Genomic DNA, 55,346 nt, shown 5'->3' on the forward strand with positions numbered 1-55,346 from the left:
TTGCTCGGCCACCAGCGGCAGGCGGCACTGCTGGGTCGGCAGCAGGCGCAGCACCAGGCGCCGCACCTGCTCCACCACGTCCGAGGATGCGTCCTGGGTGAACTGGCTCAGGTACTGCACCAGCATGCGGTGGAGTCCGGGGTCCTGCTGCTCGATGCGTTGGTTCAGTTGGGCGTTTGTCAGGACCAGTGCGTTGCAGGCCTGCCCGGTGTACACCTCGGCCTGGAAGAAACGGCGGTAGCGGGCCAGAGGCAGAGGGCCCTGGCCGGACAGCAGGACGGCCTGGGCCTTGAAGCTGCTGCCGTAAAGCATCTTCATCGTGTTGTGCGAAACGCCCAGGGCCAATTCCACCAACTGCCGTTGCGGCTGCGGGGTGGGCAGGCGCAGGCCGAACACCAGCCGTGGCGCCTTCGGCTCGCTGCGGTCCAGGTCGAGCTGGATGCCAGCGCTGTGGTAGCCGATGAAACGGACGATCTCCGCCAGCGCGTGTCCGGCGGTGGCCGAGTTGCGCGCGATGATTGCGATCGGCCCGAGCACATGCAGATTCTGGTACTCGGCCATGCGTAGTCCGAGGTCCGGGCAGTCCAGTTCCTGCGCCGCGTATTCGAGCAACGCCACCAGGGAACTCAATGGCACCCGGGCGTCTTCGTCATCGAGCAGTTCCGCCTTGATGCGAAAGCGTTCCAGGAATGGCGCGGGGTCCTTGCCGAGCTTGGCCAGCAGTTCACGGAAGCCGCCGAAGGAGGTGGTTCTGATCAGGGGGGGCATGTCGTCAAAGATCAAATATAAGTCATGAAAGATCAATTATTCCCTCGCGTCTCCGAGAAGAATTCCAGCACGGGCGCCCCCTACGCCCGGCCCCTTGGCAACTCGGAGCAATACGATGGAATTCGACTACATCATTATCGGCGCAGGCTCGGCCGGTTGCGTCCTGGCCAACCGCTTGAGCGCCAACCCGGCGCTGTCGGTATGCCTGCTCGAAGCCGGGCCCGAGGACCGGTCCCCCCTGGTCCATGCGCCGGCCGGTGTGGCTGCCATCCTGCCCAGCCGGCATGCCAACTGGGCCTTCCAGACGGTGCCGCAGCCGGGGCTCGGCGGGCGTATCGGCTACCAGCCGCGGGGCAAGGTGCTGGGCGGCAGCAGCTCGATCAACGGCATGATCTACATCCGTGGCCACCACAGCGACTTCGACGAGTGGGCGGCGCTGGGCAACCCCGGCTGGTCATTCGCCGATGTGCTGCCGTACTTCCGCAAGAGCGAGCTGAACCATCGCGGCGCCTGCGACTTCCACGGCGCCGAGGGCGAGCTGTACGTGGGGCAGATCGAGGCCCATGCGGCCACCCACGCCTTCATCGAAGCGGGCAGGAAGGCCGGACATCGCTACAACGACGACTTCAACGGCGCCGAGCAGGAGGGTGTGGGCCAGTACGACGTCACTATCCGCGATGGCCGCCGCTGGAGCACCGCAACGGCCTTCCTCAAGCCGGTGCGCCAGGCGCGCAGGAACCTGACGGTGCTGACCGGGGCACATGCCGAGCGCATCCTGCTGGAAGGCAAGCAGGCGGTCGGCGTTTCGGCGATGATTCGCGGCCAGCGCACCAGGCTCAAGGCGCGCAAGGAAGTCCTGCTCAGCGCCGGCGCCTTCGGCAGCCCGCACCTGCTGCTGCTCTCGGGTATCGGCGCGGAAGCCGAACTCAAGCCCCACGGGATTGGCGTGCAGCATGAGCTGCCCGGCGTCGGGAAGAACCTGCAGGACCATCCCGACGTGGTGCAGTGCTACAAGAGCAGCGACACCTCCCTGTTGGGTTATTCCCTTGGCGGCAGCCTGAAGATGGGGGCGGCGCTGGTCGAATACCTGGCGCGCAGGCGCGGTCCCCTGGCGAGCAACTTCGCCGAGGGCGGCGGTTTCCTGAAGACCCGCGCGGACCTCATCCGGCCCGACATCCAGCTGCACTCGGTGGTCAGCATCATCGATGACCACAACCGCACCCTGCACTGGGGCCATGGCTTCAGTTGCCACGTCTGCGTGCTGCGCCCGAAGAGCCTGGGCAGCGTCGGCCTGCAGTCGGCCGACCCCTCCACGCCGCCGCGTATCGATCCCAACTTCCTCGGCCACGACGATGATGTGCAGACCTTGCTCAAGGGCTACCGCATGGCCCGGGAAATCGTAGAACAGGCACCCATGGCCCGCTTCGGCCTGAAGGACATGTTCAGCGAGGGGCTGTATCGCGACGAGGAGCTGATCGACCTGCTGCGCCAGCGTACCGACTCGATCTACCACCCGGTGGGTACCTGCCGCATGGGCAACGACGAAGACGCCGTGGTGGACAGCCAGTTGCGCGTGCACGGCCTCCAGGGCCTGCGGGTGATCGACGCCTCGATCATGCCGACGTTGGTCGGCGGCAACACCAATGCGGCGTCGATCATGATCGCCGAGCGCGCCGCGGAGTGGGTTGCCCAGGCCTGATGCCCGGGGGCTCCGCAAATTCCGATAACAATCGAGGATGCACTGCATGCACCATTCCCTGAAACGGCTCTGCTCCGCAGCACTCGCCGTTGCCCTGTTGCCAACGGCTGCTGCCCATGCCGTTCCCGTTTCCTCCAAGCCGGCGTCCGAGGTGACCCGGGCAGCCAACCAGGCGGTCCTGCAGGCCTTGCCGTTCAGCGACAAGCGGGATTTCGAGAATGCCCAGCGCGGCTTCATCGCCAGGCCGGACACCCTGACCATCAAGGACGCCAGCGGCAAGGTGGTCTGGGACATGGAGTCGTACAAGCGCTATATCGGCCTGGACATGCCCGCGCCGGACTCGGTCAACCCAAGCCTGTGGCGCAATTCGCAGCTGAACATGCTCTATGGCCTGTTCAAGGTCACCGACGGCATCTACCAGGTGCGTGGCTATGACGTTTCGAACATCACCTTCATCGAGGGCAAGACCGGCTGGATCGTCTTCGATCCCCTGATCAGTGTCGAAGTCGCGAAGGCCGCCCTGGATCTGGTCACGGAGCAACTGGGCAAGAAGCCGATCGTCGGCGTGGTCTACAGCCATTCGCACATCGACCACTTTGGCGGGGTGCGCGGCATTGTCGACGAGCGCGACGTGAAGGCGGGCAACGTGCGCATCGTCGCGCCCCTGGGCTTCACCGAAGAGGCGGTCAGCGAGAACGTCCTGGCCGGCAACGCCATGGCGCGCCGTGCCGTGTACCAGTTCGGTACGCTGCTGCCGCGCAACGATCTGGGGAGCGTCGGCGCGGGGATCGGGCAGAATGTTTCCACCGGCGCCGCAACGCTGATCGAACCCACCGAATTCGTCCGCGCCACCGGCGACACCCTGACCCTCGACGGCGTGAAGATGGTGTTCCAGATGACCGAGGGCACCGAGGCGCCCACCGAGATGAATACCTGGCTCCCGGACTTCAAGGCCATGTGGATGGCCGAGAACACCACCAACGTCATGCACAACCTCTATACCCTGCGCGGCGCCCAGGTGCGGGATGGGCTGAAGTGGGGGAAATCCATCGGTGAGACCCTCGCCCTGTTCGGCGACCAGGCCGAGGTCAAGTTCCAGAGCCACCACTGGCCGCTCTGGGGGCAGGCTGAGATCGCCGACTACCTGAAGAAGCAGCGTGCCCTGTACAAGTACATTCACGACCAGACGGTGCGCATGCTCAACCTGGGCATGAACAGCGAGGAGATCGCCGAGGCCATCAAGCTGCCGCCGGAACTGGAAAAATTCTGGCCGGGACGCGGTCACTACGGCACCCTCAAGCACAATGCCAAGGCGGTCTATCAGCGCTACATGGGCTGGTACGACGCCAACCCCGCCAACCTCGACAAGCTGCCGCCGCAGGCCGCGGCGAAGAAGTATGTCGAGTACATGGGCGGGGCGGCCGCCGTGCTCGCCAAGGCCCGGGCCGACTTCGACAAGGGGGAGTACCGTTGGGTCGCCGAAGCGCTGAAGCAGGTGGTGTTCGCCGAGCCGGACAACGCCGAGGCGAAGGGCCTGCTGGCCGACAGCTTCGAGCAGATGGGCTACCAGGCAGAGTCCGGCCCCTGGCGCTCGGCCTACCTGCAGGGCGCCTATGAACTGCGCAATGGCGTGCCTGCCGGCGGCGGCACGGTGACCGCCAGCCCCGACGTGATCCGCGCGATGACCCCGGAGATGCTCTTCGACTATCTGGCGGTCAGGCTGAACGGCGAGCGTGCCGCGGGGAAGAAGCTCGTGCTCAATTTCAACTTCCCCGATCTGCAGCGCAGTTATGCCTTGACAGTCGAAGACGCGGTCCTGACCTACGCCGACAAGGCGGATGACAAGGCCGATGTCGGCCTGACCATGAGCAAGGCCACGCTGGAAGACATCCAGCTGGGCAAGGCGACCCTGGAGCAGAAGGTGGCTTCCGGCGAGCTGAAATTCGACGGCCGCCAGGAAGCCTTTGCCGAGTTCATGGGCCTGCTCGACAAGTTCGACTTCTGGTTCAGCATCGTGACCCCCTGACATCGTCGAAGCGCGAAGACCTGCCGATGACCGCCGGCCCCTCTCCCGGAATGAGAGAGGGGCCGGTGTGTTCGGAGTCGGCTCCCCGAAGGCTATGGCCGATCAGTCTTGGTGGGGGAGGTCGCGGGTCCGCAGCCGTTCCGGCAGGCCCCAGAGCAGCAGGGCGGCGGTGATCAGGCCGGTCGCCGCGATCAGGTACAGCGCCGGGGTGGTGCTGCCGGTGAGGTCGCGAATGCGGCCGACCATGATCGGGCTGACGATGCCGCCGAGCTGGCCCAGAGTATTGATCAGGGCGATGCCACCGGCCGCACCCGCTCCGGCACCGGCCAGCAGCTTGGGCGGCAGGGTCCAGAACGAAGGGATGGAGGCCACTACGCCGGCGCCGAGCAGGCCGAGGGAAATGATCAGGAAGGTGGTGTGGCTGGCGAACAGCCCGGCACTGAAGAAGCCCACCGCGCCCAGCAACACCAGGCCCGCGGCGAACTTGCGGCGTTCGCCGCTGGCGTCGGACAGGCGGCCGACCACCACCATGCTGATGGCGCCGCAGACGTAGGGGATGGCGGTGAGCAGGCCGATCAGGGTCGGGCTGTCGGTGCCGGCGCTGCGAATCAGTTGCGGCGCCCAGAAGTTCAGGCCGTAGGAGGCCACCTGGATCAGGAAGTAGATCAGGCCGAGCATCAGGAAGCCGGGGATGCGGATGGCGGCCAGCAGCGAGCTGCCGTGCTGGTGCGCCTGCTGATGGCTGATGCGGCTGCTGAGGTAGCTCTTCTCGGCGTCGGTGAGCCAGTGGGCGTCCTCCACCCGGTCCTTGAGCAGGGTCAGCACCATCAGGCCCAGGGCCACGCAGGGCAGGCCGCCGAGCAGGAACAGCCAGTGCCAGCCGCGCATGTCCATGACGCCGTCCATATGGCCCAGCACCAGGCCCGAGAAGGGCGCGCCTACCAGGCCGGAGAAGGCCGAGGCGAGGAACAGCATGGAAGTGATGCGGCCACGGTGGTTCTGCGGGAACCAGAGGGTCAGGTAGTAGAGCACCCCGGGGGCGAAGCCCGCTTCCATGGCGCCGATGATGAAACGCAGGGCATAGAACTGCCATTCGTTGCTGACGAAGACCATGGCCGCCGTGGCCAGGCCCCAGGAAATCATGATGCGGGCGATCCAGCGGCGCGCGCCGACCTTGTAGAGCATCAGGTTGCTCGGCACTTCGAAGAGCACGTAACCCACCACGAACAGGCTGGCGCCCAGGCCATAGGCGGTGTCGCTGAAGCCGAGGTCGGTCTGCAGCTGGAACTTGGCGAAGCTGATGTTGATGCGGTCGAAGAAGGCGAACAGGTAGCAGATCATGATCAGCGGCATCAGCCGCCAGGCGACCTTGCGGACCAGGGCCTTCTCGGTGTCGGAACCGGCCTGGCCGGCAGAGGCGTGCAGTACGTTGGTATTCATCTTGTCTCCAGGCGGACGCTCCCATCGGGCGTCCGATTGTTCTTGTAATCTGGTGGAGCGATTTCGCCCCGTGATCGGTACGGCGCGGCGGCGTCAGCCCGGCAGGTCCGCCGGTGGCGGATGCAGGTCGCAATTGCGGCCGGCCTTGGCCAGCTGGCCGGGCAGTTCATGGCCGAGCAGGGCGGGCAGGCGGCGCGAGATCGCCAGCAGGCGCTGCAGGTCGATACCCGTGGGTATCCCGGTTTCGTCACACAGGTTGACCAGATCCTCGGTGCAGATGTTGCCCGACGCGCCGGGGGCGAAGGGGCAGCCGCCCAGACCGCCGAGGGCGGCGTCGAAGCGCCTGGCGCCAGCCTCATAGGCCGCCAGTACGTTGCACAGGCCCAGGCCGCGGGTGTTGTGGAAGTGCAGGGTGAGCGCCTTGGCCGGCAGCCGCTCCAGCACACGCCCAACCAGCCGCGACACCTGCCGTGGGTTGGCCATGCCGGTGGTGTCGGCCAGGGTGATGCCCTGCATGCCCAGCTCCAGGTAGGCGTCGACGATGCGCAGCACCTCGTCTTCGTCGATGCGCCCTTCGAAGGGACAGCCGAAGGCGGTGGCCACCGTGGCGTTCAGCGCCACCCCTTGCCCATGCACCGCCTCGACTATGGCGCCGAAGCCGGCCAGGGACTGCGCGCGACCCATGCGCATGTTGGCCAGATTGTGCGTCTGGCTGGCCGACATCACCAGATTCAGTTCGTCGGCTCGGCAGGCCAGGGCGCGTTGGGCACCCTTGAGGTTGGGCACCAGGGCGACATAGATCACCCCCGGCTGGCGCTTGATGCCGCGAAACACCTCTTCGCCGTCGCGCAGGGCGGGAATGGCCCTTGGCGAGACGAAGGAACCAGCCTCGATACGGCTGAAACCGGCCAGGGAGAGTTCGTCGACCAGGGCGATCTTGTCCTCGGTGGGCACCCAGGTCGGCTCGATCTGCAGGCCGTCGCGGGGCGCCACTTCCTGGACGATGAGGCGCTGGCTGTAGTCGCTGATCATCGCACCACCCCCTCGTCGCGCAGACGCTGGATATCGCCTTCGGTCATGCCCAGGCCGGCGAGCACCGTGTCGGTGTGTTCGCCCAGGGCCGGGCCCTGCCAGTTCACCGCGCCGGGGGTGGCGGACAGCTTGGGCACTATGCCGGGCATCTTCACCCGCGTGCCATCCGGCAGCTCGCTGTCCAGCAGCATGCCGCGCGCCTGGTAGTGCGGGTCGGCGACTATGTCGGCCACCGAGTAGATGCGCCCGGCGGGCACTTCGGCGGCTTCCAGGGCGGCCAGCACCCGGTCGATCGGCTGGCGGCGGGTCCAGGCCTCGATGGCGGCGTCGAGCATCTCGCTCTGGGCGGCGCGGCCGTCGTTGTGGGCGAGGTCCGGGCGTTCGCCCAGGTCCGGCCGTTCCACCACCCGCATCAGGCGCTTGTAGATGGGGTCGCTGTTGCCGGCGATCACCACGAAGGCGCCGTCGGCGGTGCGGTAGGTGTTGGACGGCGCGATGCCGGGCAGGGCGCCGCCGCTGCGTTCGCGCACATGGCCCTGCAGGTCGTACTCGGGTATCAGGCTTTCCATCAGGTTGAACACGCTTTCCACCAGGGACACGTCCACCACCTGGCCCTCGCCGCCGTCCTTGACCCGCAGCAGCGACAGCAGCGCGCCGATCACCGCATGCAGGGAGGCCAGCGAATCGCCCAGGCTGATGCCGGCGCGGGCCGGCACCGATTCCGGCGCGCCGGTGGTGTAGCGGATGCCGCCCATGGCCTCGCCAATGGCGCCGAAGCCCGGCCGGTCGCGGTAAGGGCCGCTCTGGCCGTAGCCGGAAATGCGCACCAGGGTCAGCTTCGGGTTGAGGGCGTGGAGCACGTCCCAGCCGAGGCCGAGCTTTTCCAGGGCGCCGGGGCGCAGGTTCTCGATCAGCACATCGGTGTCTTCCACCAGGCGCTTGATGATGGCGATGCCTTCGGCGGACTTCAGGTTCAGCGCAAGGGACTTCTTGTTGCGCGATTGCAGGTACCACCAGAGGGACGTGCCCTGGTGGAGCTTTCGCCACTTGCGAAGGGGGTCACCCTGGTCGATGGCCTCGACCTTGATCACCTCGGCGCCGAATTCGGCCATCAGGCGTGCGGCGAAGGGGGCGGCGATCAGCGTTCCTATCTCAAGGACCCTGATGCCATTGAGCGGGGCGGTCATGCGCGGTACCTCTTGTTCTTGGAGTGCAGGGCCAAGACTAAGAAGCAGCTGAAAAACGATCCAACCCTCAGTTGGCAACGACCTTTCGCGAAACGCGAAGGGTGCCGGCGAAAGGCTCTAGCACGCCGCCTGCCGAAGCTGGTCGAACAACAGGCGGCTGACCGGCGACAGCGATGCCTCGTCCCGCGCCACCAGGCGCAGTTCGCGTTCGGCCCAGTCATCGCTGAGTGCCACCGCCTTCAACCCCAGGGCGCCGCCGAACAGTTCGAAGGCCTGGCGCGGCAGGATGCCGATGCCCATGTTGGCCTGCACCATGCGGCATACCGCGTCGAAGCTCGGCACATGGATGCGCAGGCGCAGCACACGCCCGGCACGACGCGCGGCTTCATGGGTGCGCATGTTGATCGAACTGGCCGAATGCAGGCCGACGAAATCGTTGTCCAGCACATCGGCGAAGGCCACCTGGCCCGCAGTCGCCATGGGGTGGTCGGCGCGCATCACCACCACCAGCTGGTCGCGCCGGTAGAGCACGCTGAGCAGCTCACGGGTATCGCTGTCGCCCGAGCAGATGCCGAAGTCCGCCGCGCCATCCAGCACGCCCCGGATCACACCGTCGCTGGGGCGTTCCTCCAGGTCGATCTTCACCAGCTCGTGGTGGGCGGTGAAGGTGCTGAGGTCTTCCGGCAGGAACTGGATGATCGCCGACAGGTTGGCCAGCATGCGCACATAGCCACGCATGCCCTGCAGGTGTTCGCCCAGTTCCAGGCCGATCTTCTCCACGTTGCCGAGCATGCGCCGGGCATGGTGCAGCAGGGTCTCGCCGGCCGGGGTCAGGCTCATGCCACGTGCCTGGCGGGAAAACAGGGCGATGCCAAGGGCACCTTCCAGCTCCATCAGGCGCTTGCTCGCCGCCGACATGGCGATGGCCTCCCGCGCAGCCGCGCGGGTCAGCGTGCCTTCCTCGTGCACCGCCACGAAGAGCTGCAGGGTGACCAGGTCCAGGCGGCGGATGAGGTTGCTGATGTGCATGAAAGGCCTCGGCGGGGAAGGGCGGGCGTGGCCGATGGTGCCACGCCCGCAGTGGCGCCGTGAATGGCCGCGTGCGCCTTGTCGCTTGCGGAAAACTCAATCCATGGCGGTCTTTATATCGTTTGTCGGACCTCCTGCCGTTGTCGACCATGGCTCCAGTCCAGAGCCGTTCGCGCGGCTGAAAACAACAGGAGGTCGACATGAACCCGCTGCCATCCCTCTGGGGGGCCGATAGCCCCTCGCGCCTGCTTGGCTCCCGCCATATCGCCAGCGGCGAACTGGTATTCCCGCCGCTGCCCGGTCACTCGCCACTGGCCGACCAGTACCAGGTCGAAGCGCTGGCCGGCGAAGGCGAGCTGTACAGCTTCAGCATCATCCAGCCGAGCCCGAAGAGCGGCCTAGCGCCCTTCGCCCTGGGCTACCTGGACCTGGAAGGCCCGCTGCGTCTGTTCGGCCGCATCGCCAGCGGCGAGCGCCCGGCGATCGGCGGCCGCTATCGCATCCTGCCCGACGACACCTATGGCTATCTGTTCGAATCCCTGGAGGCCCACCAATGAGCCGGATGCATGTAATGGGCGGCGCCATGACCCGCTTCGGCCGTCATCAGGGGGTGATGGCGCCGGAACTGGCGCAGCAGGCGATCCTCGACGCCGTGGCAGACGCAGGCGTCGAGCTGAAGGACATCCAGGCCATCTACTGCGCCAACGTGCTGGGCGGGATGATCCTCGGCCAGGTGATCCTGCGTGACCTCGGCCTTGCCGGCATCCCCGTCTACAACGTCGAGAACGCCTGCGCCAGCGGTGCCACCGCCGTGCACCTGGCGCGCCACGCCTTGCTGGCCGGGCAGTACGAGCGGGTGCTGGTGTTCGGCATCGAGCAACTGACCCAGCTCGGCGGCGGCACCATTCCCATGCAGCGCAACGACGAGAAGACCGACCTCTTCGCCAGGGCCGGCATGGTCCTGCCTGCGGTCTACGCCATGCGCGCCACGCGCTTCATCCACGAGCGCGGCGCCAGCCCGGCCGACCTGGCCGGCATCGCGGTGAAGAACCGCTACCACGGTTCCCTCAACGAGTACGCCCAGCAGCGCAGCGAAGTGACCCTCGAAGAAGTGCTGGGCTCGCGGATGATCGCCGACCCGCTGACCCTGCTGCAGTGCTGCCCGTCCCAGGTGGATGGCGCCGCCGCCCTGGTACTGGGCAACAAGCCCGGCCCCCATGGCAGGGACGTGCGTGTGCTCGGCTCCATCGTCGTTTCCGGCCTGCGCGAAGGTGCTCGCGACGACATCCTCGACGCCGAGATCACCGCCCGCGCGGCGCGCCTGGCCTATGAGCAGGCCGGGGTGGACCCGCGCGATGTGGGCGTGGTGGAGCTGCACGACGCCTTCACCATCGCCGAACTCCTTTACTACGAGGCCCTGGGCCTCGCGCCCCACGGCGAAGCCGTGTCGCTGCTGCATTCTGGCGCCACCCGCCTGGGCGGCCGGGTGCCGGTGAACCCCAGCGGCGGCCTGCTCGCCAAGGGCCACCCGCTGGGTGCCACCGGTGTGGCGCAGATGGTCGAGCTGATGTGGCAGCTGCAGGGCCGCGCCGGCGACCGCCAGGCCGACAACCAGCCGCACATCGGCGTCGCCCAGTGCACCGGCGGCGGCATCGCCGGCGTCGACCATGCCGCATCTTCCGTTCATGTGCTGGGGGTGTGAGATGAGCGCGATTCGATTCAAGCAAGGCCAGGTCGCAGCCGTCACCGGCGCCGCCCGTGGCATTGGCCTCGGCATCGCCACCCGACTGGCGCGCCAGGGTGTCACCGTCTATCTGCTGGACCGCGATGCGCCGGCGCTGCTGGACGCGGTGAAGCTGCTGCAGGACGAGGGCCTCGAGGCCCATGGCATCGCCCTGGACCTGACCCTGGGCGCTGAAGTCGAGCGGGCTTTCGACCAGGTCCGCGAGATGTCCGGGCGCCTGGACTTCCTGGTGAACAACGCCGGCGTGGTGCGCGACAAGCGCTTCCTGAAGATGACCGAGGACGACTGGGACCTGGTGGTGGATACCAACCTGCGGGCGCAGTTCCTCTGCTGCAAGGCGGCCCTGCCGCTGATGCTGGAGGCCGGTTTCGGGCGCATCGTCAACCTGTCGTCCCGTGCCTGGCTCGGCGGTTTCGGCCAGGCCAACTATTCCGCCGCCAAGGGCGGGGTGGTGAGCCTGACCCGCAGCCTGGCCATCGAGTTCGCCGCCAAGGGCATCACAGTCAACGCCGTCGCCCCGGGCATAGTCGATACGCCGCTGTTCCAGGCCTTCGAACCGGAGGTGCAGACGCGCCTGAAGGACACCGTGCCGGTCAAGCGCATCGGCGTGCCGGACGATATCGCCAATGCGGTGGAGTTCTTCCTCGACCCGGCCAGTTCCTACGTCACCGGGCAGACGCTGTATGTCTGTGGCGGGCGCAGCCTGTCCTCGGCCAGCGTGTGAGGAGGCCGCCATGTCCGTGACCCTGCAGATCCGTGGCGCCGTAGCCCTGATCACCCTTGACCGTGCCGAGGCCCTCAACGCCCTGGACCTGGACTCGCTGCGTGCCCTGCGTGGGCACCTGGAGCAGGTCCGCGATCGCCGTGATATCCGCGTAGCGATCATCACCGGCGGCGGCGAGCGGGCCTTCTGCGTCGGCGCCGACCTGAAGAGCACACGGGCCTCGTCCGCTTCCTACGCCGAGGCGCTGTTCCTCGACAAGGAGCCGGCCGCCGAGGCCGGTCTCTACATCCGCCTGATGGACCTTGCCGACCTCGACCTGCGCAAGCCGCTGATCGCCGCGGTCAATGGCCACTGCCTGGGCGGTGGCCTGGAACTGGCGCTGCAGTGCGACCTGCGCATCGCCGCCGGCAATGCCAGCTTCGGCTTGCCGGAAGCGGTGGTCGGTTCGATCCCGGCGGTGTCCGGCCTGCATCGCCTGCTGAAGGCGGTGCCGCCGGCCCACGCCATGCAGATGGCCCTGACCGGCGAGCGCATCGACGCAGCCCGGGCCCGGGCCATCGGGCTGGTCTCGGAAGTGGCGCAAAGCCCGGCGGCGCTGCTCGACCGGGCCCTGGCCCTGGCCGAACGCATCGCCGCCCAGGCGCCCCTGGCGATCCAGGCGCTGCAGTCCCTGGCGCGGCAGACGGCGCATCTGTCGGATGCCGACGCCCAGCGTCTCACCGAGCTCTATTGGGGCGTGCTGCGGGATACCGAAGACCGCCTGGAAGGCCGCGCCGCCTTCGCCGAGAAGCGCCCGCCGCACTACAAGGGCCGCTAGGCCGGGGAGAAGGTCATGCAATTGAGCAATCCCTTTCTGCAGAACCTCGGCGTCGGGCTGGAGACGGAGGGCGGCGAGTTGCTGGCCACCGCCCAGGGCACCTTCAAGCAGGGAGGTGCCCGCCATGCTGCGTAATGCCCTGCAAGGCCTGACGGTGCTGGACTTCACCCAGATCGCCGCCGGCCCCACCTGCACCATGCTGCTGGCCGACATGGGCGCGCGGGTGATCAAGGTCGAAGCGCCGGAAGGCGACCTCGGGCGCAGCCTGGGGCCGGCCTGGGTCGGCGAGGACAGCGCCCTCTACCACGGCTTCAATCGTGGCAAGCAGGGCCTCTGCCTGGACCTGAAGAACCCCCGCGCCCTGGAAGTGGCACGGCGCCTGGTGGTGGGGGCCGACGTGCTGATCGAAAGCATGCGCCCCGGCGTGATGGCGCGCCTGGGGCTGGGCTACGAGGACATGGCGGCGTTGAATCCGGCGCTGGTCTACTGCTCCATTTCCGCCTATGGCCAGCACGGACCCTATGCGGACCGCGCCGGGGTGGACGGCATCCTCCAGGCGGATTCCGGCCTGATGAGCCTGATCGGCACCCCCGGCGCGCCACCCTGCAAGGTGCAGGCGCCGGTGGTGGACGTGGTGACTGGCTACATGGCCTGCATGGCCATCCTCGCCAAGCTGCAGGCACGCCACCGGGACGGGCAGGGCGGCCACCTGGACGTGAGCCTGATGAACTCGGCCCTGGCCCTGCAGCAGTCGTCCATCGCCAGCTACCTGCGCGACGGCGAACTGCCCACGCCCATCGGCAGCGCGGCGCCTTACTCGGCACCGAACGAAGCCTTCCAGACCGCGGATGGCTGGCTGATGGTGGCGGCCTACAACGGCAATCGCTGGGAACGCCTGTGCCGGGTGCTCGGCCACCCCGAATGGGCGGACGATCCGCGTTTCATCAGCTCAGCTCAACGCGTGGCGCACCGTAGCGAGATGCAGGAGGCGCTCACCGCCGTGTTCCGTACCCAATCCACCGCGCACTGGCTGGAATGGTTGCGCGCGGCGGACATCCTCTGCGCCAGGGTGGCCGACTATGACGACCTGCTGAACCATCCGCAGCTCGCCGAGAACGGCATGCTCGCCACCATCGAGCACCCTCGTCACGGGGCATTGCGCGTCCCCGGCTTCCCGGTGAACAGCGCCGAGGCGGCGCGCCAGCCCTACAAACCCGCGCCGGACAAGGGCGAGCACTCCCGCGAGCTTTTGGCGGAAATGGGCTTCAGCGAGCTGGAAGTGACGGACATGCTGCAGAGCGGCGCGGTGATCGCCGCGTAGGACGCATGCTTGTCGTAGGGTGGACAGCGCTCTTCTGTCCACCAGGCGGAGTCGCCGGTGAACGCGATGGTGGATCGGTGAAGCGTGATCCACCCTACGAAATTACGAATGGCGTGTCTGCCGTGCCTGCTCCAGCAGCCACTGGCGGAAGGTGGCCATGTCTTCGCTTTCCACCCGGTGCTTCGGGGTCAGCAGGTAATAGGTGTAGGCGCCCATGTCCACGGTCTGCGGGAAGGGCCGCACCAGGGTGCCTTCGCGCAATTCCTTCTCCACCAGGAACAGCTGGGCGATGGCGATGCCCTGGCCGCCGGTGGCCGCCGCATAGGCCATGGAGGAACTCTGGTAGGTCATGCCGGCGCGGGCGTCCACCGAGCTGCCCACGCCGGCGGCCTGCAGCCAGTGGCCCCAGTCGTCCGGCCGGGCGATGGAATGCAGCATGGTGTACTCGGCCACGTCCGCGGGCTCGTGCAGGCCGGGGCCGAGATCGAGCAGGGCGGGGCTGCACACCGGGGCCAGCACGTTGTCGCTCAGTACGTAGCAGTTGCAATTGGGCCAGTCGCCCGAGCCCAGGCGGATGGCGGCGTCCAGGTCCTCCTTGTGGAAATCCACCGGGTCGAGGGAGGCGGTGAGCAGCACCTCGATCTTCGGGTTCTCCTGGTGGAAGCTGGCCAGGCGCGGAATCAGCCACTGCATGGCGAAGGTGGTGTAGGCGCGCACCTTGATCTGCCGGCGCTTGGCCGGGCGCTTGAGCTTGCGGGTGGCGCCGCGCAGTTCCTCGATGATGCGCGCCACCGCCTTGAAATACTGCTCGCCGGCTGGGGTCAGGGTGATCTGCCGGTGCCCGCGGACGAACAGCGGCTGCTCCATGTACTCCTCCAGGGCGCGGATCTGCCGCGATACGGCCCCGGGGGTGACGTTCAGTTCGTCGGCGGCAAGGGTGATGCTGAGGTGCCGGGCTACGGCCTCGAAGGCGCGCACGGCATTGAGCGGCGGCAGTCTGTCCATCTGCGGGTTTTCTTCTTGGAATCGTGGAGGGCGGCGGAATCTTACTCTAGTTCTGATTGAGTAAAACTCAAGCGAAAGCCCTGGTTTTCTCGGTTGTCGCGGCCTCCGGCGGCTTCCTGCATTGGCCTTCGCGAATGCACGACCCATCCAAGGTGCACGGACAGCTCCCTCTCCCTCTGGGAGAGGGCTGGGGTGAGGGCAGCATCCGCCGCTCGGTGCCAACCCGTTTCGCGAATGAATTCGCTCCTGCAAGAGCGGAGGGAGTGGGGCGGTGTATCCGTCTGTATCCTCCCCGGCCGCGGACAAGGCGCCATGCAAAAGGCCCGCGTTCCGACACATCGCGCACACCGCCGCCACCTAGGCTGGAACCTCCAAAGCAATCCAGCCGAAGGGGCAAGACCATGCGCTACATCCAACTTTTCGCAACCGCCGCGGCAATCGCCGCACTCTCGGGCCTGGTCCAGGCCGGCGAAGCCGGACAGGCGAACGCCAGCTGGAAGAACGGCATCCACCGCACTGATCTGGTCAAGCAGGAAATCCATGCCCACGGGCATGAAGTGATCCAGGCCCGCGTCGATATCGATCCGGGCGTGGCATCGCCCCGGCACTCCCATCCGGGGGAAGAAGTGGCCTATGTGATCAGCGGGACCTTCGAGTACCAGCTGGAGGATCGCGAACCTGTGATCCTCAAGGCCGGCGACTCGCTGTTCATTCCCGACGGAGTTCCCCATGTGGCGAAGAACGTCGGCGAGGAAAAAGCCTCCGAGCTGGCGACCTACACCGTGCGCAAGGGCGAGCCGCTGCTGAAGCTGGAGCAGTGATGTGGTGCCATGGCAGCCTGGGTAGGTTGCGGTAGAGCGAGGCGAAACCCAACGATCGGGGCTGCCGAGTCGGGTCTCGTTCCTCGAACCTGCGCGGCCCGCACCAGCCGACGGCAGGACTGCGTCCTGCTTGGCGAATGAATTCGCCCCCACAGCGACCGAGCCTGGGGTCAGAGCCGGATGATCACCGACTTCAGCTGGGTGTAGTGGGAGAGGGCGTCGATACCCTGCTCGCGGCCGTAGCCGCTCTGCTTGAAGCCGCCGCACGGCGTCTGGACGAAGCCGCCGCTGTACTCGTTGACCACGATGCGGCCGGCTTCCAGGCCGGCGGCCATGCGGTGCACGCGGCCGATATCGCGGCTCCAGATGCCGGCTCCCAGGCCGAACTGGCTGTCGTTGGCGATGCGCAGGGCGTCGGCTTCGTCCTTGAAGGGGATGACGCAGAGGATCGGGCCGAAGATCTCTTCCTTGGCCAGGGTCATGTCGTTGTTCACGCCGGTGTAGACCGTAGGCTCGATGTACCAGCCATTGCCCAGCTGTTCGCCACTGGCCACCTTGCCGCCGATGGCGGGCTCGAGGCCTTCGCGTGCGGCTATCTCGAAATAGCTCTGGATCTTCTCGAACTGGGCGCGGGTGGTGATGGGGCCGGAGGTGGCGTCGAAGTCCGGGCCGACGCGCAGGGCGGCGACCTCGGCCAGCAGCTTCTCGACGAAGCGGTCGTGGATGTTTTCCTGCACCAGCAGGCGGGTGCCGGCGCAGCACCATTGGCCGCTGTTCCAGGTGAAGGCGCGGGTGGCGCCCTTGGCCGCGGCGTCCAGGTCGGCATCGTCGAAGACGATATTGGCGGACTTGCCGCCCAGCTCCAGGGTCAGCGGCAGGATGCGTTCGGCGGCGATGCGCCCCAGTTCCTGGCCGGCGGTGAGGCCGCCGGTGAAGGAGATCTTGCGCATCAGCGGATGGCGCGCCATCACCGGGCCGATGACGCTGCCCTTGCCGACGATCACGTTGAACACGCCGGCAGGCAGGCCGGCTTCCTCCACCGCGATGCGCGCCAGTTCCACCAGGGAGGCGGAGGTGTGCTCGGACGGCTTGGCCACTACAGTGTTGCCGGTAGCCAGGGCCGGGGCGATGGCGCGGGCGGCCTGATGCAGCGGGGCGTTCCAGGGCAGGATGGCGCCGATCACGCCGAAGGGATCGCGGCGGGTGTAGACGTGGTACTCGGGGCCCTGGTTGATCACTTCGCCGTCCATGACGTTGACCAGGCCGGCGTAGAACTCGAAGTACTGGGCGGTGAGGTCCATCAGCGCGGCCATCTCGCGGCCGGGCTTGCCGGTTTCGGCGCTCTCCAGCCTGCCCAGGCGGTCTTTGCTCAAGCGCACGATGCGCGCCAGCTCCAGGAGGATGCGGCCGCGCTCGGAGGGGCGCATGTCGCGCCAGGCGGGCAGGGCGTCCTGGGCGGACTGGATAGCCAGCTCCACTTCGGCGGGGCCGCTGCTGGCGACCTCGCCGAGCTTTTCGCCAGTGCGCGGGTCGAGCTTGTCGACGTAGCGGCCCTCGGCCGGCGGCAGGATGCGTCCACCGATGTAACTCTCAACTTTCAGGAACATCTTCGCGTCTCCTCGGTTCATGGCCCGGGTCCTGCGTGGGTGCGCTGGTTGTTCGTCGACCCGGGCATCGGGGGGCAGGTTCGGTCTTCGGCGGGGCGCCTTCAAAGGATATTTGGGCCGTCCAGGCTTGAGTAAATCTCAACTCGCCGATTGCCTGGATCACGCGCCGCGCCGGCCTCGACGCTTGAGTCGAAGTCAATCGAACAGGGCGGAAATCTCGCTTCACCGCGCCCCGCACCACACTGCATCTTGCTCGCCAGCCAGAAGCGAAAGCCTACGGGCGATCAACAACAAGAAGTGTGCTCACGGGAGCGAAGCAATGACTAACGACAATAGTGCGATCGATGGACTCATGCCTGGAAGCATCCCCGCCACCCCTGCGGCCAGTGCTGGCCGCAGGCTGAAGCCTACGGAGAAGAAGGCCATTGTGGCCGCCACCCTGGGCACCATAGTCGAGTACACCGACTGGGTGATCTACGCCACCTTCTCCTCGATCCTCGCCAAGCAGTTCTTCCCGGCCGGCAACAGCCTCACCGCGCTGCTCTCGGTGCTGGCGGTGTTCGCCGTGGGCTTCCTGATGCGCCCCATCGGCGGCGCGGTGCTCGGCGTGTTCGCCGACCGCTATGGCCGCAAGAAGGGCCTGGCCCTGTCGATCCTGCTGATGTCCCTGGCCTCGCTGGTCATCGGCATCTGCCCCAACTACGAAAGCATCGGCATCGCCGCGCCGGTCATCCTGGTGCTGGCGCGCCTGACCCAGGGCTTCTCCGCCGGCGGAGAGTTCGGCTCGGCCTCGGCCTTCCTGATCGAGTCGGCGCCGTCCGACCGCCGTGCGTTCGCCGGCTCCTGGCAGTGGTTCGCGATCAACGCCGGCACCCTGGTGTCCTTTCTGCTGGGCTTCGTGCTGGCCTCGGTGGGCAGCGACACCGCCCTGGAGGAGTGGGGCTGGCGCGTGGCCTTCGTCATCGCCGCGGCGATGGGCGTGCTCACCCTGTGGATCCGCCTGTCGGTGCGCGAGACCGAAGTATTCAAGTCGCGGGTGGCGAAGAAGGCCATCGAGAAACGTCCGATCCGCGACATCTTCACCACGCACCGCAAGGACGTATTGCGGGTCATCGGCGTCGCCATGGCGGGGAACCTGCTCAACTACGTGTGGATGGTGAGCTACCCGTCCCAGGTGCACCTGGTCACCGGGATGCCGATCCGCGAGACGCTGCTGGCCGGGGTGGTGGCGGTCGGCGTGTCGCTGCTGCTGATGCCGCTGGTGGGCGTGCTGGCCGACCGCATCGGCCGCCGCCCGGTGCTGATCGCTTTCGCCGCCGCTTCGATCCTCTGGGCCTGGCCGAGCTTCGGCCTGCTCTACCAGGGCATCAGCCTGGGCGAGGTGATCCTGCTGCAAACCGTCTCCATGGTGATCCTCACCGGCTTCGGCGCCGCCTCGGCGGTGACCATGGCCGAGCAGTTCCCGGCGGAAGTGCGGGTCACCGGCATCGCCTTGCCTTACGCGCTGTCGGTCACCCTGTTCGGCGGCACCTCGCCCTACATCATGACCGCCGTGTCGGGCGCCGGTTACGGCCACCTGTTCTGGATCTACGTCGCCGCCGTGTGCCTGGTGAGCCTGGTGGTGTACATCCGCATGCCGGAGATGAAGGGGCAGCCGCTGCGCTGAGCGATGTAGGGTGGACCACGCTGCACCGGTCCATCAGCGGTGCCTGGCCGGGACCCGGATGGTGGAAATGAAAAGCGATTTCCACCCTACGGTAGGCGCGATTTCATTCGCGAAAGGACCGCGACGCGGTCCCACCGCATCACTGTTCCTGACGTGCGCTCCTGGCGAATTCGATGAAGGCCTTGAGCGCCGCCGGCACCTGGCGGCGGCTGGGGTAGTAGAGGTGCAGGCCCGGATAATAGGGGCACCAGTCTTCCAGCACCTGCAGCAGCCGGCCCTCGGCGATGTGCCGGGCCACCATCTCCTCGAACACGTAGGCCAGGCCCGTGCCCTGCAGCGCCGGGCCGACCATCATGCCCACGTCGCCCAGGGTCAGCGGGCCATCCACTTCGATCTCCAGTTGCATGCCGCCGCGCTCGAACTCCCAGCGGTACAGGCTGCCGCCGGGAAATCGATGGCGGATGCAAGGCAGGCCGTGGAGGTCCTGGGGCTTGTGCGGCAGGGGATGGCGTTCGAAGAAGGCCGGCGAACCCACCACCACCGAACGCAGGTAGGGGCCGATCGGCAGGGACACCATATCCGCCTCCAGACGCTCGCCGAAACGCACACCGGCGTCGAAGCCGGCGGACACCACGTCCACCAGGGCGTCGTCGGCGGAGATTTCCAGGCTCACGTCCGGATAGGCCTCGAGAAAGCGGCTGGCCAGGGGCAGCAGCACCAGTTCCGCGGCGGCGCGGCCGGCACTGATGCGCAGGGTGCCGGAGGGCGTGTCACGGAACTGGTTGAGGTCTTCCAGGGCGTCGTCGATATCGCGGAAAGCCGGCTTGATGCGCCCGTAGAGACGTTCGCCCGCTTCGGTCAGGGCCACGCTGCGGGTGGTGCGGTTGAACAGCCGCACCCCGAGGCGTTCTTCCAGGGCCCGCAGGGCATGGCTCAGGGCGGAAGGGGAAAGGCCCAGTTCCACGGCGGCACGGCTGAAACTGAGGTGGGCGGCGATGCTGAGGAAGACGCTGAGGTCGGCGGCGGAGACGGGTTTCATTGATGAATCCTGTTCAAAAGCCCATGCCATTTTCCTGGGATTATCACAGGAGTAATTGAACTCTAGAGTGGCGTCAACTCACCAGATAACCCGCGCGGTGCGGGTTCCCACACAGGAGGAGTTGCTATGCGTACCTGGTTCATTACTGGAGCTTCCCGTGGTTTCGGCGCGCTGGTCGCAGCGAAGGCCCTGGAGGCCGGGGATGCGGTGATCGCCACCGCCCGCAAGCCGGAAGATGTCATCGCCCGCCTGGGCGAGCATCCCAACCTGCTGGCCGCACGCCTGGACGTGACCCGCGAAGGCGAGGCCCATGAGGCGGTCGCCGAGGGCATCAAGCGCTTCGGTCGCATCGACGTGCTGCTGAACAACGCCGGCTACGGCATCCTCGGCGCGGTGGAGGAAACCAGCGCGCAGGAAGTGGAGCGCATCTATGCCACCAATGTCTTCGGCCTGCTCAACGTCACCCGTGCCGTGCTGCCGCATATGCGCCGCCAGCGCTCCGGCCGCGTGATCAACATCTCCTCCCTGGGCGGCTACCAGTCCTACTACGGCTGGGGCGTATACGGCTCCACCAAGTTCGCCGTGGAAGGTATCAGCGAAGCGCTGCACCAGGAACTGGCGCCGCTGGGCATCCAGGTCACCGTGGTCGAGCCGGGCTTCTTCCGCACCGACTTCCTCGATGACCAGTCGCTGGTGAAAACCGCCCTGGAACTGCCGGACTACGACGAAACCGTGGGTGCCATGCGCCGCTTCGCGGAAGGCGCCAACCATGCCCAGCCGGGCGACCCGAGCAAGTTCGCCGGCGCCATCCTGGCCCTGGTTGACGCGCCCAACCCGCCGCAGCGCCTGCCGCTGGGCAGCGATGCAGTGCAGCGCATCGCCGACAAGCACCGCCAGGTGGAGGGCGAGGTAGCGCAGTGGAAGGCCTTGGCGATGTCCACCGACTTCGACGCCTGAGCCAGGCCGATGACCGGTCGCCGGGAGATGCTCCGGCGGCCGGTTGACGGGCTACGCTGTAGGACGCCTGGACATGATCCAGAGTGTGATCCCATCCCAACCGGCAAGGAGGCCAGCATGCCCAGTCTTCCCATGTATTTCCCCACGGGTTTCTCCCTGTCCCAGGCGCTGCAATGCGCCAACCTGGTGGAAGCCGCCTACGACCAGTACGACCAGTGGCTGCAGCAGGACAAGCCGCGCAAACCCCAGGACTTCAACTGGCAGCAGCCGAGCATGACCGGCTGGACCTTCTCGGCGCCGGTCTGGAGCATCCTCAGCGAGCTGCATTACATCAACGAATCCGAGCCCTTCGGTTTCGCCGCCAGCGATCCGAACGGCGAGGTCTACCTGGTGTTCCGCGGCACCGAGTCGGCCCAGGACTGGGTCGACGACCTGCAGGTCAAGCAGACCACCTACCCCTGGAAGACCGACGTCGGGCTGGTCCACGACGGCTTCCTCAAGCTCTACACCTCGCTGCGCGACCTGGCCCTGCAGGCGGTCGACGGCCTGCAACCCACCGGTAATCTCTGGGTCTGCGGCCACAGCCTGGGCTGCGCGCTGTCCAGCCTGGCGGTGCTCGACCTGCAGGCGGCGTATCCCGACCAGGCACTGCAACACTACAACTTCGCCAGCCCGCGGGTGGTCGCGCCGGATTTCGCCAACTACTACAACAGCCTGGGTGTGGCCACCTACCGGGTGGTCAACGACAGCGACCTGGTGCCGGAGGTGCCGCCGGGAGTCACCGACCAGTGGATCTACCAGCACCTGGGGTTGGCCATCACCTTCACCGCCAGCTACACCAGCGTCGAAGCCGACCACAGCCTGGCGGACTGCTATCTCTACGCGCTGAATAACCCGGACGCGCCGATGAACGGGTAGTTTGCGCACTTCCTCGGTAACCGACCCTGCCTATTACGACTCAGGCTGTCTGGGGCGAGTGATAGGCAGGGGGCGCCGTGCGCACCAGCGGTCGAAGGTCGCGCGATCGCCGATCCCGCAATCGGTGCGCACAGCGCACCCTACGAGAAGCCCAGTGCCGCCCCTACAGGCTCTTAGCCGCCTCCTCGATCAACGCGAAGATCTCCCTCGGGCGCGAGGCCAGCGAAGCATGGCTGGCATCCAGGGTGATGGTCTTTCGCGCGCCGATGCGCTCGGCCATCCAGGCTTGGGTTGCGGGCGGAATCATGTGATCGCCCGACGACACCTGGTACCAGCTGGGCTTGTCGCGCCAGGCGGGAGCGCCGGCCTTGTCCTCGAAGCAGCGGGCAGCGATGGGCTTCTGGGTGACGGCCATGACCCGGACTTCCTGCTCGGGCAGGTCGGCGCCGAAGTCGGCGTGGAAACTGTCGCGCGCCAGCCAGAGGAAGCCCTGTGCGTCCGGACGGATGCCCGCCGCGCCCCGCGGTGGTTCGGTGCGGGCGAAGATGCCGCCCAGGCTGTCGCCTTCATCGGGCGCGAAGGCGGCGACGAACACCAGGCCCACTACATTGGCCGCGTGGCCGGCGGCGGAAATCACCGCGCCGCCGTAGGAGTGGCCCACCAGCAAGGTGGGTCCTTCGAGGGACTCGGCCAGGGTGCGGGTGCGCTGCACATCGTCCGCCAGGGCGGTGAGCGGATTCTGCACCGCGCTGACCGGGTAGCCGGCATCCAGCAGCAAAGGGATCAGGTGGCGCCAGTGCGAAGCGTCACCCCAGGCACCATGGACCAGCAGGATATTGGGTTGGATGGACATGGCCGGTTTCCTCGATGGATTGGACGAAGCATCAGCCAATCCTAGCCAGTCTTGGGAGCGCTGCCGGCGCATTCGCCACCGGCCGTCGGACGCGAACACTGCTCCGTTTTTTGTGCCGGCTTCTGCCGCTGTTTCCGCATCTGGGCTGCTTCTAGAGTGGAGGCTCCGCCGCCCCCAGGATGGAGTCCCATGTACAGCACGCTCGACACGCCTTTCGACCCTAGAGGGTTCCAGTCGCGGATCTATGCCGGCTATATCCTGCGGTTCGGCCAGTCGCCTGCCATGGCCGCGCTGGTGACCGTCACCCGCGAGTTGCTGGAAGCGCGACTGCACCCCTTCAAGCCGGAAGAGATTCACCTGCACCTATCCCACATCGAGCAGACCCGCTGCTTCGCCCAGTGCCAGCGGGAATTCGCCGCCGCGCCCGAGGTCCGCCTGCTCTGGCGTGAACTGCTCGAAGGCCTGGGCTTCGACGCCGAGCGTGTCGCCTGCGACCGGCTGCACCTGCGCTTCCAGCCCCATCAGGAACCCCGGCGATCGGCGCCCCGCGCGCGGACCACCGCCACCATTGCCTTCCACCGCGATACCTGGGGCTCGAACCTCTATGGCCAGACCAACTGGTGGGCCCCCGTCTACCCGATCACCGAGGAACGCACCTTCGCGATCTACCCGAGCCTGTGGCGCAGGGCGTTGCCGAACACCAGCGCGGGTTTCGACATGCAGGCGATCCTGCAGCGCTCCCACCGCGACGGGCGCAACTCGGTGGATGCCGACGAGGCCATTCCCCATCTGCTCGGCGAGCCGGCGGCGGAGGGTGTGCCGGTGCTGCTCGAGCCGGGCGAGCTGATCGCCTTTTCCGGTGCCCATGCCCACGCCGGCGTGGGCAACTCAAGTGGCCTCACGCGCATCTCCTTCGAGACCCGCACCCTGCTGATCCAGGACCTGAAGGACGGCCGCGGCGCCCCCAATGTCGATGGCTACGCACCCTGGATGACGCCAGGGCTGTTCCGCCGCCTGAGCGACGGCAGGCGCCTGGACGAACTGCTGGGCTGCTGGTTCATCGAACCCTACGTGGCGCCCTGAGCGGCAGGGCGGTACGGCCATTCCAACCTCCGGTCACCGGCGGGAAGAAGGTGGCTGTCCCGGTGGGGGAGGGTGTGGCAACTGTCTTCCGGAAGCTCCGCCGCGCCGGCCGGAGACGTTTCAGGAAGTTCGATCGAAGGCGTCATCAGAAGTTGCCGGTAAGTTGTTGATGCAACTCAAGGCTACGGATCGCCGGATATCCCGTCCAATCGCTGGTTTCGACTTGCCGATCGGGTTCGCCTATCACTTCGGGCAACCTGGAAGTCCGGCTTTGAACTTGACTCGATAAAGCCGGAAAGAGCGGTTTGGAAGTTCAGGAGCCGGGATTTTCCGCGGAACCGCCGAATATCGACCTGGCCTCGGCAAAGCATTTCTCGGCCAGCGCCGAGCGGGGTTCGGTACGGCGCAGTGCCAGGCCGAGCGGCGCGTGGACGGCAGCCTCGGCGATGGGCACCACCCGCAGGTGTTCGCTCAGGTCTTCCAGGCCGTTGGCCAGGGGCATGATGGCGCAGCAGATTCCCGCGCTCACCACCTGCACCAGCTGGAAGGTCGATTCGCTTTCCAGCAGGGGGTGCGGGTCCAGGCCCCGGCTGCGGAAGCTCAGGTCGATGGACTGGCGGAAGTGCATGCCCGTGGTCAGCAGCCCGAGTGGCAAGCGGCCGAGGGTCTCCCAGTCCAGCTCCTGCTCCTGGAAGCTGAAGAAGCGTGTGTCATGCAGCAGGCCCATGCGCGTCGAGGCCAGTTCGATCACCTCGAAGTAGCTGGTATTGACCTGGTCCAGGTAGCACAGCCCGAGGTCCAGTTGATTGCGGCTGAGCCCATCGATGATCTGCTCCGAACTCAGCGACGACAGCTGGAAGCGCAGCTCGGGGTAGCGCTGGGTGAGGGGCTTGATCAGGTGGGTGGGGTTGAAACTGGCCAGCGGCACCATGCCCAGGCGCAGGCAGCCCACCAGTTGGCCACGGCAGCTGGCGGCTTCGGCCTGCAGGCCGTCGTGGGCCGCCAGCAGTGTGCGGGCCCAGGCGAGGATGCGCTCGCCCGCCTCGGTGAAGCCTTCGAAGCGCTGGCCCCGGCTCACCAGCACCAGGTTCAGTTCGTCCTCCAGGTTGCGCAGCCGCATCGACAACGTCGGCTGGGTGATGTGGCAGAGCGCGGCGGCCTGGCCGAAGTGGCGCGTCTGCTCGAGGGCGATGAGGAACTTGAGCTGTTTGATGTCCATGGCGCCACGGGCGAGCGAAAGGTTCAGGAAACCGCAGCCGGCAGCTGCACGTCGAGGTGTTGCGGCGTGTTGAAGTTGGCCAGGCGCGGGTCGTCGGCGGCGCAGTCCAGCGCCTGCGCATCGGCGGCCAGCAGGGCGCGCAGCAAGCTTCGTTCGCCGCGCTTCCAGGCACTATCCAGCGCCGGCAGCAGTGTTCGCGGCAGCAGCCCTTTGTCCCGGCCGCCCATGCGCGCCCCCCGGCCACCGGCGAGCAGCAATACCGAGCAGTTGTATTCGATCCGGCCCATCCGATCTCCAGGTGCCTTGGCGGGCATGCCCGATAGTGACGAAGTACTGGTGGGACAAGGCTATTGCTCAGGCGCGGCGGCGTCCAATCGCCTGATCTGAATAGCTGATAAGTGCGCTCTATTGCGCTGTTCCATAAGTTGGTTCACCTGAAGACGGACCAGGTGTGCGGGCCGAGGGGTGGCGCCGGGGCAACCAGTTCGTAGGGTGGACGGCGCTTTTCTGTCCACCATCGGCGTGCGGGTCAGGCACGAAATGGTGGATCGATGAAGCGTGATCACCCTACGGGGGCCAAGGAGTTTCGTAGCCTTGTAGGGTGGATAGCGCTCTTCTATCCACCAGCGGAGTCCGGTATTGCGTCGATGGTGGATCGATGAGGCGTGATCCACCGGGGAGCAGGTCGAGCTGAGCGAAGCCGATCAGCACACCCATGAGCACGAATCAGCTCAGCACGTAGTCCACCGGCTCCAGCACCGGCGGCAGTTCCCCATGGCCGAGCGCGCCAAGGATTTCCCGCTCGATGTTGCGCACCAGGGCGTCGGTGGGCAGGTCGTTCTCGTCGCGGCCGAAGGGGTTCTCCAGCTCGTCGCCGATGGCGTCCAGGCCGAAGAAGGTGTAGCTGACGATGGTAGTGAAGATCGGCGTGACCCAGCCCAGGGGGATGGCCATGGCGAAGGGCAGCAGGATGCAGAAGATGTAGATGGTGCGGTGCAGCAGCAGGGTGTAGGGAAAGGGCAGCGGCGTGGACCTGATCCGCTCGCAGGTGGCCTGGGCCTCGGTGAGGCCGTTGAGGTGTGCTTCCAGGGCGATGGCGCGCCATTCGCTGATCTCGCCGCGTCCGGACAGCTGCACGCACTGCCGGCCGATGCGTCGCAGGATGGCGTCGCTGATGTTGTGCTCGCCCGCCAGGCCGCTGACCCAGCGGTGCGCGGCGGCGAACTCGTCCTCGCCGCGCAGCCGCGCATTGAGGGCATGGGCAAAGCCGCATAGCTCGCGGAGCAGGGCTTCGCGCACGGCGTCGTTGCCGATGGCCACGCTCTGGCGGGTGAAGGCGCGGATCTCCAGGATCACCCGGCCCCAGGCCTTGCGGCCCTCCCACCAGCGGTCGTAGCAGGCGTTGTTGCGAAAGCTCATGAAGATCGACAGCGACAGGCCGAGCAGGGTGAAGGGGGTGGCCTCGACCCGCACGAACCAGTCCGGATGCAGGGTGCCCACCAGCACGATGAGCGATGCCAGCAGGGTGATCAGCAGGCTGCGCACGGCGATGCGCCGGGCGATCGAGCCCTTGAGGGAGATCAGCACGTTGAGCAGGTTGGGTTTGGGACGAACGATCATGGGTTGTCGCGCCAGTCTGGTGGTGGAAGCGGGTTCAGCCGCCGGTCATGTTCATGAAACGCAGCACCTGGACCTCGTCGTTGACCTGGAAGTCGTGGCTCCAGGGCTTGATCTTCAGGGCTTCGGTGATGGCGTTTTCCAGCCGCGCCGCGTCGCCGGGGTGGGCGCGCAGCACGGACTTGAGGTCGGCCGAATGCTCGTTGCCCAGGCACAGCAGCAGGCGCCCTTCGACGGTCAGGCGCACACGGTTGCAGCTGCCGCAGAAGTTGTGGCTATGGGGCGAGATGAAGCCCAGGCGGATCTCCGGAGCTTCCGCCAGGCGCCAGTAGCGCGAGGGCCCCTGAGTGGATTCGGCGGACTCCATCAGGGTGAAGCGCTCGGCGATGCGGGCGCGGACCTCGTCGCTGGAGCAGAAGGATTCGCCCCGGCTGTGTTCGCTGATCACGCCCAGGGGCATTTCCTCGATGAAGGAGATGTCCAGCTGGCGGTCGATGGCGAAGCGCACCAGGTCGTTGACCTCGCCGTCGTTGCGCCCCTTGAGCACCACGCAGTTGAGCTTGATATGGCGAAACCCCGCCGCGCGGGCGGCGTCGATCCCGGCGATGACCTGCGCCAGGTCGCCCGTGCGGGTCAACTGGCGGAAGCGTTGCGGGTCCAGGCTGTCGAGGCTGATGTTGAGCCGCGACAGGCCGGCGTCGAACAGCGGGCCGGCCAGGCGGCCGAGCTGCGAGCCGTTGCTGGTCATGCAGAGTTCACGCAAGCCGGGGAGGGCGGCGATGCGCCGGCACAGCTCGACGATGCCGCTGCGCACCAGGGGTTCGCCGCCGGTGAGGCGGATCTTGCGGGTGCCGAGGGCGACGAAGCGTTCGGCCAGCAGGAAGAGTTCGTCCAGGCTGAGGATGCGCTGGCGGGGCAGGAACTGCATGTCCTCGGCCATGCAGTAGACGCAGCGGAAGTCGCAGCGGTCGGTCACCGACATGCGCAGGTAGTCGACCTTGCGGCCGAAGCCGTCCACCAGGTGCTTGCTCGTCATGCTTGCCTCGTCAATGTGCTCTGGAGCGGACGCGCCGCCTCGGTTTGCGAGGCTGGAAGCTTGCGTCATCGATGAAAGAAATTAAGCGGCGGCGAAAATGCCGTCCAATCGCTATTTGCGACCAGGTGATCGATGCCGTCTATTAGCGTTTTCATCAGGTGGCAAGCGGGGTTTACGAGAATTGCAGGGTTTCAGGAGGGGTCATAGACGATATCGATCGATTCGTTACGAATAGCGATTGGACGACCCGCCTCCATCGGCCATAGCCTGAATACGAACCCCACTTTCCCCGACTGATCCGACTCTTTCCCAGGCACGCCGGATGGCGTGTCGGACATTCCGCCCAGGCGGAGTCATCACGGACATTTCCAGCGGCGCCGACAGGCGTCACGGGCTCGTTCGGCCCGGGAAAAACCGCGAACAGGGTGGTTGGGGCGCCTGAACGAACCGCGTGCAGCAACAAGGAGAAACCTCATGAGCCTCGATGATCACATCAAGCCCTATGACGGCCCGGCCGCCGGCTGGGGCGCGCTGAAGGCCGTCACCCGCAACTGGCTGGGCAGCGAAAACGCGCTGAAGAACATCCGCGCCATGCTCAAGACCAACCAGAACGGTGGCTTCGACTGCCCCGGCTGCGCCTGGGGCGAATCGCCGGAAAACGGCATGGTCAAGTTCTGCGAGAACGGCGCCAAGGCGGTGAACTGGGAGGCCACCGGGCGCAGCGTCGACCCGGCGTTCTTCGCCTGCTACAGCGTCAGCCAGTTGCGCGAGCAGAGCGACTACTGGCTCGAATACCAGGGCCGCCTGACCCACCCGATGCGCTACGACGCCGCCACCGACCACTATGTGGAAACCAGCTGGGACGAGGCCTTCGCCCTCGTCGCCCGGCACCTGAAGGCCCTGGATTCCCCCGACCAGGCCGAGTTCTACACCTCGGGCCGGGCGAGCAACGAGGCGGCCTTTCTGTACCAGCTGTTCGTCCGCGCCTTCGGCACCAACAACTTCCCCGACTGCTCGAACATGTGCCATGAGGCCAGCGGCGTGGCCATGGCGGAAACCCTGGGGGTGGGCAAGGGCACCGTGGTCTTCGACGACCTGGGCCAGGCCGACGCCATCTTCGTCATCGGCCAGAATCCCGGCACCAACCATCCGCGCATGCTCGAACCCCTGCGCGAGGCGGTGGAACGGGGCGCCCAGGTGATCTGCATCAACCCGCTGAAGGAGCGCGGCCTGGAACGCTTCCAGCATCCGCAGCACCCCATCGAGATGCTCTCCAACGGTTCCGAGCCCACCAGCACCGCCTATTTCCGCCCGGCCCTGGGCGGCGACATGGCGATGTTCCGCGGCATGGCGAAGTTCCTCCTGGAGTGGGAACGGGAGGCCGAGGCCAGGGGCGAGCCGCCGGTGTTCGACCATGCCTTCATCGCTGAGCACACCAGCGGGCTGGATGCCTACCTGGCCGAAGTGGATGCCACCAGCTGGGAGCGGATAGTCGGGCAATCCGGGCTGAGCCGGGCGGAGATCGAACTGGCCGCGCGCATGTACCGCAAGGCCGAGCGGGTGATCATGTGCTGGGCCATGGGCCTGACCCAGCACCGCCACTCGGTGCCGACCATCCAGGAAGTGATCAACCTGCAGCTGTTGCGCGGCAACGTCGGCCGTCCGGGCGCCGGCCTGTCGCCGGTGCGCGGCCACAGCAACGTCCAGGGCGACCGCACCATGGGCATCGACGAGCAGCCGCCGGCGCGCCTGCTGGATGCCCTGGAGCGGCGCTTCCAGTTCAGCGTGCCGCGCGCCCATGGGCACAACGCGGTGCTGGCGATCAAGGCGATGGAGGAGGGCCGCGCCAAGGTGTTCATCGCGCTCGGCGGCAACTTCGCCCAGGCTACCCCGGATACCCCGCGCACCCATGCCGCGTTGCAGAACTGCGAGCTGACGGTGCAGATCAGCACCAAGCTCAACCGCAGCCACCTGACCGTCGGCCGCGAGGCGCTGATCCTGCCGTGCCTGGGCCGCACCGAGATCGACCTGCAGGCCGAAGGGCCGCAAGGCGTCACCGTGGAAGACACCTTCAGCATGGTGCACATCTCCCACGGCCAGCTGCGGCCGCGTTCGCCGCTGCTGCGCTCGGAACCGGCGATCATCGCCGGCATCGCCGAGGCCACCCTGGGCAAGCACCCCATCGACTGGAGCTGGGCCATCGCCGACTACGGGCGCATCCGCGACATGATCGCCGACACCATTCCCGGCTTCGCCGACTTCAACCGGCGCCTGGAACATCCCGGCGGCTTCCACCTGGGCAACAGCGCGGCGGAGCGGGTCTGGAACACCGCCAGCGGCAAGGCGCAGTTCACCCCCTGCGAGTTGCCGCGGCAACTGGTCAACGAAAAGGTGCTGGAGCGCGGCGACAGGCCGGACCTGATCCTGCAGACCATGCGTTCCCACGACCAGTACAACACCACGCTGTACGGCCTGGACGACCGCTATCGCGGCGTGTTCGGCATGCGCCATGTGGTCTTCGTCAGCGCCGAGGACATCCAGCGCCTGGGCTTCCAGCCCGGGGACAAGGTCGACCTGGTGTCCCTCTGGGATGACGGGCGCGAACGCCGGGCGCCGGGTTTCACCCTGGTGGCCTACGACATTCCCAAGGGCCAGGCGGCCGCCTACTACCCGGAGACCAACCCGCTGGTGCCGCTCGACAGCTACGGCGACCGCACCTTCACACCCACCTCGAAGTTCATCGCCATCCGGGTCGAGAAGCCTGGCGCCGATGGCCTGATCGCCTCGTCGGCCGCCTGAATCCCGGCCGACGCGAGCACCTCGTCTTTTTCAGGGCGCCCGACGGCGCCCGGAGGAAACCTCCATGTTCGATCCCCAAGCGCTGGACCTGGCGCGGGTCCAATTCGCCTTCACGGTCTCGTTCCACATCATCTTTCCCGCCATCACCATTGGCCTGGCCAGCTTCCTGGCGGTGCTCGAAGGGCTCTGGCTGAAGACCGGCAACCCGGTCTACCGCGAGCTGTACAAGTTCTGGTCGAAGATCTTCGCGGTGAACTTCGGCATGGGCGTGGTCTCCGGCCTGGTCATGGCCTACGAGTTCGGCACCAACTGGGCGCGCTTCTCCGACTTCGCCGGCAGCATCACCGGCCCTCTTCTGACCTACGAGGTGCTCACCGCCTTCTTCCTCGAGGCCGGCTTCCTCGGCGTCATGCTGTTCGGCTGGGACAGGGTAGGGCGCGGCCTGCACTTCTTCTCTACGGTGATGGTGGCCATCGGCACCCTGATCTCCACCTTCTGGATCCTCGCCTCCAACAGCTGGATGCAGACGCCCCAGGGCTTCGAGATAGTCGACGGTCGCGTGCTGCCGGTGGACTGGTTCGCCGTAGTGTTCAACCCGTCCTTCCCCTACCGCCTGGCGCACATGGCCATCGCCGCCTTCCTGTCCACCGCCTTCTTCGTCGGCGCCTCGGCGGCCTGGCACCTGCTGCGTGGGCGCGACGACCCGGCCGTGCGCAAGATGCTCTCCATGGCCATGTGGATGGCGCTGATCGTGGCGCCGATCCAGGCGGTGGTGGGTGACGCCCACGGCCTCAATACCCTGGAGCACCAGCCAGCGAAGATCGCAGCCATCGAGGGCCACTGGGAAAACCGCCCCGGCGAGGCGACCCCGCTGATCCTCTTCGGCCTGCCGGACATGGCGGCCGAGAAGACCCGCTACAGCGTGGAGATCCCCTACCTGGGCAGCCTGATCCTGACCCACAGCCTGGACCGGCAGATCCCGGCGCTGAAGAGCTTCCCCAAGGAGGACCGGCCGAATTCCACCGTGGTGTTCTGGAGCTTCAGGATCATGGCCGGGCTGGGCATGTTGATGATCCTCACCGGCCTGCTGGCCCTGCTGCTGCGCCGCAACGGTGCGCTGTACCGGCACAAGGGCTTCCTGCGCCTGGTGCTGCTGATGGGGCCATCCGGGCTGATCGCGCTGCTGGCCGGCTGGTTCACCACCGAGGTGGGCCGCCAGCCCTGGGTGGTCCATGGCCTGCTGCGTACCGCCGAGGCCGCCTCGGCGCACAGCGTGGTGCAACTCAGCGTGACCCTGGCGATCTTCGTGGCGGTGTACTTCTCCCTGTTCGGCGCCGGCATCGGCTACATGCTGCGCCTGGTGCGCAAAGGGCCGCAGGGCCACCAGCACCCTGTGCCGGCCACGCCGCGCCGGCCGCTTTCGGCGGCGGGACAGGACCTCGAACATGGCCTGCAGGCCGGCTGAACTGGAGTAGCGAATCATGGCAATTCAAGGTATCGACCTGCCTTTCATCTGGAGCGTGATCATCGCCTTCGGCCTGATGATGTACGTGATCATGGACGGCTTCGACCTGGGGCTGGGCATCCTCTTCCCCTTCATCTCCGATGCGGACGAACGCGACGTGATGATGAACACCGTGGCGCCGGTCTGGGATGGCAACGAGACCTGGCTGGTGCTGGGCGGCGCCGCGCTCTACGGCGCCTTCCCGCTGGCTTACTCGGTGGTGCTGGAGGCACTCTACCTGCCGCTGGTGCTGATGCTGGCGGGGCTGATCTTCCGCGGCGTGGCCTTCGAGTTCCGCTTCAAGGCCCATCCGCGCAAGCGGCACATCTGGGACAAGTCCTTCATCGGCGGCTCCCTGGTGGCGACCTTCTTCCAGGGCGTGGTGATCGGCACCTACATCGCCGGCATCCCGGTGGTGGACCGCCAGTTCGCCGGCGGCCCGCTGGACTGGCTGGCGCCGTTCCCGCTGTTCTGCGGCCTGGCGCTGATCGTCGCCTACGCGCTGCTCGGCAGCACCTGGCTGCTGGTGAAGACCGAAGGCATGCTGGAATCGCGCATGCGCCACTACAGCCGGCCGCTGGCCTACCTGCTGCTGGCGGTCATCGTGGTGATCTGCGTGTGGACACCGAGCCAGCACCGGGACATCGCCGCGCGCTGGTTCGACGGCGACTATCGGCTGCTGTTCGTCCTCATCGCCCTGGGCGCGGTGGGGGCGGTGGCGGGCGTGCAGCGCACCTTGCGTCGCCGCCATTCGCACCTGCCTTTCATCTGGACCCTGGCGCTGATCTTCCTCGGCTACCTGGCCCTGGCCATCAGCGTCTGGCCGAAGATAGTGCCTCCCTACATCGATATCTGGCAGGCGTCCTCGCCGGCCACCAGCCAGCTGTTCGCCCTGATCGGCACCCTGTTCATCCTGCCGATCATCCTCACCTACACGGTGTGGAGCTACTACGTGTTCCGCGGCAAGGTGCGGGTGGGGGATGGGTATCACTGATGACTGGAGCGTGGGAGCGATTTCGATCGCGAATGAATTCGCTCCTGCAGGCCCGGACATTGCGTAGGGTGGATAGCGCTTTTCTATCCACCAGCGAGGCAGTGCAAGACACCGATGGTGGAAATCCCCAAAGGGATTTCCACCCTACGCGCTGCGAGTAGCCCGGATTAAATCCGGCGCAGGCTGGATATTTCCCCCTCACCCCGGCCCTCTCCCTCAGGGAGAGGGGGCGGGTTCGGTGTGCGCATCGGCCCAAGTGCGCCGTTGCAGGCCATGAATGGGCTTCAGGATTACTCAAGGCACCAGGCGCGAGTCACCACATGCTCCTTGGCCCATTTGCGGGTGAGGAAGGCCTTTCCATCGGTGGTGACCTGTAACCCGGCTCGGTTCGACGCTTCGGTGAATGCGGCGGGCAGCCGGGCAGCAGCGGCTATACTTGCCACCAACTTTGCCATTGGGGGACAGAGGCCGAACTTCCGGCAGTGCCGGAAGCCGGAAGGCGCAGCTGCTGCAATGCCGATGACCGTCGCATGCTCTACCCGCGCACGGCGCATCAGGAACGAGGCGACGGGAACATGGCGATAGCAATCATCCTGGTTATCATCGTTGTCGCGTCCGTGCTGTTCCATTTGCTGGCGCCCTGGCACCTGACCCCGGCGGCATCCAACTGGGGCTCGATCGACGCCACGCTACTCATCACCCTGGTCATCTCCGGTGTGTTCTTCATCGCCATCGTCGGCTTCATGGTGGTGGCGATCATTCGTTTCCGCCACCGCCAGGGCTCACGCGCCCTCTATGAGCCGGAAAGCCGCAAGCTGGAATGGTCGCTGATCGTGGTCACCTCCCTCGGCATCATCGGCATGCTGGCGCCGGGACTGGTGGTCTACAACGACTTCGTCCAGGTTCCGGAAGATGCCTCGCCGCTGGAGGTGGTCGCCCAGCAATGGCAGTGGGCCTTCCGCTTTCCCGGGAAGGATGGCCAGCTCGGCCGCGCGGACGTCAAGTGGGTCGATGCGGGCAATCCCCTCGGTCTCGACCCCGATGACCCGGCGGGCCAGGACGACGTGCTGATTCGCAACAACGAGGTGCGCCTGCCCCAGGACCGGCCGGTGAAGGTGCTGCTGCGCTCCAAGGATGTGCTGCACAACTTCTACATCCCGCAGATCCGCGGAAAGATGGACATGGTGCCGGGCATGGTCTCGCATTTCTGGTTCACGCCGACGGTGGCCGGCAAATACGAGATCCTCTGCGCGGAGTTCTGCGGGGTAGGGCATTTCAACATGCGCGGCAACCTGCTGGTGGAACCGCCGGACCGCTTCGAGCAGTGGCTGGCCGCCCAGCCGACCTTCGCCCAGACCCTGGCCGCCGCCAGCAAACCCAGCCCGGGCAGCCTGGTCGAGAAAGGCCGCCAGCTGACGGAAACCCATGGCTGCCGGGCCTGCCACAGCCAGGATGGCAGCGCCAGCCTGGGGCCGGGCTGGAAAGACCTCTACGGTCGTGAGGAGAAACTCGCGGACGGCAGCAGCGTCAAAGTCGACGAGGCCTACCTGAAGGAGTCCATCGTCGAGCCCAAGGCGCGTCTGGTGCAAGGCTATCCGCCAGTGATGGTGCCCTATACTTTCAGCCAGGATGAGCTGGCCGCCCTGGTCGCATTCATCCAGTCGCTGAGCGCCGCCGGGCAACAGGAGCAGGGCTCCGCCGGTGCGGCGGGCGACGCCGTGGAGCAGGGCCAGCGACTGGCCGAGTCCATGGGTTGCCTGGCCTGCCACAGCCTGGATGGCAGCAAGGGCGTGGGGCCGAGCTGGAAGGGCTTGTATGGCCACCGCGTGACCCTGGCCGATGGCAGCCAGGTCGAGGCGGACGAGGCCTACCTCAAGGAGTCCGTGCGCACGCCCGCCGCCAAGCTGGTCCAGGGGTTCGCGCCGGTGATGCCGGCCTTCACCCCCAGCGATCCGGAACTGGACGCCCTGATCGCCTTCATCAAATCCAGGGCGAACCCCGACGCCAGCAAGCAGGAGCAGGCGCCGTAGACGCGGAGGGTTTCCGATGGCCCATCTCGAGCATGCCGAAGCCGATGCGCTGCACGAGCCGACGAGCTTCTTCACCCGCTACATCTGGAGCCAGGACCACAAGGTCATCGCCATCCAGTATTCGCTGACCGCCATCTCCGTCGGCCTGGTCGCCCTGGTGCTCTCCGGCCTGATGCGCATGCAGATCGGCTTCCCCGGCAGCCTGGAATTCATGGACCCGAGCGCCTACTACCAGGCCATGACCATGCACGGGATGATCATGGTCATTTACCTGCTGACGGCGCTGTTCTTAGGCGGCTTCGGCAATTACCTGATCCCGCTGATGGTAGGCGCGCGGGACATGGTCTTCCCCTACGTGAACATGCTCAGCTACTGGTTCTACCTGCTCTCGGTACTGGTGCTGCTGGCCAGCTTCTTCGTGCCGGGCGGACCCACGGGCGCGGGCTGGACCCTCTATCCGCCCCAGGCCATCACCCAGGGCACGCCGGGTACCGAATGGGGCATCGTGCTGATGCTGGTGTCCCTGGCGATCTTCATCGCCGCCGCCACCATGGGCGGCCTGAACTACGTGACCACCGTGCTGCAGGCACGCACCCACGGCATGACGCTGTTCCGCATGCCGCTCTCGGTGTGGGGTATCTTCATGGCCTCGATCCTCGCGCTGCTGGCCTTCCCGGCACTGTTCGTCAGCGCGGTGATGATGCTCTTCGACCGCCTGCTGGGTACCAGCTTCTTCATGCCGGCGCTGATTTCCATGGGCCAGCCGCTGGACCACCAGGGCGGCAGCCCGATCCTCTTCCAGCACCTGTTCTGGTTCTTCGGCCATCCGGAGGTGTACATAGTCGCGCTGCCGGCATTCGGCCTGGTGTCGGACCTGATCAGCACCCACGCGCGCAAGAACATCTTCGGCTACCGCATGATGGTCTGGGCCATAGTCGCCATCGGCGTGCTGAGCTTCGTGGTCTGGGCCCACCACATGTACGTCAGCGGGATGAACCCGTATTTCGGTTTCTTCTTCGCCGTCACCACCCTGGTGATCGCCGTGCCCACCGCACTCAAGGTCTACAACTGGACCCTGACCCTCTGGCATGGCGACATCCACCTGACGGTGCCGATGCTCTTCGCCCTGGCCTTCATCGTCACCTTCCTGGTGGGGGGACTCACCGGGCTCTTCCTCGGCAATGTGATAGTCGACATTCCGTTATCGGATACCTATTTCGTCGTGGCGCACTTCCACATGGTCATGGGGGTGGCGCCGATCCTGGTGGTGTTCGGCGCCATCTACCACTGGTTCCCGAAGATCACCGGGCGGATGCTCAACGACACCCTCGGCAAGCTGCATTTCTGGATCACCTTCCTCGGCACCTACGCCATCTACTTTCCCATGCACTACCTGGGCTTCCTCGGTATGCCGCGACGCTATTACGCCTACCCGGACTACCAGTTCATCCCGCAGTCGGCCCAGGACCTCAACGCCTTCATCACGGTGGCGGCATTGATCGTCGGCACGGCCCAACTGCTGTTCCTGGTCAACCTGGCCTGGAGCACCTTCAAGGGACGGCCCGCCGGTGGCAACCCGTGGAAGGCCACCAGCCTCGAATGGCAGACACCGGACACGCCGCCGGTGCATGGCAACTGGCGGGAGAAATTGCCGGTGGTGCATCGCTGGGCCTATGACTACAGCGTGCCGGGCATCGAGCAGGACTTCGTGCCGCAGACGGTTTCCGAAGCCGAACTGCAGAGCCTGCGCGAGGCCAACGGCAAGGCCTCATCGGTGGAGAAACGGCCATGAGCACACAACTGTGGAAAAATGCCGGCGGCGCCGAGCCGGGTGGCTGGAGCCCGGGCGAGTCCCAGGGACCCGAGGCGCCCATCCATGACCGGCGCAGGACCGCCAGGGTCGGTCTGGGGGTGTTCCTCGGCGTGGTGACCTCGCTGTTCCTGCTGTTCCTGCTGGCCTTCATCGCCCGCTCGCAGGTGTCGGACTGGCGCCCGCTGACCGACCCGCTGGCGCCCCTGGCCCATCCCTGGATGCTCTGGGTGAACACCGCCCTGCTGGCCCTGGGCAGCGCCTGCCTGCAATGGGCCAAGGTGGCGATAGAACGCCACCAGGTGAGCACGGCGAGCCTGGCTTTCCTGCTCGGCGGTGCCTTCGCCGTCGCCTTCCTCGGCGGGCAGCTCTGGGTCTGGCAGCAGTTCGCCGCCTGGGGCTATTTCGTCTCGGGCAACCCGGCCAACAGCTTCTTCTATCTGCTCACCGGCCTGCATGGCCTGCACCTGGCGGGCGGCCTGGTGGCCTGGGGCGTGGTGGCGCAACGCCTGCTGCGCCATGGTCCGGCCGAACGCCTGCGGACCGGCATGGAGTTCTGTGCCTTCTACTGGCACTACCTGCTGGGGTTGTGGCTGGTGCTTTTCGCGCTGCTCACCAGCACACCGGAAACCTACCAGGCCATCGCGGCCTTCTGCGGCTTGAGGTAACGCCATGGCCACATCGACGCGGGAGACCCCGGCCGCCAACCCATCGGCCTGGCGGGGCATAGCCCAGGACTGGTCCTCGGATCGCGACGCCTTCAAGCAGGTGCCCTGGGGCAAGGCGATGATGTGGATCTTCCTGCTCAGCGACACCTTCATCTTCACCTGCTTCCTCACCGGCTACATGTCGGTGCGCATCAGCACTACCGCCACCTGGCCCAATCCCAGCGAGGTCTTCGCCCTCAACATCGGCGGCGCCCACATCCCGCTGATCCTGATCGCCATCATGACCTTCGTGCTCATCAGCAGCAGCGGCACCATGGCCATGGCGGTGAACTACGGCTACCGCCGCGACCGCGTGCGCAGCGCCGCACTGATGCTGACCACCGCGGCCTTCGGCGCCACCTTCGTCGGCATGCAGGCCTTCGAGTGGAGCAAGCTGATCGCCGAAGGCGTTCGCCCCTGGGGCAACCCCATGGGCGCGGCGCAGTTCGGCGCCTGCTTCTTCATGATCACCGGCTTCCACGGCCTGCACGTGTCGGTGGGGGTGATCTATCTGTGCACCGTGGCCTTCAAGGTGCTGCGCGGGGACTACGAGAAACGCGGGAACTACCAGATCGTCGAGATCGCCGGCCTCTACTGGCACTTCGTGGACCTGGTCTGGGTGTTCATCTTCGCGTTCTTCTATCTGTGGTAAGGGCAGGGGAGTGATGCAGATGGCGCATGCGCAAGGTCAACAACACCCGATCAGCCTGTACCTGAAGATATGGGGGCTGCTGTTCATCCTCAGCACCCTGTCCTACCTGGTGGACTACTTCCACTTCACGGGGTACTTCCGCTGGTCGATGATCCTCATCCTGATGCTGCTGAAGGCAGGATTGATCGTCTCGATCTTCATGCACATGGCATGGGAGCGCCTGGCGCTGGTCTACGCCATCCTGGTGCCGCCGCTGTGCCTGCTGGTGCTGGTGGGGCTGATGGCCGCCGAGGCGGACTACGTGTTCTTCACGCGTGGTCTCCTGCTTGGCCAGTAGCCCCGTGGAAGATTCCACGTCAATCGGCCGTAGGGTGGAAATCCCTTCAAGGATTTCCACCATCGGTGTCTTGCAATGCCTCGCTGGTGGATAGAGAAGCGCTATCCACCCAGGTTTCGTCGGTCAGCTCCTCTGTAGGGGCGAATTCATTCGCCATGCAGGACGAAGTCCTGCCCTCGCAGCGCTAGATGGTCCGCTTGAACTGATGCCAGCGGTGCAGCCAGGAGACTATCCAGTGCGGTGAAGCCGGGCCGGTTCCGGCCAGCCTCAGTTGCGGGTGATGGACGATGACCCGGTCGAGGATGGATTCCTGCGCAGGCTCCACATCGACGAAGAAGATGTGCTCGCCTTCCTTCACCTTCTCTTTCAGGTTGCGGAAGTGCGCATTGGGCACCTGGATGCCGAAGAAGCCGCCTTCCCAGATACAGAAACCCAGCACCACCAGCGCCAGGAACACGAAGGGCACCCAGCCTGCCGGCGTATCGGTCCAGCCCGCCAGCCAGGCGCCCAGCAGGATCAGGGCGGCCAGGGGCACGCCGATCACCGCGCCGATTTCGCCGGAGTGGACGACGTCCTGCTTCATGAAGGAATTCACATCATGGAGATGGTGCTGTTCGACATCCGCATCCCTGTCGCTCAACACGTGGATCTGCTCGGTATTGATGCCGTTGGCCTCGAGCTCGGATTCAACGGTTTCCAGGTCATCGAGATTGTCGCTGATGTAGTAGTGCCGATTCATGACATACCTCCGGGCTCTTGTTCAAAGTTGTATGCCGTCTCCCGCAACAGATGGTTTATTCCTGATGGTTATCTTCCAAACATGGATAGAAGTTCAGGGTTCTTTCACCGGAAAATTATAGCACCCGGACTTTTTTGAAATGCCCGAAGCCCTTGTCACGCGCGGCTTTGACGATGGCTGACGCATTCGCGGAACGGGGCTTGTCTAAACTGGGGATTGAACAGCAGGCGCGGCAACGCCCACGTCAGGAGGTCGCTAGATGAATACCTTGACCATCAAAAGCTGGTGCAAGCCCCAGGGGGCGGAAAAGTCCATCCCGATGGGCGATCTTCATTTCCATGTCAACGACTCCGATCACCTGCGGCTCGAAGAAGCGGAAGAACGCCTGCAGAAGACCCATGAGCGGGAAATGATGATCGACGCCGACATGGGGCACATGGAGTTGATCACGCCCGCCGAGTGCGGCTCGCTGTCCGACCTGCAGTTCCGCGTCTACCTGAGCAAGGGAGACGAACGCGGGCAGTTCCACCTGGTCGGGCATAGGGAGAGCGATGGCAGCCTGGTGTACACCAATTCGGTAATGATCGATCAGCTGGGGTAGGGCGCAATGCAGCCCCGGAGCGGAGCGCCGCTCCGGGGCTGTCGTATATCTGTATATGCCGCCGCCGGTGCGCCCTGAAGATCCGGCGGCAACTCTCCAGGGTTCGAAGTGGATCGACCGGTCCGGGCGCCATTCTGTGCGACAGGATCAATCAACTGTCATTTTCGATCATTGAGACTGCGTGCTTTCGGGCCGTATCGTCCATTTCCGAGGAACTCACCAGAGCAGGATTCGTTACCGGGAATCGCCTGCAGGTGAACTGTCATGACGTCTTCGCCTTACCCCGATCGGCTCGCGCCCCGAGCCGGATTCACTGCGCTGTGCAATCGTCCCCTGATGGCTGCTGACAAGGAAAACAACATGTCTGAACTGAAACTGCACCCCAAGGCGGCGGCTTCGCTGCAGCGCTGGCACGGCATGGTCGCCCGGGGCGATCTGGCCGCACTGCCCGAACTCCTGCATTCGAACGCGGTGTTTCGCTCGCCCATGGCCCATACGCCCTATCCTGGCGCAGAAGTGGTTTCGACCATTCTCAATACCGTGATCAAGGTCTTTACTGACTTTGCCTATCACCGAGGGCTGGCTACGGCGGATGGCCTCAATGTGGTGCTGGAGTTCAGTGCCCGGGTTGGCGGACGCGAGCTGAAGGGCATAGACATGATCCGCTTCGACGAAGACGGGAAGATCGTCGAGTTCGAGGTGATGGTCCGTCCCATGAGCGGACTCCAGGCCCTGGGCGAAGAAATGGGGCGGCGCCTGGCACCCTACCTGGCCGCAGCCAGGACTTCGGCCTGAGGAACATGTGGGGGGCGCCGGGCTCCCCCGATCATTTTCAGGAGGTGTGCAGATGAAGCAGGCAGCCGAGTTCGACCTCATCGTCTACGGTGCCACCGGCTACACCGGCCGGCTGGTGGCCGAGTACCTCAGCCAGGCCTACGCCGATGGCGCCAACCTGCACTGGGCCATGGCCGGCCGCGATGCCGGCAAGCTGGCCCTGGTCCGCCAGGAGATCGGTGCGCCGGCCGGCACCCCCCTGGTGGTCGCGGACATTGACGACCCTGCCAGCCTGCGGGCCATGGTCGGGCGTACCCGGGTGGTGCTGACCACCGTCGGGCCTTACCAGCTGTACGGCGAACCGCTGGTGGCCGCCTGTGCCGAGACGGGGACCGATTATGTCGACCTCTGCGGCGAGCCGGCCTGGATGCGCAGGATGATCGACACCTATGGCGAGGCCGCGGGGCGCAGCGGCGCGCGTATCGTCTTTTCCTGCGGCTTCGATTCCATTCCCTTCGATCTCGGAGTGTTCTTCCTGCAACGGGCCGCCCGGGAGCGCTTCGGCGCACCGCTGTCGCGGATCAAGGGTCGCGTACGCAAGATGAAGGGCCGCTTTTCCGGCGGTACGGCGGCCAGTCTCAAGGCCACTCTCGCGGCGGCCAAGGCCGATCCACAGGTGCTCCAGTTGCTGACCAATCCCTTCTCCCTGACGCCCGGCTTCAGTGGCCCGAGCCAACCCGCCGCGGATCGCCCCGCCTACGACGAGTCCCTGGGCAGCTGGGCGGCGCCATTCATCATGGCGGCCATCAACACCCGCAATGTGCACCGCTCCAACTTCCTGCTCGGCCATGCCTATGGCGAGGACTTCGTCTATGACGAGATGCTCCTGACCGGCCCGGGCGAGCAGGGCAGGGCGACCGCCGAGGCGGTGGCCAGCGACCGTTCCCTGGCCAGCGACAAGGCGCCCAAGCCCGGCGAAGGCCCGAGCCGGGAGGAACGCGAGAGCGGCTTCTACGACCTGCTGTTCATCGGCGAGATGGCGGATGGGCGGACCCTCCGGGCCAGTGTTTCCGGCAAGCGCGACCCGGGCTACGGCTCGACCTCGCGGATGATCGCCGAGGCCGCGCTATGCCTGCTTTGGGAAGCCCGGGATACCCCCGGTGGCATCTGGACCACGGCGCCGGCAATGGGCGAGAAACTGATCCGGCGGCTGACGGAGCGCGCCGGGTTGACCTTCAGGATGGAGGCCTGAGGGCCAGGGAATGGCACGACCCAGTGGTGAATTCGAGCCACTGACTCACTCCTGCCCCTGTCGCAGCTGAACGAACAACGCCTCCACCTTCTCCCGCGCCCAGGGTGTCTTGCGCAGGAAGGTCAGGCTGGATTTGATGCTGGGGTCGCTCTTGAAGCAGCGGATGTCTACGCGCTTGGCCAGCCCCTCCCAGCCGTAGTGGGCCACCAGTTCGTTGAGCAGCTTTTCCAGGGTGATGCCGTGGAGCGGGTCTTTCGGGGGCTGGGTCATGGCGTGTCTTGTCCGGTGGCCGGGAGAAAGGTGGGCACTATGTGCGCTTTTGGCCATAAGTTGAAGCCAGGCAGATAGCGATCGTTCGCGCGAACCGGTCGACCCCACCGATAACCCAAGGCGCTGTCGAAAACCGACAGCGCCTGTGCTCCCGCTCAGTTGGTGCCGGGCAGCGCCTTCGGCCTGGCCGGGTACATCCGCATCGCCTATGCGCTGGATGATGCGTCGCTGCGTGCAGCCTGCGAGGCGATTCGGAGCTTCTGCCTGAAGGCGAACTAGCCCGTAGGATGGTCGAGCGGCGTTCCGCGAGCTTGCAAAACCCATCGATCCGACAGCATGGGTTTCGCTCCGCTCTACCCATCCTACAGAGCTGCCGGTCGGTGCGCTGAGCCCTACATAGGCGCTTGCTGGTGGAAATCCGTTACCGGGATTTCCACCCTACGGCGCTACGAAGTGTGGAGTCGTGGGAGCGAATTCATTCGCGAAAGGACGGCGAAGCCGTCCCCGGCAGATCTTCGATCTGCAATCGCGATTGAAATCGCTCCCACAAGTAGTCAGCGCCATCAGGAATCCAGTTCGTAGGATGGGTCGGGCGGCGTTCCGCGAGCTTGCGATACCCATCGACCGATATCGCTTCGCTCAACCTCTTCCGATCACTCCTGTACCGCTCCAACCTCCTGTCGCAGGGCAGCGGCCAGTGCCCGGAAGCCCTCCATCAGCAACCCGTCGTCATGGGATGAATTACTGACGCTGGCTCGCACGAACTGGGGCACCGCCGCCCGGCCCACGGCGAAAGCTTCAGCCGTTGAGATCAGGTAGTCCTTCAATTTCAGCTCTGCCTCAACGTCCGAGGCGCGCCAGGGCTCCGGTACTTCGATCCAGAAATGCGGGCTCTGTGGGTGCGTCCGGTAGTTCAGTCCCTCCAGCTGCCCCTGCACCAGCGCCTTGCGCCGTTCTATCTCGCTGATCTGCTGGTGCAGCAATTGTTCTGCGATACCGCTTTCGATCCAGTCACTGGCCAATTCCATCGCCAGCGGCGTAGCCATCCAGCAGGACCCGCGCAGGGCCGCCGCCAGCCGTCCCACCAGCGCCGCCGGAGCGTGCAGGTAGCCCACGCGCAGGCCGGCCGCTACGGCCTTGCTCAGGCTGCTGATCAGGATGCTGCGCTCTGGCGCGCAGTGGCTCAACGGCAGCGGTCGGTCCTTCACCAGAACAGCGTGAGCCTCGTCCTCGATAACAAGCAGGTTGTGTTCCCGACACAGTTCGGTAATCGCTTCTCGTCGCGTAGGCGACATCACCGCGGTAGTGGGGTTTTGCAAGGTAGGAGTGCAATAGAGGGCGCTCACCCGGTTGTGCCGACAGAGATCGTCCAGGGCTGCCGGTATCAGGCCTTCTTCGTCCATTGCCACCCCCAGCAAGCGGATGCCCAGCATGCGCGCGGCACTGATCAGGCCGGGATAGGTCAGTTGCTCGGTGACGACGGTATCGCCGGGTCTCAGTAGCGCCATCAGCGTACAGAGCAAACCGTGCTGGCCACCGTTGGTACACAGCACCTGCTCCGCCTGTGGCTGGAACTTGCCGTTGGCCAGCCAGTGGGCGCCATTCTGGCGGTGGCGCGGCATCCCCTGTTCCAAGCTGTAGACCATCAGTTCGTGCAACCGCTGGGGATTGCCGGCCAACTGCATCAGGCTCCTGGCGAGGAAGGCGGTTTCCTGCCCCGGGATATGCATGTTGCGGCTCATGTCGAAATGCCCGGCCGTCTCTTCCGTTGCGTTGCGAAAGCCCTCATCCCGCTTGTGGGCGAGCTCGCGGTGAAGCACGAAGGTCCCGTCACCGACCCTGGCGATCACCAGCCCCAGGTGCTCCAGCTCGGCATAGGCGCGGCTGACCGTACCAGCGGTGACGCCCAGGCGATCGGCGAGGATGCGATGGGGCGGCAGCTTGCTGCCGGCCTCCAGGCTGCCGCTGCGAATCTGTTTTTCCATCGCGTCGGCCAGGCGCTTGTACTTGGATCCCTGGCCCGAATCCAGCGCATTTCTGAGCAATGACAGGGTGTCATTAATTGGATTGACAGTCATTTGAAGTCCAAATAGCGTGGATTGACTGTAGAAAGCTAGCAAATTGGATGCATTGATATCATGTCAATTCTAGAGTCCGCCACCAATCTGGCCACGACAAAATCGCGCTGGTTATCCGGACTGGTCAGCGCGTTCCTGTTTCTCATTGTCTGCGTCAGCTGGGGCACCACTTGGCTGGGCATCAAGATCGCCGTGGAAACCGTGCCGCCGCTAACCGCCTCCGGCCTGCGTTTCCTGATCGCTTTCCCGCTGTTCCTCGGTTTCGCCCTGCTGCGGGGTGACCCGGTCTTTTTCCCGAGAGCACGAATGGGGTTCTTCGTCTTCGTGACCCTGTGCTACTTCGGCATGCCGTATTACCTGCTGAACTACGGTGAGTTGCATGTCTCCTCAGGCCTCACCGCGCTGCTGTTCAGCTGCATGCCGGTATTCATCCTGATCTTCTCGGCGGTCTTTCTCAGCGAGCGTATCTACCTGTCCCAGGTCCTTGGCATCGTCATCGGTTTCGGCAGCCTGTCCATGATTCTCCGTAGCCAGGGCTTGAGCCTGGAGAGTTCTGGTTTCGGCGGCGTGCTGGCCATACTCGCCGCCGCTGTTATGCACGCACTGTGCTACGTGGTGACCAAGCAGAGGGGCACCGAGATCAGCGTCATCACCTACAACACGCTGCCCATAGGTGTGGCCGGGCTAATGCTGTTCCTCATGGGGCTCGCCGTCGAGCGGCCGGACTTCGTGGCCATCAGCGCCCGATCCTGGGGAGCGCTGGCCTACCTTGGCCTGTGCGCCTCGGTGGGTGGCTTCATCGTTTATTTCTTCCTGCTCAAGCGCATGAGCCCGGTGGTGCTGTCGTTCGTCTTCATCATCTTTCCGGTGTTCGCCGTAATCATCGGCGCCTGGTATGAGGGCCAACCAATCTCTTACGACCTCGCGGTCTATTCCGCGCTCCTGCTGGCTGGCTTCGCGATTACCAAGGTGCCGCTGGAAAGGTTCCTGCTGAAGAAGGAATGACGTCGTGACCTACCCGGACGAGTGTTGCGGATTTGTCTTCGCCAATGCTCACGGCTTCGACTTTCTATCCACCAGTCCTTTTGGTGGAAATCCGCTACCGGGATTTCCACCCTACGCGATGACTCGGTGTGATGGGTGAGCTCCCACACGTCAGCCCATCACCAAGCCAGCCATTCGCGGAGCAGCGCAAGCGTCCGTTCCGGCATTTCCAGCGGCGGCAGGTGGCCGCATTCCGGCAGGATTTCCAGGCGCGAGCCGGGAATGCGCTCGTGCATCAGGCGCGCCTCGGCGACTGGAGTGAGCTGGTCGTCGGCGCCCACCACTATCAGGGTCGGGACGCGGATTTGCGGTAGCAGGGGCAGGGAATCGGCGCGGTCGATGATCGCCTGCTGCTGGCGGATGAAGCCTTCCTTGCCCACGGCCACCGCCATCTGCTGCACCGTGGCGGAAACATGCGAGTCCAGCCAGCGCGGGTGAATCAGGCGCGGCATCAACTGCGGGCTGACGCCGATGAAGCGGCCGCGGTGTGCCAGTTGCAACAGGCCCTTGCGGGTGGCGGCGCGTTCCGCCGAATCGAGGCTCGCCATGGTGTCGAACAGGGCCAGGCGCAGGACCCGCTCCGGTGCCTGGCGCATGATCTCGAAGGCCACGTAGCCGCCCATGGACAGCGCCGCCAGGGCGAAGCGGGGCGGGGCCTCGTCGAGCACGCGACGGGCCATGGCGCTGATGCTGTCATCGCGGGTGAGGTCGGCGATGCGCACCTCCCGCTCCCCGGCCAGGTCGGCGGCCTGTTGTGCCCAGAGGCGCTGGTCGTTGAGAAGGCCCGGCAGCATGACCAGGGCGGGTGGGTTCACATCCATAGGAAACTCGCAGGTATCGCAGGGTAGGGGACTGCCGGGGCCGGCGTGGCCGCGGAAGGTTCAGAGCATGTGGCCGGCCCAGATGTTGCGTTCCACCAGGTCGGCGATGATCTCGATGAAGGATTCGCCGACGAACCTGGCGGCCGGGCTGACGCGGCGATCGGCCGGGTAGACCAGCACCGGCTTGCGCGTCGGTTGCGGGTCCACCAGCGGGGCGGCGCCGAGAGTGTAATGCCATTCGATCCGCAGCGAACCCGCGCGTCCCCTTGCCAGGCGATCCGCCGTCGCCGCGAAAGGGGCGCCAAGGCCCTGTCTTCGGGCCTTGGCGGGCCAGCGATAAAATTTGGGCATAGCTGATAGATACCGGCGCGGCTTATCCACCGGCCGGGACTGGCGTAGCGTGGTTTCCGTGAATACCCGCCGCTCCCCAGGAGCAGGCACAAGACAACAATAAAAGCTCGAGCGCTGATCCCGCGTTCCACGCCCGACAATCCGCAGCCGTGCTTTCCGAGCCTGACCCGTGGCCAGCGCTCAGTCCCGGCTCGCCTCGAAGAAAGGAAAACAACAATGACCTCATCCGCTTCCGAGCCCCTCCACGCTGCCAACGACCAGAATCCGAAGACGGCGTCCAGTCGCGCCCGCTCCATCCTCGGCGCCTGCTCCGGCAACCTGGTGGAGTGGTACGACTTCTTCATCTACGCCTACACCTCGATCTACTTCGCCGCCGCGTTCTTCCCCAAGGGCGACCAGACCACCCAGTTGCTGGCCGCCGCCGGGGTGTTCGCCGTGGGCTTCTTCATGCGGCCGCTGGGGGGCTGGTTGTTCGGCTGGACCGACGAGATCCGTGACATGGACGGCGTGCACCAGCTGCGCGAGCAGATCGGTGCCCGCAACGCCGGGGTCAAACTGGCCACCGTGAAGATCAAGGCGGAAAACCCGCCGCGTGTACTGCCACCGCGCGATGGCAGCTACATCAAGAACCGCTTCCGTGCAGCCCTTGGCTACCAGCCCATCTGACAGCAGCGAGTAGTCTTCCATGTCAAATCTTGAGCGCTTCCAGAACCTGGTCAAACGCATCGCCGCCACCCTCGGCGAGCCGACTCCCGCCCACGGCGAAGCGCTGCCGCCGCTGTGGCACTGGGCCTTCTTCCAGGAACCGGTGTTCGAATCCGGCCTGGGCGGCGACGGGCACCCGGCGCGGGGTGGCTTCCTGCCGCCGGCGGACAACCGCAACCGCATGTGGGCGGGCAGCCGCCTGGAGTTCATCGAGCCCTTGAAGGTGGGCGGGGAGGTGACGCGCACTTCCACCATCCTCGATGTCCAGGAGAAGCATGGCCGCACCGGTTCCCTGCTGTTCGTCACGGTGCGCCATGACCATTTCCAGGATGGCCGCCTGGCCCTGCGCGACGAGCAGGACATCGTCTACCGCGAGCCGACCCCGCCAAGCTGTCGAGCCCCGAGCAACTGCGCAGCGGCGCCTGGCTGGAAACCGTCGAACCCAGCCCCACACTGTTGTTCCGCTACTCGGCGGTCACCTTCAACGGCCATCGCATCCACTACGACTGGCCCTACGCCACCGAGCAGGAAGGCTATCCGGGGGTGGTGGTGCATGGGCCGCTGATCGCCACCCTGAGTCTGCGTGCCTTCTGCCGTGCCAATCCGCAGGCACGCCTGCGTCGCTTCGCCTTGCCGGCCTGGCGCCGCCCCTCGATGGGGTCTATCCGGATATCGAGAACGTCGAGGGGCTCGCCAGGACGGTTCGTTTCGCCCGTGACATGGGCTTCGCCGGCCTGCTGTGCATCCATCCCCGCCAGGTGGAGGTGATTCACCAGGCCCTGAGGCCCAGTGACGCCGAACTGGACTGGGCCCGCCGCGTGCTCGTGGCGGCCGCTTCCGGGGAGGGCGTGTTCGTGCTGGATGGGGCGATGGTGGATGCCCCGGTGATCGGCCGCGCCCGAAGCCTGCTGGAGCGGGCGGGGGAGTAAGAGCCGCCAGGCGTTGTCCGCTTCAAGTATCGTAGGAGCGATCTCCTACAGGGGATACAGCGAGAGCGTAGGGTGGAAATCCCTTTGGGGATTTCCACCATCGGTGTCTTGCAATGCCCCGCTGGTGGATAGAAAAGCGCTATCCCCCTACAGGCCGGCAAGAGGCCGGCAGCACCAACCAGGCTGGGAACCCCATGACACTGCCAATCCGAACTGAAACCGCCGCCGACGGCGCGGCCATCGAAACCCTCACCGCATCGGCGTTCCGGCACGCTCCCCATAGCAGCCACACCGAACAATTCATCGTCAATGCGTTGCGCCGCGCCGGCCAACTGACGGTTTCCCTGGTGGCGGAGGAGGGGAGCGAGATCCTCGGCCACGTCGCCATATCCCCCGTCTCCATTTCGTCCGGCGCCACCGGCTGGTACGGCCTTGGCCCCATCTCCGTGTCGCCGGGCCGGCAAGGCGAGGGCATCGGCTCGCGCCTGATGGAAGCCGCCCTGGCCGACCTGCGCCAGCTGGGCGCCGAGGGCTGCGTCCTGCTGGGCGATCCCGCCTACTACCAGCGCTTCGGCTTCGACGTCCGGCCCGGCCTGGAACTGCCCGGCGTACCGCCCGAGTACTTCCAGGCGATATCCTTCAGCGGCCGCTGGCCAACCGGCCAGGTGAGCTACCACGAGGCGTTCGACGCCACTGAATGAGACAGGCCGATTCCGCAATCGGTGCGCGCAGCGCACCCTACGGTTGAGGCCAAGGCCGCTCCCACAGGTCCAGCCAGCCAGGTAGGGTGCGCCGTGCGCACCGGGGGATGAGCGAGGCGCAGGAGTTTCGCCCCAGGTGTGCAGGTAGGCAAAAAGCAAGGTGTGGCGGCTTCAGGACGCCGCTTGCAGCTCCAGTTGCGCGCACAGGCCGCCGCCTTCGCGGTTGCTCAGGGTCAGGCGGCCGCCCAGCGCCTGGCTCAGTTGCTGGGCGATGGCCAGCCCCAGGCCGGTACCGCCGGTGTCGCGATTGCGCGAACTTTCCACGCGATAGAAGGGCTTGAACACTTCGTCCAGCTCCTCTTCGGCGATGCCCGGGCCGTCGTCCAGCACCTGCATCCGCACCTTGCCCGCTGCATCGCGTTGCACGTGCAGATGGGCGCTGCCGCCGAATTTCAGGGCGTTGTCGATCAGGTTGCTCAATACGCGGCGCAGGGCGTGGGGGCGGGTTTCCAGCAGCACCCCACTGGTTCCGTCCAGGCTCACCGCCTGGCCGCTGTCCTGGTAGTCGAGCACCAGGCTGTCGAGGAAGGCATCCAGGTCCACCCGGCACAGGGCTTCGCTGGCACCGTCCATGCTGCGGGCATAGGCCACGCCTTCACGCACCAGGTGCTGCATCTCGTTCAGGTCGCTCCACAGCCGCTCCCGTTCCAGCGACGTATCCATCTGTTCGACGCGCAGTTTCATGCGCGTGATGGGGGTCTGCAGATCGTGGGAGATGGCCGCCAGCAGCTGCATGCGCTCCTGCAGGTAAGCGGCGATGCGGCCCTGCAGGGCATTGAAGGCGCGGGCAGCGTAGGTCACTTCGCGCGGACCGCTTTCGTCCAGCTGCGGGCCGGGGGTATCCGGGTCGAGGTGGTCGACGGCCCGGGCCAGGCGGGTCAGGGGACTGATCGCCATGCGCACCGCCAGCCAGGTGCAGAGCAGCAGCACGGCGAGCTGCAGGATGAGCACCACCGGCAGCCACCGGGCCACCGGGATGGGCCCCGGGGTGACGTCGACCGTCAGCGGGCGGCCGTCGCTCAGCACAAGGTGCGCCTGGAAATGCGGCCTCGGCCCGGGGATGTTCTCGAAGCGCAGGGCATAGCGCTGGCCGATGGCCCGCTCGATGGAGATAGCCGCCATCTGTGCCCGGGCCATGTCCATGGGTTCGCCCGGCAGGCCGGCATCGAGCCGATAGCGGTAGTTGCGCCGTTCCAGCAGCGGCAGCCAGGTGGCACGTTCCTCCGCCGGCAGTCGATCGATCAGCGCCACGGCGGTGCTTACGTCATGCTCCAGGTTGCCGAGCATCACGTCGCGCCCGGTCTGATAGCGCTCGTAGAACTGCGAGGCGAAGGACAGCCCGTAGGCCAGCACCAGCCCGGCCAGGAAAATCAGCGCCAGGCGGGAGGCCAGGGTACGCGGCCAGCGGGGCAGGGCCATCACGGCATCGGCTCGATCAGTTGCACGGGCAGCGAGAAGACATAGCCTTCGTTGCGCACCGTCTTGATACAGGCGGGTTCGCGGGCGTCGTCCTGCAGGCGTTGGCGCAGGCGGCTGACCAGGAGGTCGATGGAGCGGTCGAACACGTCCGCCTCGCGGCCCTGGGTCAGGTTGAGCAGTTGTTCGCGGCTGAGTACCCGTTGCGGGTGGTCGAGGAATACCCGCAGCAGTCGGTACTCGGCGCCGCTCAGGGCGACCAGGGTGCCCTCGGCGTCCAACAGGTGGCGTGCGCTGGTGTCCAGGCGCCATTTGCCGAAGCCGATCAGCCGGCTGCTCTCGCTGATCTGCAGGTTGGGCGGCAGCATGCGGGTGCGGCGCAGTACGGCGTTGATCCGGGCCAGCAGTTCACGGGCCGAGAAGGGCTTGGTCAGGTAGTCGTCGGCGCCCATTTCCAGGCCGATGATGCGATCGGTCTCCTCGTTGCGCGCGGTGAGCATGAGTACCGGCGTGGACTTGTGCTTGCCCACCCGCAGCTCACGGCACAGGCGCAGGCCATCGTCGCCGCGCATCATGATGTCGAGGACGATCAGGTCCACCACATTGGCTTCGAGAAAGGCCCGCATCTGTCGACCGTCGGCCGCCAGGCTGACGCGCAGGCCATTCTTCTTCAGGTAGTTGCCCACCAGTTCGCGGATTTCCCGGTCGTCGTCGACGACCAGGATGTGATCGACATGGTCCATGGACAATCCTCCCATGACTCGTTTCGGGACCCAGTGTATCGGGCGCGACGGCGCTTGCCCGCCGCCCTTTGTATTGCAGTGTATCCAGCGCCGCCCTGATACCTGCGATTGCACGAGCCTCCCGCGTATCTGCCTGTATCAACGGCCGTCGCCGATACCTGGCGCGGCAATGGCCGTCCCTGCCCGACACATCGGCGATACCTCCGGCCGCTGGAATGGGCACCCAGCGGATGCCGTGACGCATCTGTCCAGCAATCAACCGTCAGGAGAACGATCTCCAATCGAGGTGCCCATGTTGCTTGTCGCCTTTCTCGGCGGGGTGCTGACCCTGTTCAGCCCCTGCGTGCTTCCTGTCTTGCCCTTGTTGCTCGCGCGCGCCGGCGGCCCCTCCTGGTCGCCATTGCTGACCCTGGCCGGCCTGGCCTCCGGCTTCGCCGTACTGGCGAGCCTGGCGGTCGTTTCCAGTGAATGGGTGATCCACGCCAGCCAGTGGGGGCGCTACCTGGCCCTGGTGCTGCTGGCCGTTTCGGCGGTGGCCCTGCTTTCCAGTCGATTCGGCACCTGGGTGTCGCGTCCCTGGCTCTGGTTGGGAGATCGGCTGCACGGGAATGCCCGGCGCCTGCCGCCGACGCTTTCGGCCTGGTCGATGGGGTTCGCCGCCGGCCTCCTGTGGGCGCCCTGTGCCGGCCCCATCCTGGGGCTGATCCTGTCCGGGGCCATGCTCAACGGACCCAGTACCTCGAGCAGCCTGTTGCTGCTCAGCTATGGCCTGGGCAGCGCCGTGGCACTGGGCGCCCTGATCTTCCTCGGGCGAGGTGCGATCCAACGGGCGAAGCTGTCGCTGCGTGCGATGGAATGGCTGCGCCGCGGCGCCGGTGCCCTGGCCTTGCTGGCGGTCGTCGGTATTGCCAGCGGCGCCAGTGACCAGTTGGCCGGGGTGGGATCGTCCCGCCTGGCGGCGGAACTGGAACGCAAGGTAATAGATGGCGTTCCGGCCCTGCTGGAGAACCTGGTGGGCAGCGCCCGCGCAGGGACCATCGAGCAATTGCCGGACCTGGGCGCGATGCCGTCGCTGGAGGGTGCCACCCAGTGGCTCAATGGCCCGGAGCTGACCAACGAAGACCTGCGCGGCAAGGTGGTGCTGGTGGATTTCTGGACCTTCGACTGCATCAACTGCCGGAACAGCCTGCCGTACGTGAACCAGTGGGCCGAGCGCTATGCGGACAAGGGGCTGGTGGTGATCGGCGTGCATACGCCGGAGTATCCCTTCGAGCGGATCATCGACAACGTTCGCGAGGCGACCGTTCGCCTGGGCGTCAAGCATCCGGTGGCCGTCGATAACCAGTACCGCATCTGGAACGCCTTCACCAATCAGTACTGGCCGGCGCACTACTTCATCGATGCCAAGGGGCGCATACGTCACTTGCATATCGGTGAGGGCGATTACCAGGAGCAGGAGGCGATCATCCAGAAGCTCCTGCAGGAGCGGCCAGGCGCAGCTGGTTGAGGGGCACGTAATACCTGGTGATGAAGCGGTTTTGGAAGCACCTGCCAGAGATGGTAGGTTCTTCCACCCCATTCACGGCCTGAGGACGACCTCCATGCGCCTGACAGGAAAGCACCGCGCACGGATCATGTTGATCGCCCTGGCTTCTGCACTGGGCAGCAATGCCATGGCCGCTGGCGACCAGGCGGGTATCGACGCCAGCGTGCAGCAAGCGGCCCGCAAGGTCATGCAGCAGTACGGCATTCCAGGCCTGGCCATCGCGGTAACGGTCAAGGGTGAACGGCACTTCTACAACTACGGCGTTGCCTCCAGGACGACGAACCAGGCCATCACCCGCGATACGCTCTTCGAAGTCGGCTCGGTCAGCAAGACGCTGAACGTAACCCTGGCCGCTTATGCCGAAGCCAAGGGCAGGCTCTCCCTCAGCAGCAGCCCCAGCCGGTATCTGCCGGAACTCAAGGGCAGCGAGCTCGACCAGGTGACGCTGATCAACCTGGCCACCCACACCGCAGGCGGTTTTCCGCTGCAATTGCCTGACGAGGTCAGGAACGACCGGCAGCTGATGGACTACTACCGGTCCTGGCAGCCCCGCTTCGCCCCCGGCACATACAGGACCTATGCCAATCCCGGCATCGGCCTGCTCGGCGTGGTTACCGCCAGCACCTTCGGCTTGCCCTACGCCAAGGCCATGGAGGTCGAGCTGCTGCCCAGGCTCGGCATGGCAAACACCTTCGTCGAGGTGCCGGCAAGTGCGATGCCGCGTTACGCGCAGGGTTACAACAAGGAAGATGCGCCGGTTCGGCTGACCCCGGCCGTACTGGCCGACGAGGCCTACGGCGTGAAAACCAGCAGCCAGGACCTGCTGCGCTTCGTCGAGGTCAACCTGGGCCTCGCGCAAGCGGATGCCGATCTGCAACGTGCAATCGATACCACCCGGACGGGGTATTACCAGCTGGGCGCGATGACCCAGGACCTGATCTGGGAGCAGTACCCTTACCCGGTGGCGCTGGATGCGCTGCTGGAAGGCAACGGCAGCCGGATGGCGTTGGAGAGCATGGCCGTTACTGCACTGAATCCCCCAACGCCGCCGCAGGCAGCCGTCTGGGTCAACAAGACCGGTTCGACCAATGGCTTCGGCGCCTATGTGGCCTTCGTGCCGGCGAAGAAGCTCGGCATCGTGCTGCTGGCCAACAAGAACTACCCGAACGAGGAGCGGGTGAAGCTGGCCTATCGCATCCTGGGCCAGCTGGAGTGACGGCCCGGACCCGGGTAGCCCGTGGCCGGCACTGGCACGGGCTCCCTGGCACAACCGGCCTCAGTGCGGGGCGCGATTGCGGATGGTCTTGAGCAGGTCGTCGGGGGTGATCTGGCCGACCACGCCGCTGGCGGCGCTGCCCGGCTGCGGCAGGTCGAGGATATGGCCCTTGATCTTGCCGACCACGTGCATTTCGCAGGGTTTGCAGTCGAACTTCAGGGTCAGCACCTCGTCGCCGTGCACCAGTTGCATCGGTGCCACCTTGGTGCGCACGCCGGTGACGCCCTTGGCCTGTTTCGGGCAGAGGTTGAAGGAGAAGCGCAGGCAATGCTTGGTGATCATCACCGGTACTTCGCCGGTTTCCTCGTGGGCCTCGTAGGCGGCGTCTATCAGTTGCACGCCGTAGCGGTGGTAGAAGTCGCGGGCCTTCTGGTTGTAGACGTTGTAGAGGAACGACAGGTGCGCCTCGGGGTAGACCGGCGGCGGCACGCTGACCGCCTTGCGCGAACCACGCGGGTGGGCGGCGACACGGGCCTCGGTCAGGGCCTCGATGGCTTCGCGGCGCAGGGCCTTGAGCTGGGAGGCGGGAATGAAATACGCCTGGGGCGCATCCAGGTCGATGCCCCTGGCGTGATAGGCGGTGGTACCCAGTTGGCTGAGCAGGTCACGCAGCTGTTCGAGCGCCTGTTCCGGCTTGTTCGCCGCGCCGAAGGGGCCGTCCAGCCTGACGCTGGTGCTCACCCCTTCTTCGCTGGTGGCGGTCAGCTCCAGGCGCTCTTCGCGCAGGCTGGCCTTCCAGTCGAGGCCTATGCGGCGCTCGGCGGAGGTCTTCAGCAGTGCCTGCTGCCAGTTGTGATCCAGGTTGCGGGAGAGCGGATGGTTCGGGCGCAGGCGGGAGAGGGCGGCCGGCATCTCGTTGGGTTCGACGCGATAGCGCCAGCGCTTTTCCCCTTCTTCTTCGAATTCGCCCTTCAGCTCGGCGATGTTGGCACGGAAACCGACCACCTCGCGCTTGACCAGGACATTGAGGCCATCGCCGTTGGTCAGCGGCTCATGGGTCACGGCAATCAGGTCGCGCTTGCCGACTTTCTCCACCTGGCCCACCGGCAGGCCGGTGAAGGTCGGCGTGTCGAAGGCGCCGATATCGATCTTGCGTTCGCTGACGAAGTAGTCGGTGCTGCCGCGGTGGAAGGTCTTGTCCGGATCGGGCACGAAGAAATGGTCGGTGCGGCCGCTGGAGGCGCGGGCCAGGTCCGGGCGTCCTTCGAGGATGCCGTCCAGGCGCTGGCGGTAATAGGCGGTGATGTTCTTGACGTAGCTCGCATCCTTGTAGCGCCCCTCGATCTTGAAGGAGCGCACGCCGGCGTCCACCAGGGCGCTGAGGTTGGCGCTCTGGTTGTTGTCCTTCATCGACAGCAGGTGCTTCTCGAAGGCCACCACGCGGCCCTGGTCGTCTTTCAGGGTGTAGGGCAGGCGGCAGGCCTGGGAGCAGTCGCCACGGTTGGCGCTGCGGCCGGTCTGGGCGTGGGAGATGTTGCACTGCCCGGAGAAGGCCACGCACAGGGCGCCGTGGATGAAGAACTCGATGGCTGCGTCGGTCTCGTCGGCGATGGCGCGGATCTGCTTCAGGTTCAGCTCGCGGGCCAGTACCAGCTGGGA

Annotated in this window: 48 protein-coding genes and 5 pseudogenes (2 of these 53 cut by a window edge); 31 read left to right on the forward strand and 22 right to left on the reverse strand. The window is 66.0% G+C overall.

Annotated features, from left to right (window positions below):
- Window positions 1–768, reverse strand: the 5' portion of a protein-coding gene (locus ACFPU0_RS26030) for an AraC family transcriptional regulator (protein ID WP_377696182.1). Its footprint begins 258 nt before the window's first position; only the first 768 of its 1,026 coding nucleotides appear in the window; the start codon lies at window positions 766–768; its stop codon lies beyond the left edge, outside the window.
- 115 nt (window positions 769–883) lie between these two features.
- Between ACFPU0_RS26030 and ACFPU0_RS26035 the strand changes: the two genes are divergently transcribed.
- Together ACFPU0_RS26035 and ACFPU0_RS26040 are read left to right on the forward strand one after the other, a co-directional pair.
- Window positions 884–2,467, forward strand: coding sequence for a GMC family oxidoreductase (locus ACFPU0_RS26035; protein WP_377696183.1), 1,584 nt, complete (start codon window positions 884–886; stop codon window positions 2,465–2,467).
- A 46-nt stretch (window positions 2,468–2,513) separates the two neighbouring features.
- Window positions 2,514–4,493: an alkyl/aryl-sulfatase gene (locus tag ACFPU0_RS26040; RefSeq protein ID WP_377696184.1), complete on the forward strand. Its 1,980-nt coding sequence runs from the start codon at window positions 2,514–2,516 to the stop codon at window positions 4,491–4,493.
- Between the two features lie 102 nt (window positions 4,494–4,595).
- Here ACFPU0_RS26040 and ACFPU0_RS26045 read toward each other — a convergent pair whose 3' ends face one another.
- From ACFPU0_RS26045 to ACFPU0_RS26060, 4 genes are all read right to left on the reverse strand, one after another.
- A complete protein-coding gene (locus ACFPU0_RS26045) occupies window positions 4,596–5,933 on the reverse strand; it encodes an MFS transporter (RefSeq protein ID WP_377696185.1) in 1,338 nt (445 codons plus the stop codon).
- A 93-nt stretch (window positions 5,934–6,026) separates the two neighbouring features.
- On the reverse strand, window positions 6,027–6,965 hold the full coding sequence (locus tag ACFPU0_RS26050) for a hydroxymethylglutaryl-CoA lyase (protein ID WP_377696186.1): 939 nt from the start codon (window positions 6,963–6,965) through the stop codon (window positions 6,027–6,029).
- Window positions 6,962–8,152: a CaiB/BaiF CoA transferase family protein gene (locus ACFPU0_RS26055; RefSeq protein ID WP_377696187.1), complete on the reverse strand. Its 1,191-nt coding sequence runs from the start codon at window positions 8,150–8,152 to the stop codon at window positions 6,962–6,964. The genes ACFPU0_RS26050 and ACFPU0_RS26055 overlap by 4 nt, the downstream gene beginning before the upstream one ends.
- A gap of 117 nt (window positions 8,153–8,269) precedes the next feature.
- Entirely contained in the window at window positions 8,270–9,181 is a 912-nt protein-coding gene (locus ACFPU0_RS26060) for a LysR family transcriptional regulator (RefSeq protein WP_377696188.1), read from the reverse strand.
- A gap of 200 nt (window positions 9,182–9,381) precedes the next feature.
- Here ACFPU0_RS26060 and ACFPU0_RS26065 point away from each other — a divergent pair, with 200 nt between their 5' ends.
- The 5 genes from ACFPU0_RS26065 to ACFPU0_RS26085 all read left to right on the forward strand — a co-directional run bounded on the left by ACFPU0_RS26065 (window position 9,382) and on the right by ACFPU0_RS26085 (window position 13,787).
- Window positions 9,382–9,738 carry a Zn-ribbon domain-containing OB-fold protein gene (locus tag ACFPU0_RS26065; protein WP_377696189.1) on the forward strand — a complete coding sequence of 119 codons (357 nt, stop codon included), beginning with the start codon at window positions 9,382–9,384 and terminating at the stop codon, window positions 9,736–9,738.
- On the forward strand, window positions 9,735–10,883 hold the full coding sequence (locus tag ACFPU0_RS26070) for a thiolase family protein (protein ID WP_377696190.1): 1,149 nt from the start codon (window positions 9,735–9,737) through the stop codon (window positions 10,881–10,883). Before ACFPU0_RS26065 ends, ACFPU0_RS26070 begins: the two co-directional genes overlap by 4 nt.
- Window position 10,884: 1 nt before the next feature.
- The gene (locus ACFPU0_RS26075; protein ID WP_377696191.1) at window positions 10,885–11,649 is read left to right on the forward strand and encodes an SDR family NAD(P)-dependent oxidoreductase; all 765 of its coding nucleotides are present in this window, start codon (window positions 10,885–10,887) and stop codon (window positions 11,647–11,649) included.
- A gap of 10 nt (window positions 11,650–11,659) precedes the next feature.
- Complete coding sequence (locus ACFPU0_RS26080; protein ID WP_377696192.1) at window positions 11,660–12,466, forward strand: enoyl-CoA hydratase/isomerase family protein; 807 nt, start codon at window positions 11,660–11,662, stop codon at window positions 12,464–12,466.
- Window positions 12,467–12,590: 124 nt separating this feature from the next.
- Window positions 12,591–13,787, forward strand: a complete 1,197-nt coding sequence (locus ACFPU0_RS26085) for a CaiB/BaiF CoA transferase family protein (protein WP_377696193.1) — start codon at window positions 12,591–12,593, stop codon at window positions 13,785–13,787.
- 102 nt (window positions 13,788–13,889) lie between these two features.
- Here the strand turns inward: ACFPU0_RS26085 and gcvA are convergent, their stop codons facing one another.
- Window positions 13,890–14,792 carry a transcriptional regulator GcvA gene (gcvA, locus tag ACFPU0_RS26090; RefSeq protein WP_377696194.1) on the reverse strand — a complete coding sequence of 301 codons (903 nt, stop codon included), beginning with the start codon at window positions 14,790–14,792 and terminating at the stop codon, window positions 13,890–13,892.
- A 401-nt stretch (window positions 14,793–15,193) separates the two neighbouring features.
- Between gcvA and ACFPU0_RS26095 the strand changes: the two genes are divergently transcribed.
- The gene (locus ACFPU0_RS26095; protein WP_377696195.1) at window positions 15,194–15,613 is read left to right on the forward strand and encodes a cupin domain-containing protein; all 420 of its coding nucleotides are present in this window, start codon (window positions 15,194–15,196) and stop codon (window positions 15,611–15,613) included.
- A gap of 170 nt (window positions 15,614–15,783) precedes the next feature.
- Here the strand turns inward: ACFPU0_RS26095 and ACFPU0_RS26100 are convergent, their stop codons facing one another.
- Window positions 15,784–17,220, reverse strand: coding sequence for an aldehyde dehydrogenase family protein (locus ACFPU0_RS26100; protein ID WP_377696196.1), 1,437 nt, complete (start codon window positions 17,218–17,220; stop codon window positions 15,784–15,786).
- A gap of 319 nt (window positions 17,221–17,539) precedes the next feature.
- Between ACFPU0_RS26100 and ACFPU0_RS26105 the strand changes: the two genes are divergently transcribed.
- A complete protein-coding gene (locus ACFPU0_RS26105) occupies window positions 17,540–18,886 on the forward strand; it encodes an MFS transporter (RefSeq protein ID WP_377696197.1) in 1,347 nt (448 codons plus the stop codon).
- Window positions 18,887–19,025: 139 nt separating this feature from the next.
- Here the strand turns inward: ACFPU0_RS26105 and ACFPU0_RS26110 are convergent, their stop codons facing one another.
- On the reverse strand, window positions 19,026–19,925 hold the full coding sequence (locus ACFPU0_RS26110) for a LysR family transcriptional regulator (protein ID WP_377696198.1): 900 nt from the start codon (window positions 19,923–19,925) through the stop codon (window positions 19,026–19,028).
- A gap of 126 nt (window positions 19,926–20,051) precedes the next feature.
- On the opposite strand from ACFPU0_RS26110, the gene ACFPU0_RS26115 reads away from it, so the two are divergent.
- Together ACFPU0_RS26115 and ACFPU0_RS26120 are read left to right on the forward strand one after the other, a co-directional pair.
- Window positions 20,052–20,882 carry an oxidoreductase gene (locus ACFPU0_RS26115; RefSeq protein WP_377696199.1) on the forward strand — a complete coding sequence of 277 codons (831 nt, stop codon included), beginning with the start codon at window positions 20,052–20,054 and terminating at the stop codon, window positions 20,880–20,882.
- A 117-nt stretch (window positions 20,883–20,999) separates the two neighbouring features.
- Entirely contained in the window at window positions 21,000–21,800 is an 801-nt protein-coding gene (locus ACFPU0_RS26120; protein ID WP_377696200.1) for a lipase family protein, read from the forward strand.
- Window positions 21,801–21,963: 163 nt separating this feature from the next.
- On the opposite strand, the gene ACFPU0_RS26125 is transcribed toward ACFPU0_RS26120, so the two are convergent.
- Complete coding sequence (locus ACFPU0_RS26125; RefSeq protein WP_377696201.1) at window positions 21,964–22,653, reverse strand: alpha/beta fold hydrolase; 690 nt, start codon at window positions 22,651–22,653, stop codon at window positions 21,964–21,966.
- A 189-nt stretch (window positions 22,654–22,842) separates the two neighbouring features.
- On the opposite strand from ACFPU0_RS26125, the gene ACFPU0_RS26130 reads away from it, so the two are divergent.
- On the forward strand, window positions 22,843–23,736 hold the full coding sequence (locus tag ACFPU0_RS26130; RefSeq protein WP_377696202.1) for a hypothetical protein: 894 nt from the start codon (window positions 22,843–22,845) through the stop codon (window positions 23,734–23,736).
- 313 nt (window positions 23,737–24,049) lie between these two features.
- Here the strand turns inward: ACFPU0_RS26130 and ACFPU0_RS26135 are convergent, their stop codons facing one another.
- The 4 genes from ACFPU0_RS26135 to moaA form a co-directional block, all read right to left on the reverse strand.
- Window positions 24,050–24,955 (reverse strand): LysR family transcriptional regulator, encoded by a 906-nt coding sequence (locus ACFPU0_RS26135; RefSeq protein ID WP_377696203.1) that lies wholly within the window; start codon window positions 24,953–24,955, stop codon window positions 24,050–24,052.
- Between the two features lie 23 nt (window positions 24,956–24,978).
- A complete protein-coding gene (locus ACFPU0_RS26140) occupies window positions 24,979–25,242 on the reverse strand; it encodes a hypothetical protein (protein WP_377696204.1) in 264 nt (87 codons plus the stop codon).
- Between the two features lie 439 nt (window positions 25,243–25,681).
- On the reverse strand, window positions 25,682–26,575 hold the full coding sequence (locus tag ACFPU0_RS26145; protein ID WP_377696205.1) for a bestrophin family protein: 894 nt from the start codon (window positions 26,573–26,575) through the stop codon (window positions 25,682–25,684).
- A 34-nt stretch (window positions 26,576–26,609) separates the two neighbouring features.
- Window positions 26,610–27,608 (reverse strand): GTP 3',8-cyclase MoaA, encoded by a 999-nt coding sequence (gene moaA / locus ACFPU0_RS26150; RefSeq protein WP_377696206.1) that lies wholly within the window; start codon window positions 27,606–27,608, stop codon window positions 26,610–26,612.
- Window positions 27,609–28,082: 474 nt separating this feature from the next.
- Here moaA and ACFPU0_RS26155 point away from each other — a divergent pair, with 474 nt between their 5' ends.
- The 3 genes from ACFPU0_RS26155 to cydB all read left to right on the forward strand — a co-directional run bounded on the left by ACFPU0_RS26155 (window position 28,083) and on the right by cydB (window position 32,905).
- Complete coding sequence (locus ACFPU0_RS26155) at window positions 28,083–30,407, forward strand: FdhF/YdeP family oxidoreductase (protein ID WP_377696207.1); 2,325 nt, start codon at window positions 28,083–28,085, stop codon at window positions 30,405–30,407.
- A gap of 64 nt (window positions 30,408–30,471) precedes the next feature.
- Window positions 30,472–31,872 (forward strand): cytochrome ubiquinol oxidase subunit I, encoded by a 1,401-nt coding sequence (locus ACFPU0_RS26160; protein ID WP_377696208.1) that lies wholly within the window; start codon window positions 30,472–30,474, stop codon window positions 31,870–31,872.
- 16 nt (window positions 31,873–31,888) lie between these two features.
- Complete coding sequence (gene cydB / locus ACFPU0_RS26165) at window positions 31,889–32,905, forward strand: cytochrome d ubiquinol oxidase subunit II (protein ID WP_377696209.1); 1,017 nt, start codon at window positions 31,889–31,891, stop codon at window positions 32,903–32,905.
- A 290-nt stretch (window positions 32,906–33,195) separates the two neighbouring features.
- On the opposite strand, the gene ACFPU0_RS26170 is transcribed toward cydB, so the two are convergent.
- On the reverse strand, window positions 33,196–33,534 hold the full coding sequence (locus ACFPU0_RS26170) for a hypothetical protein (protein WP_377696252.1): 339 nt from the start codon (window positions 33,532–33,534) through the stop codon (window positions 33,196–33,198).
- Between ACFPU0_RS26170 and ACFPU0_RS26175 the strand changes: the two genes are divergently transcribed.
- From ACFPU0_RS26175 to ACFPU0_RS26195, 5 genes are read left to right on the forward strand one after another with little or no spacing between them, the layout of a single operon-like run.
- Complete coding sequence (locus tag ACFPU0_RS26175; RefSeq protein WP_377696210.1) at window positions 33,481–34,935, forward strand: c-type cytochrome; 1,455 nt, start codon at window positions 33,481–33,483, stop codon at window positions 34,933–34,935. The genes ACFPU0_RS26170 and ACFPU0_RS26175 overlap by 54 nt on opposite strands.
- 16 nt (window positions 34,936–34,951) lie before the next feature.
- Window positions 34,952–36,727, forward strand: coding sequence for a cytochrome c oxidase subunit I (ctaD, locus tag ACFPU0_RS26180; RefSeq protein ID WP_377696211.1), 1,776 nt, complete (start codon window positions 34,952–34,954; stop codon window positions 36,725–36,727).
- A complete protein-coding gene (locus tag ACFPU0_RS26185; RefSeq protein ID WP_377696212.1) occupies window positions 36,724–37,413 on the forward strand; it encodes a cytochrome c oxidase subunit 3 in 690 nt (229 codons plus the stop codon). The genes ctaD and ACFPU0_RS26185 overlap by 4 nt, the downstream gene beginning before the upstream one ends.
- Window positions 37,414–37,417: 4 nt before the next feature.
- Window positions 37,418–38,104 (forward strand): heme-copper oxidase subunit III family protein, encoded by a 687-nt coding sequence (locus tag ACFPU0_RS26190; RefSeq protein WP_377696213.1) that lies wholly within the window; start codon window positions 37,418–37,420, stop codon window positions 38,102–38,104.
- A gap of 19 nt (window positions 38,105–38,123) precedes the next feature.
- Entirely contained in the window at window positions 38,124–38,441 is a 318-nt protein-coding gene (locus tag ACFPU0_RS26195) for a cytochrome C oxidase subunit IV family protein (protein ID WP_377696214.1), read from the forward strand.
- Window positions 38,442–38,625: 184 nt separating this feature from the next.
- On the opposite strand, the gene ACFPU0_RS26200 is transcribed toward ACFPU0_RS26195, so the two are convergent.
- Window positions 38,626–39,180, reverse strand: a complete 555-nt coding sequence (locus ACFPU0_RS26200; RefSeq protein WP_377696215.1) for an AtpZ/AtpI family protein — start codon at window positions 39,178–39,180, stop codon at window positions 38,626–38,628.
- 259 nt (window positions 39,181–39,439) lie between these two features.
- Here ACFPU0_RS26200 and ACFPU0_RS26205 point away from each other — a divergent pair, with 259 nt between their 5' ends.
- From ACFPU0_RS26205 to ACFPU0_RS26215, 3 genes are all read left to right on the forward strand, one after another.
- Entirely contained in the window at window positions 39,440–39,781 is a 342-nt protein-coding gene (locus ACFPU0_RS26205) for a hypothetical protein (RefSeq protein ID WP_377696216.1), read from the forward strand.
- A 360-nt stretch (window positions 39,782–40,141) separates the two neighbouring features.
- Window positions 40,142–40,576 (forward strand): nuclear transport factor 2 family protein, encoded by a 435-nt coding sequence (locus ACFPU0_RS26210; RefSeq protein ID WP_377696217.1) that lies wholly within the window; start codon window positions 40,142–40,144, stop codon window positions 40,574–40,576.
- Between the two features lie 52 nt (window positions 40,577–40,628).
- Window positions 40,629–41,807, forward strand: coding sequence for a saccharopine dehydrogenase family protein (locus tag ACFPU0_RS26215; RefSeq protein WP_377696218.1), 1,179 nt, complete (start codon window positions 40,629–40,631; stop codon window positions 41,805–41,807).
- Window positions 41,808–41,852: 45 nt separating this feature from the next.
- On the opposite strand, the gene ACFPU0_RS26220 is transcribed toward ACFPU0_RS26215, so the two are convergent.
- Window positions 41,853–42,077, reverse strand: coding sequence for a VF530 family DNA-binding protein (locus tag ACFPU0_RS26220; protein ID WP_377696219.1), 225 nt, complete (start codon window positions 42,075–42,077; stop codon window positions 41,853–41,855).
- A gap of 653 nt (window positions 42,078–42,730) precedes the next feature.
- Complete coding sequence (locus ACFPU0_RS26225; protein ID WP_377696250.1) at window positions 42,731–44,155, reverse strand: PLP-dependent aminotransferase family protein; 1,425 nt, start codon at window positions 44,153–44,155, stop codon at window positions 42,731–42,733.
- Window positions 44,156–44,215: 60 nt separating this feature from the next.
- On the opposite strand from ACFPU0_RS26225, the gene ACFPU0_RS26230 reads away from it, so the two are divergent.
- Window positions 44,216–45,160, forward strand: coding sequence for a DMT family transporter (locus ACFPU0_RS26230; protein WP_377696220.1), 945 nt, complete (start codon window positions 44,216–44,218; stop codon window positions 45,158–45,160).
- A gap of 158 nt (window positions 45,161–45,318) precedes the next feature.
- On the opposite strand, the gene ACFPU0_RS26235 is transcribed toward ACFPU0_RS26230, so the two are convergent.
- On the reverse strand, window positions 45,319–46,020 hold the full coding sequence (locus ACFPU0_RS26235; protein WP_377696221.1) for an alpha/beta fold hydrolase: 702 nt from the start codon (window positions 46,018–46,020) through the stop codon (window positions 45,319–45,321).
- A gap of 60 nt (window positions 46,021–46,080) precedes the next feature.
- Window positions 46,081–46,245, reverse strand: a pseudogene (locus tag ACFPU0_RS26240) (LysR family transcriptional regulator); the annotation flags it as partial.
- A gap of 342 nt (window positions 46,246–46,587) precedes the next feature.
- Between ACFPU0_RS26240 and ACFPU0_RS26245 the strand changes: the two are divergent.
- From ACFPU0_RS26245 to ACFPU0_RS26265, 5 genes and pseudogenes are all read left to right on the forward strand, one after another.
- Window positions 46,588–46,866, forward strand: a pseudogene (locus ACFPU0_RS26245) (alpha-ketoglutarate permease); the annotation flags it as partial.
- A pseudogene (locus ACFPU0_RS26250) lies at window positions 46,843–47,037 on the forward strand (aldehyde dehydrogenase); the annotation flags it as partial. The pseudogenes ACFPU0_RS26245 and ACFPU0_RS26250, both read left to right, overlap by 24 nt.
- A gap of 19 nt (window positions 47,038–47,056) precedes the next feature.
- Window positions 47,057–47,706: pseudogene (locus ACFPU0_RS26255) on the forward strand (FAS1-like dehydratase domain-containing protein); the annotation flags it as partial.
- A pseudogene (locus ACFPU0_RS26260) lies at window positions 47,703–48,005 on the forward strand (HpcH/HpaI aldolase/citrate lyase family protein); the annotation flags it as partial. The pseudogenes ACFPU0_RS26255 and ACFPU0_RS26260, both read left to right, overlap by 4 nt.
- 194 nt (window positions 48,006–48,199) lie before the next feature.
- Window positions 48,200–48,706, forward strand: a complete 507-nt coding sequence (locus ACFPU0_RS26265; protein WP_377696222.1) for a GNAT family N-acetyltransferase — start codon at window positions 48,200–48,202, stop codon at window positions 48,704–48,706.
- Window positions 48,707–48,877: 171 nt separating this feature from the next.
- Here the strand turns inward: ACFPU0_RS26265 and ACFPU0_RS26270 are convergent, their stop codons facing one another.
- The gene (locus tag ACFPU0_RS26270; protein ID WP_377696251.1) at window positions 48,878–50,185 is read right to left on the reverse strand and encodes a sensor histidine kinase; all 1,308 of its coding nucleotides are present in this window, start codon (window positions 50,183–50,185) and stop codon (window positions 48,878–48,880) included.
- Entirely contained in the window at window positions 50,185–50,925 is a 741-nt protein-coding gene (locus tag ACFPU0_RS26275) for a response regulator (protein ID WP_377696223.1), read from the reverse strand. Before ACFPU0_RS26275 ends, ACFPU0_RS26270 begins: the two co-directional genes overlap by 1 nt.
- 292 nt (window positions 50,926–51,217) lie before the next feature.
- On the opposite strand from ACFPU0_RS26275, the gene ACFPU0_RS26280 reads away from it, so the two are divergent.
- Together ACFPU0_RS26280 and ampC are read left to right on the forward strand one after the other, a co-directional pair.
- Complete coding sequence (locus ACFPU0_RS26280; protein ID WP_377696224.1) at window positions 51,218–52,432, forward strand: cytochrome c biogenesis protein DipZ; 1,215 nt, start codon at window positions 51,218–51,220, stop codon at window positions 52,430–52,432.
- Window positions 52,433–52,526: 94 nt separating this feature from the next.
- Complete coding sequence (gene ampC / locus ACFPU0_RS26285; protein ID WP_377696225.1) at window positions 52,527–53,687, forward strand: class C beta-lactamase; 1,161 nt, start codon at window positions 52,527–52,529, stop codon at window positions 53,685–53,687.
- 60 nt (window positions 53,688–53,747) lie between these two features.
- Here the strand turns inward: ampC and ACFPU0_RS26290 are convergent, their stop codons facing one another.
- Window positions 53,748–55,346, reverse strand: the 3' portion of a protein-coding gene (locus ACFPU0_RS26290) for a peptidase U32 family protein (protein ID WP_377696226.1). It continues 405 nt past the right edge of the window; the window shows 1,599 of its 2,004 coding nt (coding positions 406–2,004); its start codon lies beyond the right edge, outside the window; it ends in the stop codon at window positions 53,748–53,750.

Origin of the sequence: Pseudomonas sp. GCM10022186 (assembly GCF_042656385.1) — a bacterium.
Taxonomy (GTDB): Bacteria; Pseudomonadota; Gammaproteobacteria; order Pseudomonadales; family Pseudomonadaceae; genus Metapseudomonas.

Bases quoted from the DNA above. Each gene is read 5' to 3' on its own strand.
- ACFPU0_RS26035 (WP_377696183.1), top strand. From the start codon at position 884: ATGGAATTCGACTACATCATTATCGGCGCAGGCTCGGCCGGTTGCGTC.
- ACFPU0_RS26040 (WP_377696184.1), top strand. From the start codon at position 2,514: ATGCACCATTCCCTGAAACGGCTCTGCTCCGCAGCACTCGCCGTTGCC.
- ACFPU0_RS26045 (WP_377696185.1), bottom strand. From the start codon at position 5,933: ATGAATACCAACGTACTGCACGCCTCTGCCGGCCAGGCCGGTTCCGAC.
- ACFPU0_RS26050 (WP_377696186.1), bottom strand. From the start codon at position 6,965: ATGATCAGCGACTACAGCCAGCGCCTCATCGTCCAGGAAGTGGCGCCC.
- ACFPU0_RS26055 (WP_377696187.1), bottom strand. From the start codon at position 8,152: ATGACCGCCCCGCTCAATGGCATCAGGGTCCTTGAGATAGGAACGCTG.
- ACFPU0_RS26060 (WP_377696188.1), bottom strand. From the start codon at position 9,181: ATGCACATCAGCAACCTCATCCGCCGCCTGGACCTGGTCACCCTGCAG.
- ACFPU0_RS26065 (WP_377696189.1), top strand. From the start codon at position 9,382: ATGAACCCGCTGCCATCCCTCTGGGGGGCCGATAGCCCCTCGCGCCTG.
- ACFPU0_RS26070 (WP_377696190.1), top strand. From the start codon at position 9,735: ATGAGCCGGATGCATGTAATGGGCGGCGCCATGACCCGCTTCGGCCGT.
- ACFPU0_RS26075 (WP_377696191.1), top strand. From the start codon at position 10,885: ATGAGCGCGATTCGATTCAAGCAAGGCCAGGTCGCAGCCGTCACCGGC.
- ACFPU0_RS26080 (WP_377696192.1), top strand. From the start codon at position 11,660: ATGTCCGTGACCCTGCAGATCCGTGGCGCCGTAGCCCTGATCACCCTT.
- ACFPU0_RS26085 (WP_377696193.1), top strand. From the start codon at position 12,591: ATGCTGCGTAATGCCCTGCAAGGCCTGACGGTGCTGGACTTCACCCAG.
- gcvA (WP_377696194.1), bottom strand. From the start codon at position 14,792: ATGGACAGACTGCCGCCGCTCAATGCCGTGCGCGCCTTCGAGGCCGTA.
- ACFPU0_RS26095 (WP_377696195.1), top strand. From the start codon at position 15,194: ATGCGCTACATCCAACTTTTCGCAACCGCCGCGGCAATCGCCGCACTC.
- ACFPU0_RS26100 (WP_377696196.1), bottom strand. From the start codon at position 17,220: ATGTTCCTGAAAGTTGAGAGTTACATCGGTGGACGCATCCTGCCGCCG.
- ACFPU0_RS26105 (WP_377696197.1), top strand. From the start codon at position 17,540: ATGACTAACGACAATAGTGCGATCGATGGACTCATGCCTGGAAGCATC.
- ACFPU0_RS26110 (WP_377696198.1), bottom strand. From the start codon at position 19,925: ATGAAACCCGTCTCCGCCGCCGACCTCAGCGTCTTCCTCAGCATCGCC.
- ACFPU0_RS26115 (WP_377696199.1), top strand. From the start codon at position 20,052: ATGCGTACCTGGTTCATTACTGGAGCTTCCCGTGGTTTCGGCGCGCTG.
- ACFPU0_RS26120 (WP_377696200.1), top strand. From the start codon at position 21,000: ATGCCCAGTCTTCCCATGTATTTCCCCACGGGTTTCTCCCTGTCCCAG.
- ACFPU0_RS26125 (WP_377696201.1), bottom strand. From the start codon at position 22,653: ATGTCCATCCAACCCAATATCCTGCTGGTCCATGGTGCCTGGGGTGAC.
- ACFPU0_RS26130 (WP_377696202.1), top strand. From the start codon at position 22,843: ATGTACAGCACGCTCGACACGCCTTTCGACCCTAGAGGGTTCCAGTCG.
- ACFPU0_RS26135 (WP_377696203.1), bottom strand. From the start codon at position 24,955: ATGGACATCAAACAGCTCAAGTTCCTCATCGCCCTCGAGCAGACGCGC.
- ACFPU0_RS26140 (WP_377696204.1), bottom strand. From the start codon at position 25,242: ATGGGCCGGATCGAATACAACTGCTCGGTATTGCTGCTCGCCGGTGGC.
- ACFPU0_RS26145 (WP_377696205.1), bottom strand. From the start codon at position 26,575: ATGATCGTTCGTCCCAAACCCAACCTGCTCAACGTGCTGATCTCCCTC.
- moaA (WP_377696206.1), bottom strand. From the start codon at position 27,608: ATGACGAGCAAGCACCTGGTGGACGGCTTCGGCCGCAAGGTCGACTAC.
- ACFPU0_RS26155 (WP_377696207.1), top strand. From the start codon at position 28,083: ATGAGCCTCGATGATCACATCAAGCCCTATGACGGCCCGGCCGCCGGC.
- ACFPU0_RS26160 (WP_377696208.1), top strand. From the start codon at position 30,472: ATGTTCGATCCCCAAGCGCTGGACCTGGCGCGGGTCCAATTCGCCTTC.
- cydB (WP_377696209.1), top strand. From the start codon at position 31,889: ATGGCAATTCAAGGTATCGACCTGCCTTTCATCTGGAGCGTGATCATC.
- ACFPU0_RS26175 (WP_377696210.1), top strand. From the start codon at position 33,481: ATGGCGATAGCAATCATCCTGGTTATCATCGTTGTCGCGTCCGTGCTG.
- ACFPU0_RS26170 (WP_377696252.1), bottom strand. From the start codon at position 33,534: ATGGAACAGCACGGACGCGACAACGATGATAACCAGGATGATTGCTAT.
- ctaD (WP_377696211.1), top strand. From the start codon at position 34,952: ATGGCCCATCTCGAGCATGCCGAAGCCGATGCGCTGCACGAGCCGACG.
- ACFPU0_RS26185 (WP_377696212.1), top strand. From the start codon at position 36,724: ATGAGCACACAACTGTGGAAAAATGCCGGCGGCGCCGAGCCGGGTGGC.
- ACFPU0_RS26190 (WP_377696213.1), top strand. From the start codon at position 37,418: ATGGCCACATCGACGCGGGAGACCCCGGCCGCCAACCCATCGGCCTGG.
- ACFPU0_RS26195 (WP_377696214.1), top strand. From the start codon at position 38,124: ATGGCGCATGCGCAAGGTCAACAACACCCGATCAGCCTGTACCTGAAG.
- ACFPU0_RS26200 (WP_377696215.1), bottom strand. From the start codon at position 39,180: ATGAATCGGCACTACTACATCAGCGACAATCTCGATGACCTGGAAACC.
- ACFPU0_RS26205 (WP_377696216.1), top strand. From the start codon at position 39,440: ATGAATACCTTGACCATCAAAAGCTGGTGCAAGCCCCAGGGGGCGGAA.
- ACFPU0_RS26210 (WP_377696217.1), top strand. From the start codon at position 40,142: ATGTCTGAACTGAAACTGCACCCCAAGGCGGCGGCTTCGCTGCAGCGC.
- ACFPU0_RS26215 (WP_377696218.1), top strand. From the start codon at position 40,629: ATGAAGCAGGCAGCCGAGTTCGACCTCATCGTCTACGGTGCCACCGGC.
- ACFPU0_RS26220 (WP_377696219.1), bottom strand. From the start codon at position 42,077: ATGACCCAGCCCCCGAAAGACCCGCTCCACGGCATCACCCTGGAAAAG.
- ACFPU0_RS26225 (WP_377696250.1), bottom strand. From the start codon at position 44,155: ATGACTGTCAATCCAATTAATGACACCCTGTCATTGCTCAGAAATGCG.
- ACFPU0_RS26230 (WP_377696220.1), top strand. From the start codon at position 44,216: ATGTCAATTCTAGAGTCCGCCACCAATCTGGCCACGACAAAATCGCGC.
- ACFPU0_RS26235 (WP_377696221.1), bottom strand. From the start codon at position 46,020: ATGGATGTGAACCCACCCGCCCTGGTCATGCTGCCGGGCCTTCTCAAC.
- ACFPU0_RS26265 (WP_377696222.1), top strand. From the start codon at position 48,200: ATGACACTGCCAATCCGAACTGAAACCGCCGCCGACGGCGCGGCCATC.
- ACFPU0_RS26270 (WP_377696251.1), bottom strand. From the start codon at position 50,185: ATGGCCCTGCCCCGCTGGCCGCGTACCCTGGCCTCCCGCCTGGCGCTG.
- ACFPU0_RS26275 (WP_377696223.1), bottom strand. From the start codon at position 50,925: ATGGACCATGTCGATCACATCCTGGTCGTCGACGACGACCGGGAAATC.
- ACFPU0_RS26280 (WP_377696224.1), top strand. From the start codon at position 51,218: ATGTTGCTTGTCGCCTTTCTCGGCGGGGTGCTGACCCTGTTCAGCCCC.
- ampC (WP_377696225.1), top strand. From the start codon at position 52,527: ATGCGCCTGACAGGAAAGCACCGCGCACGGATCATGTTGATCGCCCTG.